50 protein-coding genes are annotated in these 48162 nt (G+C 60.7%); 30 read left to right on the top strand and 20 right to left on the bottom strand.

Features of this window, described 5'->3' with window-relative positions:
* Together EPN31_RS14730 and EPN31_RS14735 are read left to right on the top strand one after the other, a co-directional pair.
* Nucleotides 1–1232, top strand: a 1232-nt coding sequence (locus tag EPN31_RS14730) for an iron ABC transporter permease (protein WP_291774688.1), incomplete at its 5' end; no start/stop codon positions are given.
* 30 nt (nt 1233–1262) lie between these two features.
* Nucleotides 1263–2354, top strand: coding sequence for an extracellular solute-binding protein (locus tag EPN31_RS14735; RefSeq protein ID WP_291774690.1), 1092 nt, complete (start codon nt 1263–1265; stop codon nt 2352–2354).
* 54 nt (nt 2355–2408) lie between these two features.
* Here the strand turns inward: EPN31_RS14735 and EPN31_RS14740 are convergent, their stop codons facing one another.
* From EPN31_RS14740 to rpmH, 6 genes are all read right to left on the bottom strand, one after another.
* Entirely contained in the window at nt 2409–3626 is a 1218-nt protein-coding gene (locus tag EPN31_RS14740; protein ID WP_291774692.1) for an MFS transporter, read from the bottom strand.
* Nucleotides 3627–3699: 73 nt separating this feature from the next.
* Nucleotides 3700–5079 (bottom strand): tRNA uridine-5-carboxymethylaminomethyl(34) synthesis GTPase MnmE, encoded by a 1380-nt coding sequence (gene mnmE, locus EPN31_RS14745; protein WP_291774827.1) that lies wholly within the window; start codon nt 5077–5079, stop codon nt 3700–3702.
* An 83-nt stretch (nt 5080–5162) separates the two neighbouring features.
* The gene (gene yidC, locus EPN31_RS14750; RefSeq protein WP_291774694.1) at nt 5163–6911 is read right to left on the bottom strand and encodes a membrane protein insertase YidC; all 1749 of its coding nucleotides are present in this window, start codon (nt 6909–6911) and stop codon (nt 5163–5165) included.
* A 96-nt stretch (nt 6912–7007) separates the two neighbouring features.
* Entirely contained in the window at nt 7008–7247 is a 240-nt protein-coding gene (yidD, locus tag EPN31_RS14755; protein WP_291774830.1) for a membrane protein insertion efficiency factor YidD, read from the bottom strand.
* Nucleotides 7244–7606, bottom strand: coding sequence for a ribonuclease P protein component (locus EPN31_RS14760; protein WP_291774697.1), 363 nt, complete (start codon nt 7604–7606; stop codon nt 7244–7246). Before EPN31_RS14760 ends, yidD begins: the two co-directional genes overlap by 4 nt.
* Before the next feature lie 46 nt (nt 7607–7652).
* Complete coding sequence (gene rpmH, locus EPN31_RS14765) at nt 7653–7787, bottom strand: 50S ribosomal protein L34 (RefSeq protein ID WP_291774700.1); 135 nt, start codon at nt 7785–7787, stop codon at nt 7653–7655.
* Between the two features lie 205 nt (nt 7788–7992).
* On the opposite strand from rpmH, the gene dnaA reads away from it, so the two are divergent.
* The 3 genes from dnaA to gyrB are packed head-to-tail and all read left to right on the top strand — an operon-like array spanning nt 7993 to nt 13029.
* Nucleotides 7993–9399, top strand: coding sequence for a chromosomal replication initiator protein DnaA (gene dnaA / locus EPN31_RS14770; protein WP_291774833.1), 1407 nt, complete (start codon nt 7993–7995; stop codon nt 9397–9399).
* Nucleotides 9400–9403: 4 nt separating this feature from the next.
* Nucleotides 9404–10516 (top strand): DNA polymerase III subunit beta, encoded by a 1113-nt coding sequence (gene dnaN / locus EPN31_RS14775; protein WP_291774704.1) that lies wholly within the window; start codon nt 9404–9406, stop codon nt 10514–10516.
* Nucleotides 10517–10575: 59 nt separating this feature from the next.
* On the top strand, nt 10576–13029 hold the full coding sequence (gene gyrB / locus EPN31_RS14780; protein WP_291774707.1) for a DNA topoisomerase (ATP-hydrolyzing) subunit B: 2454 nt from the start codon (nt 10576–10578) through the stop codon (nt 13027–13029).
* Between the two features lie 132 nt (nt 13030–13161).
* On the opposite strand, the gene EPN31_RS14785 is transcribed toward gyrB, so the two are convergent.
* A complete protein-coding gene (locus tag EPN31_RS14785; protein ID WP_367188323.1) occupies nt 13162–14193 on the bottom strand; it encodes a PHP domain-containing protein in 1032 nt (343 codons plus the stop codon).
* On the opposite strand from EPN31_RS14785, the gene EPN31_RS14790 reads away from it, so the two are divergent.
* The 6 genes from EPN31_RS14790 to EPN31_RS14815 all read left to right on the top strand — a co-directional run bounded on the left by EPN31_RS14790 (nt 14172) and on the right by EPN31_RS14815 (nt 19260).
* Nucleotides 14172–14939, top strand: a complete 768-nt coding sequence (locus EPN31_RS14790; RefSeq protein ID WP_291774713.1) for an ABC transporter substrate-binding protein — start codon at nt 14172–14174, stop codon at nt 14937–14939. The genes EPN31_RS14785 and EPN31_RS14790 overlap by 22 nt on opposite strands.
* Nucleotides 14940–14961: 22 nt before the next feature.
* The gene (locus EPN31_RS14795; protein ID WP_291774716.1) at nt 14962–15666 is read left to right on the top strand and encodes a branched-chain amino acid ABC transporter permease; all 705 of its coding nucleotides are present in this window, start codon (nt 14962–14964) and stop codon (nt 15664–15666) included.
* 70 nt (nt 15667–15736) lie between these two features.
* Entirely contained in the window at nt 15737–16531 is a 795-nt protein-coding gene (locus tag EPN31_RS14800) for an alpha/beta fold hydrolase (protein WP_291774835.1), read from the top strand.
* Nucleotides 16532–16922: 391 nt separating this feature from the next.
* Nucleotides 16923–17723, top strand: coding sequence for a TIGR04255 family protein (locus EPN31_RS14805; protein ID WP_291774719.1), 801 nt, complete (start codon nt 16923–16925; stop codon nt 17721–17723).
* A 22-nt stretch (nt 17724–17745) separates the two neighbouring features.
* Nucleotides 17746–18387: a hypothetical protein gene (locus EPN31_RS14810; protein ID WP_291774721.1), complete on the top strand. Its 642-nt coding sequence runs from the start codon at nt 17746–17748 to the stop codon at nt 18385–18387.
* A gap of 18 nt (nt 18388–18405) precedes the next feature.
* The gene (locus tag EPN31_RS14815) at nt 18406–19260 is read left to right on the top strand and encodes a hypothetical protein (RefSeq protein ID WP_291774724.1); all 855 of its coding nucleotides are present in this window, start codon (nt 18406–18408) and stop codon (nt 19258–19260) included.
* Between the two features lie 213 nt (nt 19261–19473).
* Here the strand turns inward: EPN31_RS14815 and EPN31_RS14820 are convergent, their stop codons facing one another.
* Entirely contained in the window at nt 19474–20145 is a 672-nt protein-coding gene (locus EPN31_RS14820; RefSeq protein WP_291774727.1) for a TetR/AcrR family transcriptional regulator, read from the bottom strand.
* A 106-nt stretch (nt 20146–20251) separates the two neighbouring features.
* Here EPN31_RS14820 and EPN31_RS14825 point away from each other — a divergent pair, with 106 nt between their 5' ends.
* On the top strand, nt 20252–20689 hold the full coding sequence (locus EPN31_RS14825; RefSeq protein WP_291774730.1) for a VOC family protein: 438 nt from the start codon (nt 20252–20254) through the stop codon (nt 20687–20689).
* A 13-nt stretch (nt 20690–20702) separates the two neighbouring features.
* Nucleotides 20703–21191 (top strand): VOC family protein, encoded by a 489-nt coding sequence (locus EPN31_RS14830; RefSeq protein ID WP_291774733.1) that lies wholly within the window; start codon nt 20703–20705, stop codon nt 21189–21191.
* Nucleotides 21192–21253: 62 nt separating this feature from the next.
* Here EPN31_RS14830 and EPN31_RS14835 read toward each other — a convergent pair whose 3' ends face one another.
* On the bottom strand, nt 21254–22108 hold the full coding sequence (locus tag EPN31_RS14835; RefSeq protein ID WP_291774736.1) for a M23 family metallopeptidase: 855 nt from the start codon (nt 22106–22108) through the stop codon (nt 21254–21256).
* A 277-nt stretch (nt 22109–22385) separates the two neighbouring features.
* Between EPN31_RS14835 and EPN31_RS14840 the strand changes: the two genes are divergently transcribed.
* The gene (locus tag EPN31_RS14840; RefSeq protein WP_291774738.1) at nt 22386–22925 is read left to right on the top strand and encodes a DUF2478 domain-containing protein; all 540 of its coding nucleotides are present in this window, start codon (nt 22386–22388) and stop codon (nt 22923–22925) included.
* Here the strand turns inward: EPN31_RS14840 and EPN31_RS14845 are convergent.
* Nucleotides 22911–23540 carry a LysE family translocator gene (locus EPN31_RS14845; RefSeq protein WP_291774741.1) on the bottom strand — a complete coding sequence of 210 codons (630 nt, stop codon included), beginning with the start codon at nt 23538–23540 and terminating at the stop codon, nt 22911–22913. The two genes, EPN31_RS14840 and EPN31_RS14845, sit on opposite strands and share 15 nt — an antisense overlap.
* Nucleotides 23541–23640: 100 nt before the next feature.
* Between EPN31_RS14845 and EPN31_RS14850 the strand changes: the two genes are divergently transcribed.
* The 7 genes from EPN31_RS14850 to EPN31_RS14880 all read left to right on the top strand — a co-directional run bounded on the left by EPN31_RS14850 (nt 23641) and on the right by EPN31_RS14880 (nt 31718).
* Nucleotides 23641–24252, top strand: a complete 612-nt coding sequence (locus EPN31_RS14850; RefSeq protein WP_291774744.1) for a PIN domain-containing protein — start codon at nt 23641–23643, stop codon at nt 24250–24252.
* A 122-nt stretch (nt 24253–24374) separates the two neighbouring features.
* Entirely contained in the window at nt 24375–26525 is a 2151-nt protein-coding gene (locus EPN31_RS14855) for a bifunctional DedA family/phosphatase PAP2 family protein (RefSeq protein WP_291774748.1), read from the top strand.
* A gap of 76 nt (nt 26526–26601) precedes the next feature.
* Nucleotides 26602–26865, top strand: a complete 264-nt coding sequence (locus EPN31_RS14860) for a type II toxin-antitoxin system CcdA family antitoxin (protein ID WP_291774751.1) — start codon at nt 26602–26604, stop codon at nt 26863–26865.
* Nucleotides 26865–27182, top strand: coding sequence for a CcdB family protein (locus EPN31_RS14865; RefSeq protein WP_291774754.1), 318 nt, complete (start codon nt 26865–26867; stop codon nt 27180–27182). The genes EPN31_RS14860 and EPN31_RS14865 overlap by 1 nt, the downstream gene beginning before the upstream one ends.
* A 425-nt stretch (nt 27183–27607) precedes the next feature.
* Entirely contained in the window at nt 27608–27853 is a 246-nt protein-coding gene (locus tag EPN31_RS14870; RefSeq protein WP_291774759.1) for a type II toxin-antitoxin system Phd/YefM family antitoxin, read from the top strand.
* Nucleotides 27850–28113: a Txe/YoeB family addiction module toxin gene (locus EPN31_RS14875; RefSeq protein WP_291774762.1), complete on the top strand. Its 264-nt coding sequence runs from the start codon at nt 27850–27852 to the stop codon at nt 28111–28113. The genes EPN31_RS14870 and EPN31_RS14875 overlap by 4 nt, the downstream gene beginning before the upstream one ends.
* Before the next feature lie 74 nt (nt 28114–28187).
* Nucleotides 28188–31718, top strand: a complete 3531-nt coding sequence (locus EPN31_RS14880) for an SNF2-related protein (RefSeq protein WP_291774765.1) — start codon at nt 28188–28190, stop codon at nt 31716–31718.
* 72 nt (nt 31719–31790) lie between these two features.
* Here the strand turns inward: EPN31_RS14880 and EPN31_RS14885 are convergent, their stop codons facing one another.
* The 6 genes from EPN31_RS14885 to EPN31_RS14910 form a co-directional block, all read right to left on the bottom strand.
* Nucleotides 31791–33035, bottom strand: a complete 1245-nt coding sequence (locus tag EPN31_RS14885; protein ID WP_291774768.1) for an FAD-binding oxidoreductase — start codon at nt 33033–33035, stop codon at nt 31791–31793.
* Nucleotides 33036–33065: 30 nt separating this feature from the next.
* The gene (locus EPN31_RS14890) at nt 33066–33848 is read right to left on the bottom strand and encodes an amino acid ABC transporter ATP-binding protein (RefSeq protein WP_291774771.1); all 783 of its coding nucleotides are present in this window, start codon (nt 33846–33848) and stop codon (nt 33066–33068) included.
* Nucleotides 33848–34495, bottom strand: a complete 648-nt coding sequence (locus tag EPN31_RS14895; RefSeq protein ID WP_291774774.1) for an amino acid ABC transporter permease — start codon at nt 34493–34495, stop codon at nt 33848–33850. The genes EPN31_RS14890 and EPN31_RS14895 overlap by 1 nt, the downstream gene beginning before the upstream one ends.
* Before the next feature lie 48 nt (nt 34496–34543).
* On the bottom strand, nt 34544–35215 hold the full coding sequence (locus EPN31_RS14900; RefSeq protein WP_291774777.1) for an amino acid ABC transporter permease: 672 nt from the start codon (nt 35213–35215) through the stop codon (nt 34544–34546).
* A 27-nt stretch (nt 35216–35242) separates the two neighbouring features.
* A complete protein-coding gene (locus EPN31_RS14905) occupies nt 35243–36085 on the bottom strand; it encodes a transporter substrate-binding domain-containing protein (RefSeq protein ID WP_291774780.1) in 843 nt (280 codons plus the stop codon).
* Between the two features lie 208 nt (nt 36086–36293).
* Nucleotides 36294–36689, bottom strand: a complete 396-nt coding sequence (locus EPN31_RS14910) for a RidA family protein (RefSeq protein ID WP_291774783.1) — start codon at nt 36687–36689, stop codon at nt 36294–36296.
* Nucleotides 36690–36962: 273 nt separating this feature from the next.
* On the opposite strand from EPN31_RS14910, the gene EPN31_RS14915 reads away from it, so the two are divergent.
* The 7 genes from EPN31_RS14915 (at nt 36963) to EPN31_RS14945 (ending at nt 43281) form a co-directional block, all read left to right on the top strand.
* The gene (locus EPN31_RS14915) at nt 36963–38237 is read left to right on the top strand and encodes an alanine racemase (protein ID WP_291774787.1); all 1275 of its coding nucleotides are present in this window, start codon (nt 36963–36965) and stop codon (nt 38235–38237) included.
* 14 nt (nt 38238–38251) lie between these two features.
* Nucleotides 38252–38917: an amino acid ABC transporter permease gene (locus EPN31_RS14920; protein ID WP_291774790.1), complete on the top strand. Its 666-nt coding sequence runs from the start codon at nt 38252–38254 to the stop codon at nt 38915–38917.
* 4 nt (nt 38918–38921) lie between these two features.
* Nucleotides 38922–39572: an amino acid ABC transporter permease gene (locus tag EPN31_RS14925; protein WP_291774793.1), complete on the top strand. Its 651-nt coding sequence runs from the start codon at nt 38922–38924 to the stop codon at nt 39570–39572.
* Nucleotides 39559–40284 carry an amino acid ABC transporter ATP-binding protein gene (locus EPN31_RS14930; RefSeq protein WP_291774796.1) on the top strand — a complete coding sequence of 242 codons (726 nt, stop codon included), beginning with the start codon at nt 39559–39561 and terminating at the stop codon, nt 40282–40284. The genes EPN31_RS14925 and EPN31_RS14930 overlap by 14 nt, the downstream gene beginning before the upstream one ends.
* A gap of 11 nt (nt 40285–40295) precedes the next feature.
* Entirely contained in the window at nt 40296–41084 is a 789-nt protein-coding gene (locus EPN31_RS14935; RefSeq protein WP_291774799.1) for a transporter substrate-binding domain-containing protein, read from the top strand.
* Nucleotides 41085–41171: 87 nt separating this feature from the next.
* Nucleotides 41172–42194: a succinylglutamate desuccinylase/aspartoacylase family protein gene (locus EPN31_RS14940; RefSeq protein ID WP_291774802.1), complete on the top strand. Its 1023-nt coding sequence runs from the start codon at nt 41172–41174 to the stop codon at nt 42192–42194.
* Between the two features lies 1 nt (nt 42195).
* A complete protein-coding gene (locus EPN31_RS14945; protein WP_291774805.1) occupies nt 42196–43281 on the top strand; it encodes a LacI family DNA-binding transcriptional regulator in 1086 nt (361 codons plus the stop codon).
* A 173-nt stretch (nt 43282–43454) separates the two neighbouring features.
* Here EPN31_RS14945 and EPN31_RS14950 read toward each other — a convergent pair whose 3' ends face one another.
* Nucleotides 43455–44855 carry an MFS transporter gene (locus EPN31_RS14950; protein WP_291774808.1) on the bottom strand — a complete coding sequence of 467 codons (1401 nt, stop codon included), beginning with the start codon at nt 44853–44855 and terminating at the stop codon, nt 43455–43457.
* Between the two features lie 148 nt (nt 44856–45003).
* Here EPN31_RS14950 and EPN31_RS14955 point away from each other — a divergent pair, with 148 nt between their 5' ends.
* Both EPN31_RS14955 and EPN31_RS14960 read left to right on the top strand, forming a co-directional pair.
* Nucleotides 45004–45936, top strand: coding sequence for a LysR family transcriptional regulator (locus tag EPN31_RS14955; protein ID WP_291774812.1), 933 nt, complete (start codon nt 45004–45006; stop codon nt 45934–45936).
* Nucleotides 45937–45970: 34 nt separating this feature from the next.
* Nucleotides 45971–46366 carry a hypothetical protein gene (locus EPN31_RS14960; RefSeq protein WP_291774815.1) on the top strand — a complete coding sequence of 132 codons (396 nt, stop codon included), beginning with the start codon at nt 45971–45973 and terminating at the stop codon, nt 46364–46366.
* Here EPN31_RS14960 and EPN31_RS14965 read toward each other — a convergent pair.
* The 3 genes from EPN31_RS14965 to EPN31_RS14975 form a co-directional block, all read right to left on the bottom strand.
* A complete protein-coding gene (locus EPN31_RS14965) occupies nt 46264–46932 on the bottom strand; it encodes a dihydrofolate reductase family protein (protein ID WP_291774818.1) in 669 nt (222 codons plus the stop codon). The two genes, EPN31_RS14960 and EPN31_RS14965, sit on opposite strands and share 103 nt — an antisense overlap.
* Nucleotides 46933–47073: 141 nt before the next feature.
* Nucleotides 47074–47604, bottom strand: a complete 531-nt coding sequence (locus EPN31_RS14970; RefSeq protein WP_291774821.1) for a cupin domain-containing protein — start codon at nt 47602–47604, stop codon at nt 47074–47076.
* A 64-nt stretch (nt 47605–47668) separates the two neighbouring features.
* Nucleotides 47669–48162: MFS transporter (locus EPN31_RS14975; RefSeq protein WP_291774824.1), on the bottom strand; the 494-nt coding region annotated here is incomplete at its 5' end.

Here is a 48162-nt window from a genome sequence, read left to right on the forward strand (position 1 = left end):
GTTCTGCATGGCAAGGGCGAAGACGAGGATTGCAGACCCCAGTATCGCCGGGAGCACCAGCGGCCGCGGTGCACGGCGCCACATTCGGGCGTACGCTTCGCACGGTCACGCTGCCGCTGGTGCTCCCGGCGATACTGGGGTCTGCAATCCTCGTCTTCGCCCTTGCCATGCAGAACTTCCCTGTGGCACAGGTTGTCGGCATGCCCGGGCGAGTGGACACCCTGCCAACGTTCATCTACCGCCTGATGAGCACAACGCCGTCCCAGAGCAATAATGCAGCGGCAGTGTCCATCATCCTCACCGTGGGTCTGCTGATCTTCACCGTCCTGCAGCAGCGCGTGATCAGCCGGCGGAAGTTCACCACCGTCACGGGCAAGGGCGCCATGACCCGGCTTGTTCCGTTAGGGCACTTCAAATGGCTGATCACCGCGTATGTCCTGATCTATTTCCTGATCTCGATCCTGCTGCCACTGCTCGCGCTGCTCGTGACAGCCATGCAGTCCTCACCATTCCTCATCAAAATCTCTCAGCTCTTTCACCCGGGCGCGCTGACGCTGGATCGGCTCTCGGCCACCCTGACATCCATCGATCTGCGCGTCGGCCTGACCAACAGTATTACGGTATCCGTGCTGGCGGCGATTTTCGGGACGCTGATTGCCTTCATCGCCTCTTACATTCGGCACCGGACGATCTCGCGCTTTCGCAATGTGATCGATTTCCTCGCCATGACCCCGCTCGCCATCCCGTCGATCGTCATGGGCATGGGGTTGCTGTGGACCTGGCTTTTCATCCCGGTTCCGGTATATGGCACCATCTGGGTTCTGGTGATTGCCTGCGTCGCAGTATTCCTGCCCCAAGGCTACCAGGGCATCTCGGCATCCGTTCTGCAGATCGGCAGCGACCTCGAAGATAGCGCGGTCCTGCTCGGTGCGAATCGCTCACGGGCGATCCGGACAGTCACCGTTCCGCTGATGCGCGTTGGCATTACCTCCACCTTCCTGCTGTTCCTGATGATGTCAATGCGCGAATTGAGCGCAGTCATTTTCCTGTTTACGTCCGACACCCGGATCCTTTCGATCATGGTGTTCGAGAACTTCGAAAACGGACAGATCCAGGCGGCAGCAGCCATCAGCGTCTACTACTGCATCGTGATTGCCGTCATTGCCGTCCTGGGCAAGGCGGTTGGTTCCATCCAGAGAAACAGGAATTCCGTGCGTGATACGCACAATTGACAACCCCGGACCAAAGCCAAGGAGACAGTTATGAAAAGATCCAGTGTTCACAAGGGAATATTGACATCATGCCTGGTAACCGCTGCCGTCGTGAGCGCTGCATTCAGCGGTGTCGCCTGCGCGGCCAATGCCGGTGACCTCGTCATCGAGGGCGAGGTCATCGCCGATGCCGGAACGTTTGCTCAGGCCAAGCAACAGACCCTGAATCTGTACACAGGCTACGTGCAATCGCCAGAAAAGGCCCTGATCGATGACTTCACGAAGGACACCGGCATCAAGGTCAACATGATTCGATTGACCCCCAACCAACTTCTGGAGCGCGTGCTGTCCGAGCAAGGCGCCGGGAAACTGGGGGCTGACGTCATCCGGACATCCGACTACCCGAATGCATTGTCCATGGAAAAGGCCGGGGTCTGGAAAAAATACATGCCGCCCATCATCTCCGGCACACCGCAGCTGAGCCAGGACAATGGCTCGTTCAACCTGGTCTTCGATTCCGTCTACACCATCGGCTACAACACCCAGCTGGCGGACAAGAATTCCGCTCCTCATTCGTGGGCTGACATGGTCAACGGAAAATGGAAGAAGAAGATCGGGATCGTCCAAGGCGGATCAGGCGGCAGCACCGCTTCGCTGAACCGCTTCATGATTTCCAAGCTGGGCGAGGACTACTTCAAAAAATATTACGCCCAGGACCCTGTCATCTACAGCTCTCTGGGGCAGGAAGCGATTGCACTGGCGCGTGGAGAGATCTCGGTTGGAACCGTCAAGATCAGCGACGTCAACATCCTCGCCAAGAAAGAAAATGCTCCGTTGATGTTCGTGGTCCCCACCGAGGGTGTCGCGGTCTATGACTACTTCCTGGGCATGACTCAGTCGGTCAAGAACGAAGCTGCGGCCAAGGTCTTCATCAACTACAACCTCTCGAAGCACGGACAAAAGATCTTCGCCGCGATCGGGGAATACCCGGCGCGATCCGATGTCGCATCGCCCACCGTCTTGGGGGTCACTCTGCCGGCAATCGGCTCGCCACAATACTTCCGCCTGAGCCCACAGGACTCGCTGAAGTATTCGAAGGACGACCTGAAGAAGTGGAACGCTGACTTCAAGTACACGAAGTAGCCAGACAGAAAAACGCGGCGGCATGGGGGATGCAGGGGTACTCTGCATCCCCCATCACCGCGCCCCCGGCATCGTTCTGGGCATAAATCGCCAGGCGATCAGCCAACCGATCGCCTGCGTGGCGATCAGCGTGGCAACCGTACCCGGCCAGGCCCCCAGCGTATAGGCGATCCCGCCGACCCAGGCACCCGAGAACCCGCCGCAGTAATAGGCTGTGTAATACAGGCCGCTGGCGAGCGAGCGCCCGCTGGTGATGCGGTACGCGATGAAGGTCATGGTGGCCGACTGCGTGATGAAGACGCCACAGGCCGCAATGGCCAGTGCCACCACGATCCCCCAGGCCGGCTGCACTAGCGTTAGCAGGACGCCCGCCGCAGAAATTCCCACCGCCACCAGTACCGTGCGGCGCACGCCGAATCGCGGAATCAAGCGCCCCGCCATGGGTGTGATCACCACCCCCAACAGGTACACGACAAAGATGTTGGCCAGCGCCCCCGAACTGAACCCGTACGGCGCCGCCGCCAGGTGCAGGTTCACGAAGGTGAACAGTCCCACCAGCCCGAACAGTACCGTGAACCCCAGGGCGCAGGCCACCTGCAGCGAAGGATTGCGCAGCAACTGGCCCAGCGTGTTCAGGCTGCTGGAGATGCCCTTCTTGGCCACGAAATGGCGCGAAGCGGGCAACCCGCGCCAGACCACCACTGCCCCGGCCAGATTCAGCGCCGCCATCACCCCGAAAGCGGTCCGCCAGGCCATGAATTCGGTCAGGTGCCCCATCAGAAAGCGCCCCAGAAACCCGCCCAGCACGGAACCCGCGACATAGATGGTCATGACCCGCACCATGAGTCCGCTGCGGAATTCCTCGCCAATGTAGGCGATGATGACGACCGAGACGCCCGGCACCGCCAGCCCCTGCAGGAACCGCAGGAGAAGCAGCCCATGCACCGTCTGCACCTGGGTAATCAACGCTGTGGGAACCGCCAGCGCGAACACCGATCCCACGATCAGCCACTTGCGGCCTACCGCATCGGACAACATGCCGACGAAGGGCGACATCAGCGCCACTGCCAGCACCGTCATTCCCACCGTGTTGCCTACCTGTACCACCGAGGCATGCAGGTCGCGCTGCAATTCAGGCAGGATGGACTGCACGGAATAGACCTGGACGAAGGCAAAGACACCGACCAGGGCGACGGTCAGCACCAGCAGCAAAGTAGGCCGTATGTAATCGTCGGATGAAGAGGCCTGAATCGGCGTGGGGAGTATTGTCATTGGCCCGCTTTGGCGCTGCATCTGCAACCGTTGAGTGTAGCGCGCGGCCAGATAGCGAATGCTGCGAAGGGAATCACTTTCCAATACAAAAACTCGAGAAAATCTCGCCCAGCAGGTCGTCGCTGGTGAACTGTCCCGTGATCTCGCACAGCGCCTCATGGGCCAGGCGCAGTTCCTCGGCGAACAGGTCCAGGACCTGGTCACCATGCGCCGCATGCCCGGCGGCGAGCCGGAGGCGGCTGCGGGCCTCCTCCAGCGCGTGGACATGGCGTTCTCGCGCCAGCCACGGGGATTCAGCGCCCGGGGTCCAGCCGGCAATCCGCAGCAGCCGGGCGCGCAGCGTGTCCAGGCCCTCGCCCGTATGAGCTGAGATCACCACGGGAGCATCGTCCGCATCCGCTGCCTGCGGCGCGGTACCCTTCCCAGCCCTGCTTTCCAGCAGGTCCACCTTGTTCCAGACCCGCAGCACGGGAACGCCGACCGGCAGCCGTCGCACGATTTCCGCATCCAGCGGATCATCCGGCTGGCGAGCGTCCTGCAGATGAACGATGACCTGCGCGCGCGCAATCTCGGCCCAGCTCCGCTCGATGCCGATGCGCTCCACGGCGTCCTCCGTCTCGCGCAGCCCGGCCGTGTCCACGATGTGCAGCGGGACGCCCTCGATGTGGATCTGCTGCACCACCCGGTCGCGGGTGGTGCCGGCAATCGGCGTGACAATGGCGACGTCATCGCCCGCCAACGCGTTCAGCAGACTGGACTTGCCGACATTGGGCTGGCCCGCCAGCACCACATGCAGGCCATCGCGCAGCACCCTGCCCTGGCGGGCCGTGCGCAGCACACCTTCCAGGCTGTCCATCACCGCCTGCAACCGCTCGGCGGCCTGGTATTTTTCCAGGAAGTCGATTTCCTCTTCCGGGAAATCCAGCGTGGCCTCGACCAGCATGCGCAGCTTCACAATGCGTTCGCTCAACGCATCGATCTCGGCCGAAAATGCGCCAGACAGCGACGCCATCGCACTGCGCGCCGCCGCCGCGGAACTGGCCTCGATCAGATCGGCCACCGCCTCGGCCTGCGCCAGATCCAGACGCCCATTCAGAAACGCCCGCTGCGTGAATTCACCCGGCCGCGCAAGGCGCAACCCGATGTCGGCGCTACGCGCCAGGCAGTCTTCCAGTACACGGCGCAGGACCGCTGGACCGCCATGGCCCTGCAGTTCCAGCACGTCCTCGCCGGTGTACGAATGGGGACCGGGGAAAAACAGCGCCAGCCCCTCGTCCAGAACCTCGCCGCCCACCGCACGAAAGGCCAGGAAATGCGCATGACGCGCTGTCAGGGACTGGCCCAGCAGCTCGTCGGCCCAGCCACGCAGGTCGGGCCCCGAAACGCGAATCACACCGATGCCGCCACGCCCCGGTGCCGTGGCAATCGCAATGATGGGATCCGAATCACTCACCGGCATCAGTTTCGCCTACAAGACACCAACCGGCAGCAGATCTGAATGTTGGGGCTGCCTCGCCGGCAGCCCAAAACCGCCACTCAGCTGGATGCCGAAGCCGCCTTCTCGTGATCCAGCCGCCGCATGATCACCCGCTGCTGAATGATGGAGACCGTATTGTTCACGCACCAGTACAACACCAGGCCGGCCGGGAACAGGAACATCATCCCGCCGAACACCAGCGGCATGATCATCATGATCTTGGCCTGCGTCGGGTCCGGCGGCGTCGGGTTCAGCTTGATCTGCAGGAACATCGTCAGCATCATGAACGCCGGCAGAATGAACCAGGGATCGCTCACCGACAGATCATGGATCCACATGATCCAGGGCGCGCCGCGCATCTCCACGCTGCCCAGCAGTACCCAGTACAGCGCAATGAACACCGGGACCTGCACCACCATGGGCAAGCAGCCGCCCAGCGGATTGATCTTCTCGGTCCGGTACATCTCCATCATGGCGGCGTTCATCTTCGCCTTGTCGTCGCCGAATTTTTCCTTTAGGTGCTTCATGCGCGGCGCGACCAGCTTCATCTTCGCCATCGACCGGTAGCTGGCGGCCGACAGCGGATAGAAGATCAGCTTGATGATCAGCGTGAGCAGCACGATGGTCCAGCCCCAGTTGCCGACCAGACTATGCAGCCAGATCATGAACTTGAACATGGGCTTGGCGATGATCGTGACCCAACCATAGTCGACCACCAGGCCCAGGCCCGGCGCCACCGCGCCCATGGCACGCTGATCCTGAGGTCCCACCCACAGTTGCGAGTCCACAGTCTTGTGCGCGCCCGGCGCAATGGTGCCCACCGATTCGATGCTGCGGATTGCAAACAGACCGCCGGGAAGCGCCAGCGCCTGGTTGGTGCGCACCACCCCCTGCTTGGGTACCCAGGCCGAGGCGAAATAGTGCTGCACCATCCCGATCCAGCCGTTGTCCGCCTGCTGGATGTAGCTGGCTTTGCCCTTGGTGATTTCCTCGAACTTGATCTTCTGGAACTTGTCTTGTTCCGAATAGACCGCCGGCCCCGTGAACGTGGTGTAGTAACCGGTGGTGTTGGGGGGTTCGTGACTGTCACGGGTCAACTGCAGATACAGCGACGGATCGATGGGCTGAGTGCCCAGGTTGTAAATGTCGTTGCGCACATGGATGTCATAGCCATCCTTGGACAGAATGAAGGTCTTGACCACGCGCACCTGATCCGACGTCGCCTCGAAGGCGATTTCGGTCTTTCCATCCTTCACCACAGGGCCGGACCCCACCACGGTGAACGGCGTCAGGTGGGTGGGATAACTGCTGCCCTGCGGCGCCCCGACCAATCCGGTCTGGGCCACATACATGTCGCCCGGCTGGTCGTTGAGCAGATACATGGGGCCGCCGGCGTCTTTGGGCGGCTTGTGTCCCATCAGGCCCTTGAACCAAGGCAGAATCCCCGTCGTGGCCTCCTGGTTTTTGTACGCCAGCAGATCCGCGCGCACCAGCTGCGCACCCATGGTGTCGAAAGTCAGGTCATACACACCTGTCTTCACATGCACCTGCTGGCCCTGGGGCACGGCTTCCGGGTTCGGAACCTTCGCCTGCGCAGTCGGTGCGCTCTGCGCACCCGCCGACGGGATCCCCTCTGTGCCAGCCGGGTGCGTCGCCGCCGATTTGGCTGCGTCGGGCTTGGCCGTCTGGGTCGCCGGCGGCGTCAGGGAAAACAGCGAAGGCTCACCCCGGTACACCTGCCAGTTGTTCCACAACAGCAAGAGTGAAAACGAGAAGATCATCCAGAGGATGGTGCGTCGAATGTCCATGGCGCCTGAATTTGAAGAGTTCGGTGCGAAAAGCTCACCAGTTTAACGTAGCGGAGCTGACACCCGCTTGAGGCGGCGCCAGGTTCGAGTCGGAGTTCATGGGTGATGCGGATGGCCCGCTGCCGGCGGAACCGGATCAAAGCCGCCGGGGCATCCCGGGTGACAGCGTGCAATGCGGCACATACCCAACCATAGACCGCGCAACACCCCGTGAGTTTCAATTGCTTCTATCGTGTAGGCCGAACAGGTCGGGGTGAAACGGCATTGCTGCCCCACCCAGGGGCTGAGGAAATACCGGTAAAACCGGATCGGCGCGATGACCAGCGAACGCATCAGCATGGCGCGATCCTGGAAAGCAGGGTATCCACCTCGAGGCGTACCTGACGCTTCAGCGCCGTCAGGCTGCCGGGCTCTGGTCGCGCGACCAGTCTGAACACCCAGTCACCGTCGGGCAACGACGCCCGGCGCACCCGGAAGGCCTCGCGCACTACGCGTTTGATGGTGTTGCGTCCTACCGCCAGTGGCACCTGGCGCTTGGGCACGATGAGTCCAAGCCGAGCTCCGCCGCCGTTCGCCGGCTGCCGAGGGCTGGAGACGACAAACAAAGCCCCCCGGGCGATACGTCGCCCCTTCAGGGCTGCTGCGTATTCCGAGGGGCGATGCAGCCGAGCCGCCGGTGGAAAAGCGGATGGCATGGCGATCGGCGAAGGGCGCGGCCAGATCCCGCACCCAGTCACTCAACTAGACGGCCAGGCGCTTGCGGCCCTTCGCACGGCGCGCACTCAGAACAGCGCGACCGCTGCGTGTCTTCATGCGCACGCGAAAGCCATGGGTGCGCTTGCGGCGGGTAACGGAAGGCTGGTAGGTGCGTTTCATGGTGAATCCAAAGAGCTCTGGAAAGTACGGAAGTCCACGGGACAGACACGCCCATGGGATCGAAAAGCCTACTATTTCAGCAAATTTTCGATGTGCCGTCAATCGCTTATGGTGTTATCCCCTGAAAACGGGCGAGCAGAGCAGCCGGGCTGTGGATAACCTGAGACGGGAAAGGGTAGAATCGAGGTTTCGCACGATGACCGTTATGAATGAATTCTGGCAGGCCTGCCTCCAGCAGCTGGAGCGGGAACTTCCCCCCCAGCAAATCAGCGCCTGGATCAAGCCTCTGGTACCCCTTGGTTACGACGAGGAACTTGCAATCCTGAGAATTGGCGCGCCCAACCGCTTCAAGCTCGACTGGGTGCGCAAGAACTTTTCCTCACGCCTGGAATCCATGGCCGCCGACTGGTATTCACAATCCGTCCAGGTCCAGTTCGAGCTCTCGGCGACCACCCCCGCGCGGGCTGCGGCACCCGCCAACACAGGGACTCCTACCCCTGCACCCCGAATCCAGACACCCGCCCCATCGCCGTCCGCCGCTGCGGTCGCCAGCCCGGCGGTATCGGCAACCGAAGAAGCCATCCAGGACCGTTCGCGCCTGAACCAGGAACTGACTTTCGACAACTTCGTGATCGGCAAGGCCAACCAGCTCGCACGGGCGGCCGCGATGCAAGTCGCCGAGAACCCAGGGGTGTCCTACAACCCGCTCTTTCTGTATGGCGGCGTAGGCCTGGGCAAGACGCACCTGATCCACGCCATCGGCAATGCGCTGCTCGCCAACGGGCTGAGCACACGCGTGCGCTACGTGCATGCCGACCAGTACGTCTCCGACGTGGTCAAGGCCTACCAGCGCCGGGCTTTCGACGATTTCAAGCGCTACTACCATTCGCTGGACCTGCTGCTCATCGACGACATCCAGTTCTTTGCCGGCAAGAACCGGACCCAGGAGGAGTTCTTCTACGCGTTTGAAGCCATGGTGGCGCACCGCAAGCAGATCATCATCACCTCGGACACCTATCCGAAAGAGCTGGCCAACATCGACAGCCGGCTGATTTCGCGCTTCGACTCGGGGCTGACCGTGGCCATCGAGCCGCCCGAACTCGAAATGCGCGTCGCTATCCTGCTGCGCAAGGCACAGACCGAAGGCATCGCCATGCCCGAAGAAGTCGCCTTTTTCATCGCCAAACATCTACGCAGCAACGTGCGCGAACTGGAGGGGGCGTTGCGCAAGGTCTCGGCCTATGCCCGGTTCCACGGCCGCGACGTGTTGACCGTCGAAGTCTGCAAAGAAGCCCTGAAGGACCTGCTATCCGTCTCCAATAGCCTCATTACGGTCGAAAACATCCAGAAGACCGTGGCCGATTTCTATAAAATCAAGGTCGCCGACATGTACTCCAAGCGGCGCCCTGCAAACATCGCCCTGCCCCGGCAGATCGCCATGTATCTGGCCAAGGAGCTCACCCAGAAAAGCCTGCCCGAAATCGGCGACCTGTTCGGTGGACGCGACCACACGACCGTGCTGCACGCAGTGCGCAAGATCACCGATCTGCGCGCCAAACAGACCGAATTGAATCACGCGCTCCATGTACTAGAGCAAACCCTCAAAGGATAGGAACATGCAACTGATACAAGCGACTCGCGATGCTGTGCTCAAACCCTTGACGACAGTGGTGGGGATCGTCGAGCGGCGCAACACCTTGCCGATTCTGGCCAATGTCCTGATCCGCAAGCAAGGGCAACAGGTTTCCTTCATTGCCAATGACCTCGAGGTGCAGATCACGACCCACGCGGACTTCGGCCTGGGGAACGACACGCTGGCCACGACCGTGGCGGCACGCAAGCTGCTGGACATCCTGCGGGCATTACCGGACCTGGGGGACGTGAAGCTGTCGCTGGACGATACAAAGCTCTCGGTCAACGCCGGCCGCAGCCGCTTCGCGCTACAGACGCTGGCGGCCGACGACTACCCGACGGTTTCCCAGCCTGAACAATGGGACACCAGCTTCAGCATGCCCCAGAAGGCGCTCAAGCATCTCTTTGACCGCGTGCACTTCGCGATGGCACAGCAAGACATCCGCTACTACCTGAACGGCCTGCTCTTCGTCACCGAGCAGGGGCGCGTGAACGTCGTCGCCACGGACGGTCACCGACTGGCCCACAGCGCCATGGCGGTCGATGGCCTGACCGGCCAGAACGACGTCATCATTCCACGCAAGACGGTGCATGAAATGCAGCGGCTCCTGGCCGACGATGGCGAATCCGCCGTACAGATCGACATCACTGCCAACCAGATCCGCTTCCGCTTCGACCAGATCGAAGTCATCTCCAAACTGGTAGAAGGCAAGTTCCCCGACTACAAGCGCGTCATCCCCACCGGTTACACACGGCACTTCACGATCGGCCGCGAACCGCTTCAGGCCAGCCTGCAGCGCGCGGCCATCCTGACGACCGACAAGCTGCGGGGCGTGCGGCTGGAGCTGGGCGGCAACCTGATGCGCATCTCGGCCTCCAACGCGGAACAGGAAGAAGCACGCGAGGAACTGGAGATCGACTACGCACAGGAACCGCTGGACGTCGCCTTTAACGTCAGCTATCTGCTGGACGTGCTGGCCAACGTCAAGGCCGAGACCATCTGCTGGTCGGTTCAGCCGGACGTCAACGCCTCGGTCCTCATCACGCTGCCCGACGACGATGCCTTCCAGTACGTCGTCATGCCGATGCGCATCTAGCGCCCCGCTCACGCGGCACACCAGATCTGCGCCGCTCCGGATTCAATTACAGGATTTCCATGCCAGAACAAACTCACCACCGCCACCCCGACGCCAGCTACAGCGCCGATTCGATCAAGATGCTCAAAGGCCTGGAGGCCGTGCGCAAGCGCCCTGGCATGTACATCGGCGACACGTCTGACGGCACCGGCCTGCACCACATGGTCTTCGAGGTCGTGGACAACGCGATTGACGAGGCCCTGGCGGGGTTCTGCGACGAAATCGTGGTCACCATCCACGCCGACAACAGCATCTCCGTGGTGGACAATGGTCGCGGCATCCCCACCGCCATCCACAAGAGCGACGAGCAGCACCGCAGCGCGGCCGAGATCGTCATGACGGAACTGCACGCCGGCGGCAAGTTCGACCAGAACTCGTACAAGGTCTCCGGTGGGCTGCACGGTGTGGGCGTTTCCTGCGTCAATGCCCTGTCCGAATGGCTGAAGCTCACCATCTGGCGCAACGGCCACGAACACCAGATCGAATTCCACCGGGGCGAGCGCGTCGCACCGCTGGCGATCACGGGCGATACCGATCGCACGGGGACCAGCGTGCGGTATCTGGCCGACGCCGAGATCTTCACCAACATCGAATACACCTATGAGATCCTGGCGCGGCGCCTGCGCGAACTATCGTTCCTGAATAACGGGGTCAAGATCCGGCTGTCGGACGAACGCACCGGCCAGGATGAGGATCTGGCGTATCTGGGCGGGGTGCGCGGCTTCGTGCAATACATCAACCGCGCCAAGACCGTCCTGCATGAAAACGTCTTCGCGGTGTCCACGGAATCCGACGCGGGCGGCGTGCGTTGCACCGTGGACGTGGCCATGCAGTGGAACGACAGCTACGCCGAAACCGTACTATGCTTCACCAACAACATCCCGCAGCGCGACGGCGGCACCCACCTGACGGGCCTGCGCGCCGCAATGACGCGCGTACTGAACAAGTACATCACCGACAACGAGCTCGCCAAAAAAGCCAAGGTCGACACCACCGGCGACGACATGCGCGAGGGCCTGGCCTGCGTGTTGTCGGTCAAAGTCCCAGAACCCAAATTCAGCAGCCAGACCAAGGACAAACTCGTCTCCAGCGAGGTGCGCCCCGCCGTCGAAGACGCGGTCAGCCGCACGCTGGAAACCTGGCTGCTCGAAAATCCGACCGACGCGCGCGCCGTGTGCGGCAAGATCGTGGAAGCCGCCCGCGCCCGCGAGGCCGCCCGTAAGGCGCGCGAAATGACGCGTCGCAAGAGCGTCCTCGAAGGCGCCGGTCTGCCGGGCAAGCTGGCCGACTGCCAGGAAAAGGACCCAGCGCTGTGCGAACTGTATCTGGTCGAGGGCGACTCCGCCGGCGGCTCCGCCAAACAGGGTCGCGACCGCAAATTCCAGGCCATCCTGCCGCTACGCGGCAAGGTGCTGAACGTGGAAAAGGCACGCTTTGACCGGCTGCTGTCCAGCGAACAGATCACCACGCTCATCACGGCGCTGGGCACCAGCATCGGGCCGGACTTCAACATTGACAAACTGCGCTACCACCGCATCATCATCATGACCGACGCGGACGTGGATGGCGCGCACATCCGCACGCTGCTGCTCACGCTCTTCTACCGGCAGATGCCGGCGTTGGTCGAACGAGGCTACATCTATATCGCCCAGCCACCGCTCTACAAGGTGAAGGTCGGGCGCGAGGAACGCTACCTGAAGGACGATGCGGAAGAAGCCCAGTTCATGCTGCAGCTCGCACTGAAGGACACGGAACTGCTGCCGCGCGCCGGGGCCACCATCATCAGCGGCGACGCGCTCATGGATCTGGCGCGTCAGTACGTCACTGCAGACTCGGTAATCGCCCGCCTGTCGCGCACCCTGGACACCGAAGCGTTATCGGCCATGGCCGAGGGCGTGACGGTAAGCCTGATGGACGAAGCCGCCGCACGTGCCAGCGCCGCCGCCATGGAAGCTGCGCTGCGCGACCCGCAGGATCCGCACCCGGTCCACGTCGAGGCCCAATACGACGAAACCGAAGAAGCCTGGCGCCTGGCCGTGGTACGTCCGCACTTCGGCAACCTGCGCGTGAGCCTGTTCGACCGCAGCTTCGTGCGCAGCGGCGACTACGCCATCCTCGCCCGCACCGCCAAGACCTTCATGGGCCTGCTGGGCGAGGGCGCCATCATCCGCCGCGGCCTGGGGGAAAAACAGAAGGAAAAGCCCGTCGCCGATTTCCGCGAAGTCATGCAGTGGCTGCGCACTGAGGCCGAACGTGGCATCAGCAAGCAGCGCTATAAAGGCCTGGGTGAAATGAACCCCGAACAACTCTGGGACACCACCATGGATCCCGCCTCCCGGCGCCTGCTGCAGGTCCGCATCGAGGACGCCATCGCCGCCGATGAGATCTTTGTGACGCTTATGGGAGATGATGTGGAGCCGCGCCGCGCGTTCATTGAAGCGCACGCGCTGCAGGCGGGGAATATTGACGTTTGAGGGTTGTTGGTTTTCGGAAAAGTTGGCCAAGTTTTGCGGGAAAAGTTGGCCATTCATAAGGGCAGAAGGAATGACCGCCTGATTGGCGGTCATTTTTTGCAGTCGGTACTCCCGGCCTGAGACCAGAGCTCATCAGGGGTGAGCACATAACGAGGGGCTAAGGTCAGTATCCGTACATCTCTTGCCGACGCTTGAATGCCTTCTGACTGCCTTCAAGGATCGTGCAGACGATGTCCTTCGTACAGATTCCGGGATCAGGTCTTCCAGTCGCACTCGTGCAGTCGCGTCCATGAGTGCTATCCGCAGCGAAGCGAACGTCAGAGCTTCCATCTTGAGCCTGGTCAACCTCCTATTGCCACTCGCGTTGCGGCCAAGCGCGTTGAGGGTGTGCGCATCCGACGACATCACTTTCGCCAGTTCAACCCCTTCTTCCAAGCCGAGGGCTGCACATCGGGCTACGGCGCAGTTCCTTCGATTTGCGTCGGCATCGTCGTGGGAGAACAAGGTGCTGTTTGAAGCATGGGCGATCTCCAGGCCCAGCAAATTCGGGCAGTTGAAAACCTCCTGCTTGAACGCATCAAATTTTGGTGCCGCCTTCTCAAGGCCGCTATCCATCTCGATATGGGCACAGATGCCGAAGCCGCTGAACTCAGCCGCAGCGCGCAGGCACTGCGGGATCGTATTGTGACAGGCCTTCTGATCATCCGAAATGTTCAGCTTACCGAAAAAACGTTGCAGCTGGTCAGCCATCTCAAAGTAGACGAGTAGGTGGCCCTGCGGAGTGGAAAGCTCCACGCCAGGGACGACCAGCAGATTCCTGCCTTCGGCGTATTTCAGCGCCCGACGGACATTCGTGATCCGGTTGTGATCGGTTATGGCGATAAGGTCAAGCCCTTCTGCTATCGCAGTATCAACGATACCCTCGGGCGTCATCGTAGCGTCGGTGACATCGTATGAACCGCCATCTCCAAACGAATGGATGTGGAGAACACGACTCGCACAGGCGCAGGAGGACGCCCTGAGCAATTCTGACGTACTGCCGCAACTGCAAACTGGCCCACCAGCTCTGGGCTTGGGTGCAATCATCGAGCACAAGCTCGTAGCTGCCATCGTGCGTGCAGCCACGTGCCATTGCAAACCGGATGACGTTCTCGGGCACGCCATCCTTGTACATGCGCGTCTTCTGCTCCGCGTATGGCTATGAGAGCACCGCAGGCTTTCAGCGAACCTTCGAACAAAACGGTGGCAAAGTGGTTCAGAAGCTGTGGGCACCACTAAATGTCGCCGACTACGGCACCTACATCAGCGAGATCGATCCGACGGTAGATGCAGTTCTCATCGGGTTCGCTGGCAGCAACAGTGTGCGCTTCCTCAAGCAATACGAGGCCTACGGCATGAAGGGCAAGATACCTGTCATCTCGGGCATGATCGCCACAGACGAAGGCGTACTGAAGAAAATGGGCAACGAAGCCGTCGGCATCATTTCCGCCGGATGGTATGCGGCCACACTGGATAACCCGGCCAACAAGCGGTTCGTCGAGGAAATGCGTGCACAATACAAAGAAGATCCGGGCTACTACTCAGTGGGCGCGTTCGGCGCTGGCCTCATGCTGGAGCACGCCCTGCAATCCGTGAACGGCAACATCGAAGACAAAAAGGCGTTCATGAATGCGCTACGTCACGTGCACGTTCCCCAAGACCCGCGCGGCGACATCATACTGGACAAGTACGGCAACCCCATCATGAACGTCTACATTCGCAAGGTAGAACGCAAGAACGGCAGGCTGGCAAACACTATCATCAAGACCTACCCTGCAGTCAGCCAGTTCTGGACTGAGGATCCAACCAAATTCCTCGCGGAGCCCGTCTACTCCAGGGACTACCCACCTGCCAGGTATCTGGAGAAATAAGCATCCCCCGGGGGAGTCGAATATGTCGTTCTGGCTCATTCAGAGCATGAACAGCCTAGCGCTAGGCGGGATCCTGTTCACACTCGCAGCTGGCTTCTCACTCATATTCGGATTGATGCGCATCGCCAACCTTGCACATGGCGCCTACTTCATGTTGGGTGCTTACGTGGGGCTTACCGTCCTCGAATACACCAACAACTTCCTCTTGGCGATGGTGGCCGGATGCTTGGCCATTGCGATTCTCGGCGGTCTCACCGAACGGTTCATCCTGCGGCGGCTTATCAACGACAGCCTGTCTCAAGTCCTCGCTACTCTGGGGGTGGCGTTCGTCATCGCTGATGCGTGTCTATGGCTCTGGGGAGGTGACCCACAACCCGTCTCGCCACCCGATGCGTTCTCAGGCGCCATACGGCTCTTCGGCTTCGGCTTTCCCCTATACCGCATTATCGTCCTGATATTCAGTGTCCTGCTCGCCATCGTACTTTGGGTGCTGCTGGAGAAAACGCGTCTCGGGATGATGATACGCGCGAGTGTGGACGACCGGCAGATGGCGCGTGGTGTCGGCATTCCCTCGTCACGCCTCTTTAGCATCGTTTTCTGTCTGGGCGCCGGCCTCGCTGGCATCGGCGGTGTCATCGCGTCCCCTACTCGTGGCCATATGGGTCAATTCTCCATTCGGTGCCAGCATCCAGGGTACACGCGACCAGCCCAGCCGCGGCTGAACTGAAGACGAACGCAGCGACTATTGCCAGGGAGGTGCATTGATGGGAACACCGTCGTCTGCGGAAACGCCCCCAATGCCAGGAAGAACTCTCGTCCGTGCCGGAAGCGGGCAGTTGCAGATAATGGTTGCAGGACAGGGCCAGGGAGTCGTTCTCTTTCATTCAATGCTTGCCGATCACGCCAGTTTCAGCGGCGTGTTCGAACCATTGTCGCGGTCTCATAAGGTTACGTCGGTCAGTCTCCCAGGGTTTGGGGTATCTGACCCCGTACGAGGTGAGCTCGAGGTCGTAGCCGATCATCTTGCGGCTGCGCTTGGCAGTTGCGATCTTGGTGTGCGGCCGGTTTTTATCGGGAATGGCTATGGCGCCTTTCTGGCCATTGTGCTGGCGATGCGGCACCCACACCTGGCTGACAAGCTCGTGCTCGTTGGGTGTGGTACCGCTTTTTCTGAATCTGGGCGAGCCGCGTTCGTCCAGATGCGTTCGAAGGCCAAAACCCAGGGATTGTCAGCGGTGGCCGACATTGCGATGGCGCGCCTTTTCTCGGGGGACTTCCGTGAGAAGCACCCCGATGTCCTCGCGCAGTGCCGGGAACACTTTCTTGCAATGTCACCGGATACCTTCGATGACGCCTGCCAATCGCTGGCGACCCTGGATCTGGGCAATCACCTGCACAAAGTCGTTGTCCCCGTGTTGGTCGTTGTGGGCGAGGGTGATGAGGCGACGCCACCCGTGATGGCGCGCCAGTTGGTAGCCGCCTTACCGAACGCCCGCCTGCACGTGCTTCCGGGGTGTGCGCATGTGCCACAGTTGCAGGATCCGCAGAGTTTCCTAGCCGCGATTCGCGAGTTTGTTGACACTCAGGCGTAGTTTTGCTGTGGGCAATGCGGCGTGACGAGTTCCCGGTGACTGTCAAGCTAGTGCGGACGATACTTTAGGGTCCTGAACAGCGCCTCCGAATAGGGGTTGTCATCCGAGACGGCCGGGCGGTCGATCAACCTCCCAGCTCCGCCAGCAACCCCCTCTCAACCATCGCCACCAACCGCTCGGCGAGCGCCTGGTGCTCGCAAGCCTGAAGGTCAAGAAGCCGACTGCCGACGCCGCCCACGTGAATCTGTAATGGAGCGCCTGGAGAAAATATTGCGCGAAATCAACAGGTTGAAATTCTAACTGTCGAACTCTGGTGTGCTCATGGTGGCGATGTCAACCGTAGTGTAAACTGACAATTGGTTCGTCAATCATAAGTGAATTGGAGCTGCCTGTGAGCGAGAAGATGACAAATGCGCCTGTCTACTACGCGTTGGCTCAGGCGCACTTCAACCCCGTCGCTGCGATGGCCAAGTATGTCGATCAGATTCAGGATCAACTTCGACGCGAGGGGTACCCGCTGTTTGAACCACAACAGCTGATGCAGCTTATCGTGCCAAGCCCAGGCCAGGCGCAGCCGCAAAATCCACAGATTGAGCAAACAACGTCGTGGCTAATGACACGCAGTGATCGGGCGGCGGGATTCATCCTTGGGCCTTCGACCATCACCTACCACACGACCCATTACCAAACGCACAACGAATTCATCCCTGAATTGCTGCGCGGTGTCGCAGCAGTACACAAGGTCGTCTCACTAGACCATATCAGTCGTCTGGGACTTCGCTACCTAGATGCCATCTTGCCGCGCGCAGGGGAAACTACAGAGCAATATCTTGTAGGCGGATTGCACGGTATTGATTTCAATGCGCCTCGCCAGCACGCAATGGCCGAGTCGGTGTACACAACCGACATCCACCCACTTGTGCCGAAGGGCGTGTTGGTCGTGAGGGTGTATCGGGTGGTCGCCCCCTTAGGCTTCCCCCCCGATATGCTGCCGACCGGGTTGGTGGTGGCGCCGCAATTTGCAAGCACGGAGCCATGCGAGCACGCGATCATCGACATGGACCATTATGTCCAAGGGCGGATGCCTGTGGAAACGAGTAAGCTGAACGAACAGCTGCTTTCGCTACACGCCACAATCAAGTCAGCATTCGGTGCCACAACGACAGACCATGCACGCGGTGTGTGGGCCTGAGGCCATCCCGGATCGAAACGCCATGTATGCCACGACCTTGCCATCATCTTGCTCCGCACGACCTCTCCAGATTGCGCACGGTTTTGCCAACGTCGCAGTTGCCGCAGCAATCGGCTGCACACTTGCCATAGGCGGCACCGGGAGCGTTTTCGAGCTCTCCCACGTCGGCAAATGGGGCAGAATGCTGGATGCGCGCATTCCTTATTTTCGTATTCAGACATCTGACGTGGACACTGACCGCCCAGATATCCGTTCTGCAGCTGAGCACCTTGCGAACATCCGGCAGGTGTTCCGTCCCGCCATTGCAGACTTGTCCACGGTGTTCGGTGTTTCTCGCCAAGCCATCTATAAATGGATTGGCGGAGAATCCGTGCCCGAGGAGGAGAAAATGGACCGTATCCGTTCCCTCAGCCTGGCGGCCGACGCTTTCCTGAAGGCTGGCGTAGGTCGCGCGTCTTCTCTCGTGAAGATGAAGTTATTCGAAGGCCGCTCCGTGCTGGACTTGGTTGCTGCCAGAGCACTTCTACCCGAACACGTTCAGTCGCTCGTCACCGAAGCACGAGCAATGGATGCAGCCTATGATCGCTCCGGTTTGGCAAAGTCTAGAGCCGTGCCTTCAGACGATTGGCGTGCAGGGATCTCCATCCCAGGTTCCTCCGAATAATACCTATCGGGGCGACGGATGCTGACACGTGAAACCGAATGGCGGCAAGGCGATCTTCTGACTCAAGAAACAGCAGCCAAGTTGACGACACTAAACGGCATGGTTGGTGACAAACACCGCGTTGTCGTCATTACGCACGACTGCGATCTTCCACACGAAGGTGAAATTTCGGTTGAGGTCATCGTCGCAGACGTCGTCGATGCGGTGAACCCGCAGTTCACTCGCGCAAAGAGCCCGCACAGGCTTCATTTGGGCTACGAGAGGAAGGGTGAACCACTCGTGCTTGTCGAACTTCGCCATGCAAAGCGGCAGGTTGTACCGAAGAACGAATTTGAGAGGTACGCCGTCAAAGATGTCGCTGTCTTGCTCCACGCCGATTCGAAACGGGTGCTGAAGCTATGGCTCGCCGCTCACTATGGCCGCCCAGCGTTTCCCAACACCTTCGAGCACCGGCTCCGGAAACAAGTCAGCAATAAGTACACGGTTGAGCGGAAGGTCGGGAAAATTCTTGAACCGGAGGCCAAGCATTTGCTCGGCCTATTCTTCGACCTAGGAGAGCAACGGTTCGTGGAAGCCCCTGAGGGCGAACCCTATGCACTGTCGATTTCCGTCGTATACGACGCCGCTGAGGCCGGTACACTGGCTCGCCAGTCCGCAGAGAAGATCTCCAATCAATTGCGCGAGCTTTTCGAGCAGGCTTACGGCACACCTGACGTTGCAACTGAGATCGCGCTCGACGCCTGTGAAGCGGTTGCCGATACTTCCATCACGCTGGCGGACCTACGACGCGTGGATCAGTGGCGGTTGGAGTACATCAGCCTGAGCGGTGATGATCGTGGAGATTTCTTGCCCGTTGGGGAAATGCCCGCATAATTCTGGAGTCACCACCGTTCAGGCTACGTCAACCCGTAATGGAGCGTCTGGAGAAAATTCTGCGTAGAATCAACGGGTTGAAATTTTAACTGTCGAACTCGGGCGGCGAGTCGCTCTGTGTAGCGGATGCTGACGTATTGGGAGCCCCTGTCGCCGTGATGCATCAGGCCATCGGTTTGCTGCGGCTGTGCCCCGCGACACCCGGACAGTCGATCAAGCTCCCAGCTCCGCCAGCAACCCCCTCTCAACCATCGCCACCAACCGCTCGGCGAGCGCCTGGTGTTCGGTTTCTCCCCGGCCCCGCAAGGGGCCGTTGAGTACCAAGAACGCCATGCCGTGGACAGCCGACCACGCCATCCACTCTGCTCCGGCACGGCGTGCGGGAAGCATCAGGCCCGCATCGACCATTCCGTCCAGGGCTTGGCCCAACAGCCGGAAGGGATCCAGGCCACTGGCGCCTTGTGCCGACTCATGGTCAGAGTAGGGAGGTTCGTCCACGTCGAACGGCTGTGCCGCAAAGGCGGTGCGGAACAGGCCGGGCTCCTGACGCGCAAAGCGCAAATAGCCCAGCCCCACGCCGCGAAACGAAGCCCGCGCGCGCAAACGCGGATCGTCCAGGGGCTGCACCGCATCGATCTCGGCCTCGATGGCGTGCGCCAGCTGCGATAGCGCGACCCCTCGCACCGCCTCGAACAACGCCTGACGGTTCGCAAAATGGCGATAGGCCGCGTTCGGCACCACACCTGCGCACCGCGTGACTTCGCGCAGCACCACGGCATCAGGCCCACCCTCGCGCGCCAGCGCGACACCCGCTTCGAGCAGCGCGGCACGCAGGTTCCCGTGCCTATAGGTATGGCGGGCCGGGCGCAAAAGATCATCCGACATCTGGAAACAACTTTTATGTGGACAGCGTCCACTCAGGCTTTCATATTAACACTAAGTGTACAGCGTCTACACCCCTCATCCTTCACGGAAATCCTGGGAGATTCTGATGCAGCTCACCCCCTACCTCAATTTCGACGGCGATTGCGCCGAGGCGTTCGCCTTCTACGCCAAGCTGTTCAACGGCACCATCGTCTACCAAGGCACCTTCGGCGAAATCCCGCCTACCGCCGATATGCCGCCCATCCCCGAATCGGCCAGGCAGCGCATCATGCATGTGCATCTGCAAATGGGAGATCAATCGCTGTTCGGGTCCGACGCCATGCCGGGCGCGGACACCGCTTGCGGCGGCTATCAGGCGCCGCAAGGCTTGTGGGTCTCAATCCGTGCAGCCGACGCAGCCGAAGGCCAGCGCCTGTTTGACGCGCTGGCACAAGGTGGTCAGGTCGTGATGCCGTTTGCGAAAACCTTCTGGTCACCGGGCTTTGGCATGACCCGGGACCGCTTCGGCACGCCGTGGATGGTGAACGTCACGCCGGCTGAATGAAAGGAGAAGCGTCATGAAGGAACTTGCCAAAAACACGGTGTGTCTCTGGTTTGACGGCGACGCCGAAGACGCAGCCCGCTTCTATGCCAGGACCTTTCCAGATTCATCCGTCAATGCAGTTCATGACGCGCCGGGAGACTATCCTGCCGGCATGCAGGGCGACGTGCTGACGGTCGAATTCACAGTCATGGGCATCCCCTGCCTGGGGCTCAACGGCGGGCCCGGCTTCAAACATACCGGAGCGTTTTCGTTTCAGGTGGCCACTGCCGACCAGGCGGAAACCGATCGCTACTGGGAAGCGATCATCGGCCATGGTGGACAGGAGAACCAATGCGGCTGGTGCGTGGACCGATGGGGCGTGTCGTGGCAGATCACCCCGGTGGCTCTGATCCGCGCCATCACGCATCCGGATCAGGCCGCCGCCAAGCGCGCCTTCGGCGCCATGATGGAGATGGGCAAGATCGATATTGCCGCCATCGAGGCCGCGTTCAACGGTTCATAAGGGGCGTTGGCCGCCTTTTCTGGAAACCAACCGTTGTCGGCCTGCTCCACCACGACAGCAAATCACTGCGTGCGATCGAGCACCAGCAAGGGATCAATACGCATCTGGAACCAGGTCATGCCCCAGTGCAGGTGTGGTCCGGTCGCACGCCCAGTCGCGCCGGCCAGCCCAATAACCTGACCCTGGCTCACCACGTCACCCACGCGGACATCCAGGCGGGACAGGTGCAGGAAGTTCGAGCCGATGCCATAACCATGGTCAATCAGCACCGTACCGCCGGTCAGATACAGGCCGAGATCGGCAAATACCACGCGGCCACTGGCCGGCGCCCTGACCGGTGTGCCGGTCGGAACGGCAATGTCCATGCCCGAATGTGGGGCACCAGGGATCCCGTTATAGACGCGCCGGCTACCAAAGCGCCCTGAAACGCGACCGTGCACGGGCCAAATGAAGGCCTCGGCAAAACCCATCCCCGAATCGCTGGTCGTACGTGCCTCGGCCACCCTGGCTTGCTCCCGACGAATCCGGGCTGCAATCTGCGGCGGCGGCGAGACAGTCTTGGGCGGAAGCCCCGCAACCCGCTCGACCGGCCAATCACGCGGCTGTACGGCCACATCCACGGACAGGGCTGCGCCTCCCGGCGGGGTCACACGCAGATGGAGGGGGCCGGTGGCATCGGCCGCGACACCAAACACCACGGTGCCATTATCGGTGACGGCGAGCGTGCGCCCGTCATAGATCACCTGGCTTTTGGGGGCTACCTTGCCGATCACCATCGCCCCCTGCTGCACCCGCACCGGGAAGACCACATCTTCGGCTGCAGCGCAGACGCTACCCACCGGTGGAACCAACATCAGCGTCAGGCACCAGAGAACCAGCACCGGGTACCTGGCCCGCACCGCCCTGATTTCTGGCATGCAGGCCCATCGCCTGACGCAGCAACGCACCGCAGAAGTATTCAATACCATCAGAATCGACACCACGAGAACAGCCGCACCAGCGGCATCAACGAGTGTAAGCGGTCTCGCCATGCGAGGTGATGTCCAGGCCCTCGCATTCGTCTTCGTCGGGTACGCTCGGGGCAGCCAGGTCACGTTCCACGCAAATTGCCCGTAGAGCCGGGGAAGGTATGCCCTGATGGCTTGTGCCATTGCAATACTCTATGAGCCGGAATCGCCAATCAACGAAGAATCAATGTCAAACATTCAGTGGGTGGCAGCCCTCAGCAACCACCCTGAGGTCTCTGCGCAGACACTGTTTGCGCACGTCGTGGCCGCCTGGTCCGCGGCAGGCTACCGCGTGGCTGGCGTGATTTCCGAGAGCGGGGCTCCGCAGGCCCCGTGCGCCGCGGGCCATCTGCGTGATCTGGCCTCAGGCACGCAAATCCTGGTTCGCAAGAGCGTCGATACGACGGGGGCGAATGCGCACGCGATGTCGGGTGCCGGTCTCGCCCAGGTGCTGCAGCTCGTGCGCCCGCAACTGGCGCAAGCGGACTTCGTCGTGCTCAGCCGATTCGGCGAACCCGAGACGCGACAGGGAGGCCTGTGGCCGCTCTTCCTTGCGGCCACCGTGGCTGGCAAGCCGGTGCTGACGACGGTCTCCATCCACGAGAAGCTGCCGTTCGAACGTTACGCACCCCAGGTGCAATACGTGCAGCCTGTCATCGAGGACATCATGCGCTGGGGCGATACCGCGCTCAAGGATCAACGGGCGCTCCCCTCATCGCGCGGATGATGTAGCGAGCTTGAGGCCGAACGCGATGAAAATTCCACCCGTGAGCCGATCAAGCGTCTTCACGGCCGACGACCGGCGCAGGAACTGGTTGAGCGGCGCCGTGGCGGCAATCAGCAGGCTGAACCACGCAAGCACCAGCAGGACATGAATGCTGGCGAGGAAAAACGAATAGGCCGCCACACTGACATCAGCTGGCACGAACTGAGGAAGAAAGGTGACGTAAAACACGCCGACCTTGGGATTGAGCAGGTTCGTGAGAAAACCGCGCCAGAACGCATCCCCGCCGCTTCGGGTCCGCCCCTGGGGCGTATCGGTGCCCAGCGCAGTGCGGGGCCGCAGCAACAGTTTGCCCCCCAGCCAGATCAGATAGACGGCACCCGCAGCCTTGAGGACAGTGTAGGCAAGCTCGGACGCCTGCAGAAGCACACCCAGTCCCAGCGATACCGACGCACCCCATATCAGGCACCCTAGGGCAACGCCGATGGCCGCCATGGCGGCGGGCTTGCGACCATTCGCCGTTGCGGCGCGCAACACGATGGCCGTATCCACGCCCGGCGTGATGGTCAGAATGGAGATGGCGGCAACGAAGGCAAGCAACAGTGGAAGATCGTTCATATGGCACACCGGCCGTTTGATTCGATGACAGTGGGGCGACTCGGGACGAGGTTCATTGTGGCACCCCTTCTCAGGGCTACGCCAGCGTAAAATCTCCCGCGTGTTCTGCCCTGTCCCTCCCTTCGTCGTCCTCGACGCCTGTGTGCTGATGTCCACGCTGCAGCGCCAACTGCTGCTGCGTGTAGCCGACCAGGGCGTATTCCGGCCGATCTGGACCGAACGCATCGGCGAGGAATGGCGCCGAAACGCGGCGCGCCTGTGGCAGATTCCGCCTGAAAAGCTGGCGGCACAATGGCACGCCATGAACCAGCGCTTCCCCGACGCAATGGAGGCTGACACCGGCCCCTACGAAGTCGGGTTGCGCTACAGCGACCCGAAGGATTTTCACGTGATCGCGGCCGGCCTGGCGCGGCGAGCGCGCTGTGGCTTGCAGCGGCCCCCTGCTGTGCAGGTGGCGACATGGAATCTGAAGGATTTCAATCGATCCGAATTGCGGCGCCAGGGGCTGGATGTGTATTCTCCCGATCAATTGCTGGCCGGCTGGTGGCAGGCGGAATCATCGCTCCTGGAAGTCGCTGTGCAGGCCGTGGCCGCCGATTCTGTTGCACTGGGCCACGCTCCCGAGCCGCTGTCTGCTACGTTGCAGCGCGAACGGTTATATCGCCTCGAGCGTCTGTTGACCGAAACACCAAGTATCGTGGTACTTCTCTGATAGCGCAGAGGTCAGTCGAGCGCAAGATTGGCGATGACCACCGTTGCATGCTCGGCACGGTGGTCACGTTGGGAGCGGAAATGGACTGGTCGATGGGCGGCAATTAGCCAGGGAGATCTCCTGTGATCGAGGGATTATTCAACTCCATCCTGCCATCCATCCAGCATTTCCATATGCTCGGTTATTGGGCCGCCTTCTTCGCAGCTCTGCTGGAGACGGCGCTTGTGGTTGGGCTATTTCTGCCCGGCTCGACGCTGTTGCTGCTGCTGGGGGCTTGGGCGGCCGGCGGCTACCTGGACTTTGGCGACCTGCTGTGGTTCGCCATTGCTGGCGCTGTCCTCGGCGATAACTTCAATTACTGGCTAGGAGAGCGCTACGGCCAGAAATGGACGCGTGGTGGTGTCTGGTTTCTGACCCCCAGTCATTTCGAGAAGGCCCACCGATTTTTTGAGCGGCATGGCGCCAAGAGCGTCTTCCTGGGGCGCTTCATACCGAGCGTCAAGGAAATCGCCCCATTCGTTGCCGGTACCGTGCAAATGAGGTATCGCACGTTCCTTTTCTGGAACTTCCTGGGGGCGATCGGATGGGGAGTGCAGTGGGTGGGCGGCGGCTATCTGTTTGGACAGTCGCTCAAGCTTGCAGAAACGTGGATGTCACGGGCCGGGATGGTGTTGGTGGCTGTGCTGATCGCATGGGCACTGCTTTGGCTCCTGCAACGCTTTGTCGTGCGCAAGGGTCGCGACGCGTGGCGGGTGGCGGTTTCGCTCATTCGTTCGATAAAAGAGGCTCTGGGCCGCAATGCCTACGTACGGCGATGGGTACGCCGACATCCAGCCAGCATCCGCTTCCTTGCGGGCCGTATCGATCGCACGCATTTTCAGGGCCTGCCGTTGACCGTTCTCGCCCTTGCGTTCACCTATGTGCTGGCCTTGTTCGCCGGCATCGTCGAGGACGTTGTCACCTCCGATCCAATTGTCGCGATTGACCACGCAACGGCCCAACTGGTTGCCACCTTTCGCGCACCGGCGGCCATTCCTCCGTTCGTGTGGATAACCGATTTGGGCCAGCTGCCGGTGGTCGGAGTGTTATTGGTGATAGGGGCGCTGCTGCTCTGGCTCGTGAACCGGAAATACGCGATTGTGGGTTTGCTGGTCTCCAGCTGGGGAGCGGTGGCTTTCAGCGCCCTGGGTAAGTTGGCCTTCGAGCGGCCGCGGCCAACGGAGGCTGTCCTGCTCGAAACTTCCTATTCGTTTCCAAGTGGGCACGCGACCATCGCCGTCGCCTTTTACGGTTTCGTGGGCTATCTGCTGATCCGCTCCGTGGCCCGGTGGAGGACGCGGGTCAACCTGTTTTTCTCGACGGTTGGGCTTGTCTTCCTGATCGGCCTCAGCCGCATCATGCTCGGCGCGCACTATTTGAGTGACGTCTGGGCGGGCTACCTGGTCGGCGCACTTTGGCTGATTGTGGGTATCAGCCTGACGGAATGGCTCAGTACTGGCGGGCGAATGGATTGGGATGCACCTGCCGAACCCCGCCGAAAAGCCGCGGCGTTCGGCTTGGTCGCGATTACGGCCGCCGGGTTCGTTGCCTATGCCGCCACTCGCACGCTGCCAGCCCCCGTTTCCGCACCGGAAGTAGTCATCCACGTCACTCAGCCTTTGGACGAAATGCTGCGTGCCGAGAAACTGACGAGCACATCTTCTCTGTTCGGCACGTCGGAGCAACCGCTATCGTTCGCCGTCGTCACACCAAGCGAGGACGCGTTATCCGCTCTTCTGAGCGGAGCAGGCTGGCTGCCCGCTGACAGTCCGGATCTGAAAAACCTGCTGCGCCTTGCACAACAAGGTCTGAGCTACACCACGGCACCGCTTGCACCGGCACTCTGGAACAACCGTATCAACGATCTCGCTTTCGAACGGCCGATTCAGAATGCCCAGGGCAAGGCCGTCATTACCGTCAGACTATGGCAAACGCCTTTCCGCTTCGGTGCGGAAAAGGTCTTCGTGGGGGTGACGCGGACGTACGACGGCATCCGCTGGGGCATTCTGCATACAGTTTCACCTGATGTGGATGCGGCAGCCGAACGATTCGTTGAATCGCTCAAGCAGTCCGGGCGACCATTGAATCTCTGCCAACGCTCGTTGACGGCTCCGATGACAGGCTCGTATCTGATGGGTGACCGTTTCTTCACACGGGGGCAGCTATGGCTGCTCGATCCGGGTGGCGGAACCGATGCCGCGGATCTTTGTGGCGCTCATGGGTCGGGCCAATGAAAAATCAGTCGGTTGGCAGTGAGCTGGAATGCGGCATAGAATGTGCGCATAATAGTATGCGCATGAGGCATGCATAATGCCGACCACACAAACTACCCACCGCCCGCGTACTCGCACGTCCGGCAAACGCGCCGTCAATCTCAGCCTGAGCAATGACTTGCTGGATGCTGCCAAGCGGCTTGGCATCAACGTCTCTCAGGTCTGCGATAGCCACTTGCGCGAGGTCGTTCAGTACGAACAGGCTCGTAAGTGGCGCGAGGACTATGTCGACTTTATCGCCGCCTACAACGCGACTGTCGAGGCCGAAGGCCTGCCATTGGATGAGTGGAAAAGCTTCTGATGGCGCGCTTTGATGTGTATGCAAATCCCGGCGGACACGCAGTCACCACGCCGTACCTGCTGGACGTGCAGAGTGATCTGTTTGATGGTCTGGATAGCCGGATGGTGATTCCGCTGCGCAGCCTTGAGCACTTCCCTCAGATCAGCCTACCGCTTCACCTTACGCCGGTGTTCACCATCAACGGGGCTGATTTCTTGTTGGAAACGCCCAAAATGGGGGCAGTACCACAGCGCGTCCTGAAAGTACCAGTGATGTCGCTCGCCACCGAGCGGGATCGGATCATCTCGGCGCTGGACTTTTTGTTCCTGGGTTATTAGCGCTTATCTGGGGGCGCCATGTTTGCGGCCCTGGCACCAAGGCCTTTCGCAATCGAGCGTTCCCCCTTCCCTGGCATCCAACTATACGCCTCGGATATTCCGCTCCAATGCCTCCAACAGGCTCTCAGCAGACACACCATATCATTACTTATGGATCGAGTTATGACGTCGAATGACGCACAATCTTTGGACGTCCGCGCGCTACGCGTGGTGATGGCCGTCGCCGTCAGCGGCAGCTTCACGGCAGCCGTGAGAACATCGGGCCGGGCTGGAGCGTTAGTCGGGTCGTGCCCCACGATCAACGGCCGCAAAGACCTGCAGCGCCAGTCGTCGGTGACTGCCACGCTGACAATACCGCGACCAAGACAGAGGCTTGACGATACGTACGTTAAAACGTACTATCTAGGCATATTGGGAGATCCACCATGTCCGCAACCCTGACTGCAACTGAGGCACGGGCGAACCTCTACCGCCTCATCGACCAAACCGCCGAGTCCCATCAGGCAATTCGAATTGCCGGCAAGCGCACAAGTGCCGTGCTGATCTCGGAAGCCGATTGGGACGCCATACAAGAGACCCTGTATCTGACCTCTGTGCCTGGCATGCGCGAATCCATCAAAGAAGGAATGGCAGAGCCCTTGGACAAGAGTGCCAAGGAGCTTGACTGGTGACTTGGCGGGTCGTCTATGCAAAGGTCGCCCTCAAGGATGCGAAAAGGGTAGCGGCGGCTGGCTTAAAAACCAACGTACAGGCGCTGAGTGCGGTCCTGGAAATTGACCCGTTCCAGAACCCGCCGCCTTACGAAAAACTGCTCGGCGATCTTTCCGGAGCCTATTCCCGCCGTATCAACATTCAGCATCGGTTGGTGTACGAGGTATTCATTCAGGAACGTGCCGTTCGTGTTTTAAGAATGTGGACACACTACGAGTAGCCTTCGAGCACACCGCCTCCCGTAACCGCCTGAATCCGCCTGAAAACAATAGGCTCTCAGGCAAGGCTTGAGGAATGGCACGACAGAACTACGGACAGACCTGGTGGGGCGCCCAGTGGCTGAATGCCCTCGCACACATTGATTACGACAATCGTCTGCCGCGTGGCCGCGGTTATGCCAACAAGGGAGCGGTGAGCGACCTGGTCGTGCACGGCGGCCTGATCCAGGCCAAAGTGAAAGGTTCCCGGGCGCGCCCCTACCAAATCCGCATCGAGGTACCGCCGATTCCCGAGGCAGACGCCAAACAGCTGCTGGCGCGAATTGCGGCCGACCCGGCGTTGATTGCACGTCTGCTTAATCGCGAGCTCGATCCCGCCCTGCTCGAACTGGCCGATCAGCTCGGTCTCAAGGTTTTCCCATCGCGCTGGAATGAACTTTCCATGCAATGCTCCTGTCCCGATTGGGCGGTCCCGTGCAAGCATTTGGCCGCCGTGATCTATCTGCTCAGCCGGGAAATCGACGGCAATCCCTTTCTGGTATTTTCGCTACGCGGGATCGACCTTGCGCAGGCATTGAAATCTCATGACATCCACATTGAACGGGAAGCGCAGGCAGCACTGCCGACGGTGACGGATCTGCTGCGAAGCACTGCAAGCACGCCTTCATGCACTGCTCCGACCGCGCTCGACCAGCTCGATTTCCGGGCCATTCCGGAGCTGCTGGAGCCGCTCCTGAAACTCTTGCCGGTGCGACCGGCCTGTTTTCCCAGTGGCGATCTGCAGGCGATTTACAAACGTCAGTTGACCTGCGCGGCGAAGCAGGCAAATCGTGTTCTGGATACCATATCCGGTGCGTACCATGATCCTGCCAGCCATCCCTTCCATTCCAATGATCGGCCGCGGATCGAGATTGACCAGACTTACACCCTTCAGCTTTCGGGCCTGATTGAGCCGAGCGACTGGGACGCGCTGGCGAGCACACTGGAGGCGCTGGAACCAGTGCGCTTGCCCGATGTGCAGCCGGAAGTGGCGGCGCTTCATTATGTCCGGCGCGCGGCACTGCATCTGCTGGCCGCCGGGGCGGTGACCGCACAGATCTTCTCGCTTGAAGGCCGGGAGATCGGCCTGCGCTGGGTACCCGCCATTCTTGATGATCGGGTCCACGTGTTCATGCAACACCTGGCGGGGGGCCTGCCGGCCGGAATGGTTCGCTACCGCAACGGCCAACGCGCTGCCGAAATCCGCTCCGAGGCGCAGGCCACAACATTGTGCTCACTGTTTCTCGATCATTTCATGCGGCAGTGGACCGTTGATCAGAAGCAGAAGTTGCGGGACGACAAGACCCTGGCCCTTTTCTTCAGTACCGGGCGTGCCCGCTATGATGGCCCGGGGGAAGGCGCGATAGCCGCCGGTATCCAGGCTTGGCTGGCTCGCCACCATCTCGCGCGCCATGTCCACAACCCGGTGCTCTGCCTGGACGAGACGCGCCACGGCGATTTCGCGGTTTCAGTCGCGGTCGGAGACGGTGCCGGCGAAAAAGAACCCGTGCCGCTGTCAGCCGTGCTCACCCAGGCATCCTGGGCCGCGGCCCGGTTCGCTGTCCTGCAAGACGTCTCCTTGCTCGCTGAAGTCTTTCCACCCTTGCATGGCTATGTGCGTGACGGGGCCAAAACGCCCATTACCCTTGCCGCTAGCGGATTGCCGGAGCTGCTGTTCGACACTTTGCCGGTGATCCGCCTATTGGGTATCCACATACTCATGCCCAAGGCGCTGGAGCGCTTGTTGCGCCCCCAACTGTCCCTACGGGTGCGCGGTCCAAAGACTGCAGATGGTACGGGTCTGCTGAAAGCTGATCAGGTATTCACCTTCGATTGGAAGGTGGCACTGGGCGACCACCTGCTCAGCCAGAGTCAATTCGAAAAATTGGTGGCGCATGCCACCGGCGTGGTCCGCTTCAAGGGCGAGTATGTCTATCTCGATCCCCACGACATCGAACACCTGCGAGCACAACTCCAGCGGCCACCGCGCCTTGAGGATGCAGAGTCCCTGCGTGTCGCGCTGGCGGGCGAATATGCCGGTGCGGCGGTGGCCCTGGATGCGCGGGCACGGCGTATCATCCGGGGTCTGATGACGGTTGGCGACGTTGCCTTGCCCACGGGTCTCGTTGCCAGGCTCAGGCCCTATCAGCTGAATGGCTATGCTTGGCTCTATCGCAATGTCCGTATTGGGTTCGGCAGTGTGATTGCCGATGACATGGGCCTGGGCAAGACTGTGCAGGTGATTGCCACTTTGCAAAAACTCAAGGAAGAGGGGGTGCTGCGCAATGCGCGAGCGCTGGTCGTGGTGCCCACGAGTTTGCTCACCAACTGGCAGAAGGAAATCGCGCGTTTCGCACCTGGGCTGACTGTGGACGTCTTTCACGGCGGCACTCGCAAGTTGAGTGAAAAACGTCCGGACGTGCTGCTGACGAGTTACGGTGTGGCCCGCCGCGAAGCGGCCACGCTCAAGGCCCTGGCCTGGCAGATCCTGGTGGTGGACGAAGCCCAGAATATAAAGAATCCGGCTGCCGCCCAGACCAAGGCGATCAAGAGTATCCCGAGCCGCTGCCGCATCGCCATGAGCGGCACGCCGGTGGAAAATCGCCTGTCCGAATACTGGAGCATCATGGATTTTGCCAATCGGGGCTATCTTGGCAGCCCCGCCTGGTTCGCCAGGGAATTCGCCGTGCCCATCCAGAGCCACCACGACGTGCGGGCAATCGAGCGCTTCCGGCGCGTCACTACCCCCTTTCTGTTGCGTCGGCTGAAGTCCGACAAGCGCATCATCGACGATCTGCCGGAAAAGATCGAGCAAGACCAGTACTGCACTCTCACTCCGAGGCAGACCGCGCTCTATGAATCCGTGGTAGGAGAAGGTCTGCGCGCCATTCGCGGCGAATCCAGCGGTTTCAAGCGCCAGGGCCTGGTGCTGCAGATGATCCTCGCCCTGAAACAGATCTGCAATCATCCCGCTCAATACTTGAAAGAGCCCCGTGCCGAGGCCGCGCTGTCGGGCAAGGCTGAACGCTTCCTGGAACTCATCGATGAGATCTACACCAGCCACCAGAAGGTGCTGGTCTTCACCCAGTTCCGCGAAATGGGCAAGCTCCTGAGCGCATGGCTGGGTGAACGCTACGGGCAGGGCCCTCTGTTCCTGCACGGCGGTGTCGCCAGAAACAAACGTGACGCGATGGTCGAGCATTTTCAAAATGATTGCACCGAACGTGTGTTCATCCTTTCGCTCAAGGCGGGTGGTACGGGGTTGAATCTGACCAGCGCCGCCAACGTGATCCACTATGACCTGTGGTGGAACCCTGCCGTCGAGTCCCAGGCGACCGACCGCGCTTATCGCATCGGCCAGCGCAAGACGGTCCAGGTCCACCGTCTCATCACGCGTGACACCTTCGAGGAACGTATCAATGAACTGATCCGCGCCAAGCGTACGCTGGCTGATCTGACTGTAGGCGTGGGTGAAAAATGGCTCGGCAGTTTGAGTGATGAAGAGTTGACGGGGCTGTTCACACTGAGCCCCTATTCCGCGTCGAGCCAGGACGTCGCAGGTAATTAAAGGTACAGCAAAAGTAACACAGCGCGACACCGCCCAGCGGCCTGACAACAGGCGAGCGGCAGGGATCAAGAACTAGAACCTGTCGGCCCGAAACGGTGCCATATCGGTTTGCGTGGGCTCACCCGCCAGCATGGCCGCCAACAGCCGCCCCGTGGTCGGACCCAGCGTAAACCCCTGGTGGCCATGGCCAAAGGCGAACCACAGGTTCTTATGGCGAAGGGCAGGTCCGATGACCGGGTTCATGTCTGCGATGCAAGGACGCGCGCCGCGCCAGACTAGATCGTCCTTCCGTTTCGCGAGCGGGAAAATCTCCCGTGCGGCTCGTTCGGCCGCCAGGAGCTGACGCATACAAGAAGGATCATCCGCTCGCGCCAGCTCGGCGCCCGTCGTCAGGCGAATCCCCATACGTTTCGGCGACAAGGTATACCCCCTGTCGTGGTCGAAAATGGGGAAATTAAGCTTCACGCCTGGGGCGGGTTCGTAGTGCATGTGGTAGCCGCGCTGAACGAACATCGGAATCGCGTAACCGAGGTTCTTGAGCATAGGGATGGACCACGGCCCCGCTGCAAGAACCAGCGCTTCACCAGTCAAAGTGCCATTACGCAACCGCAGCGTCCATCCGCTGCCGGACGGTGCCATGGACAGTACATCCGACTCCACGAACGTGCCTCCTTCCGCCAGGAAACTTCTCGCATAGGCATCCACGAGCCCGCCCGGATCGCTCACCGACCACGCATTCTTCCACCACACGGCACCGACTGCGTCATTCGACAGGGCCGGCTCCAACTCATGCAACTGCTGCCGGTCGCACGCCTCGAATTCCACCCCATGTGATCGATGCGCACCATCCGCTGTCGCGATCCCAGCGCCCAGCGTGTCCAGGTTCCTGTACACCTGCAGCCAGCCCTCCCGATTGATCAACGCATCCGCGCCCGAAGCTGCGATCAATGCCTGATGATCATCGGTGCAATGCACGATAAGGGACGCATACGCCCGTGCGATGCGCTCGAATGCCTGCGGTGAGGACTCGCGCCAGTAGCGCCAGAGTATAGGGGCTTCGCACACCATAGCCGTCAAGCGGTATTGAACGTCGATGGCACGGTTCGGCAGGATTCTCAGGATATCAAACCACGATCTCGGAAACGGGTGTGGCTCGATCGCCTCGCGTTGAATCAGGCCGGCATTTCCAAAAGACGTCTCCTGACCGGGTTTCCGGCGGTCAACCAGCGTGACCTGATACCCGCGACGCGCAAGATGCCACGCAATGCTGACGCCCACCATGCCAGCGCCCAAAACCAAGATCGAAGTTTCTTTCATACTGCTTGTGCCGCGCCCGCCACGGGCCTCTCAGAGACGGAAATCCTTCAGGAAAGACGCCAACCGTGGGGACCGAGGGTGTAGAAAGAGTGCGTCAGGGGCTCCCTGCTCCTCGATGCGCCCTTCATTCATGAACAGGACCCTATCCGAAACGTTGTAGGCAAAATGCATTTCGTGCGTCACCAGAATCATGGTGGTGCCATCTTCGGCCAACGAGCGCACAGTGTTGAGGACTTCTCCGACGAGTTCAGGATCCAACGCCGAGGTGACCTCGTCGAACAACATGACGCGCGGCTCCATGGCGATCGCGCGCGCAATGGCGACACGCTGCTGCTGCCCGCCCGAGAGCTGGCTAGGCTTATGGTCCTTGCGGCTCAGCATCCCCACGCGATCGAGCCAGTGTTCAGCCTGCGATCGGGCCTCTGCCTTGGGAAGGCCGCGCACTTTGACGAGGCCCAGCGTCACGTTATGCAGCGCACTGAAGTGGGGAAACAGGTTGAACGACTGAAACGCCATACCGGTCATGGCGCGCTGCTTGGCGATCACGGATTCCTTGTTCCGGATCCGGCGCCCATTACGAATGTCATAGCCAATCGGCCGCCCGTCAATACGGATTTCACCGCTCTGGAATTCTTCCAGCAGGTTGATGCAGCGCAACAGCGTGGTCTTGCCTGACCCGCTGGACCCTATGATCGAGATGACCTCGCCCTCCTGGACGTCCAGATCGACGCCCTTCAGGATCTCCAGATCACCATAATTTTTATGCAGACCCTTGATGGAAACGATAGGGCCTTTCTCATCCTGCATCTTCATCACGCTAACCTGCTATCAACATATTTCCCGAACCGTTCCAGGGAATAATCCAGCAATAGATAAAAGATTCCGCAAACCAAATAGAGCGGCATCGTCAGAAAGGTCCGACCAATGACTTCCTGCGTACGCATGATCAGCTCAGGGGCACCAATAATGGACAGCAGGGTCGTGGCCTTGACGATCTCCACGGCCGCATTTGTCCAGGTTGGGATCATCTGCCGGAGCGCCTGTGGCAAGAGCACGAACATGAACCGCTGCCAGAACGTCAGACCAATCGCCTTGCCCGCGTCAGTCTGCCCTTGCGGCACGGCCTGCAGGGCTCCGCGTACGACCTCGCCGACGTGGGACGCGCAAAACAGCGACAGGCCGAACACTCCCGCCTGCGTAGCCGTCAGGTTGACGCCAACGATCGCCGGGACATAGAAAGCCGCCAGCATCAGCACGAGGACAGGAATGCCTCTGAGAATGTCCGTATACAGCCGGGCGACTGACCGCAGGATGCGGCCGCCATACGTCAACGCAAGGCCCACGAGCACACCCAACAAGGTCCCCAGGATAATCGACAGCAGTGCCACACCGATCGTCAGCCAGAACCCAGCCAGCAGAGCGTCTCTTGCTTCCCAAACGACTTGAATGATATTTGCCATCAGGACGATCCGGTGCCTCGATGAAAGGGCGGCGTATCGCGCGCCTCCTTATCTCTTGACCGCCTCCGTAACATAGCGCCTCTCGAGGAATCTGAGGCCGAGGGCGATCAGGTAGCAGGTCACGACATACATGATCGCGGTCGTAAGCCATACTTCCACCGCCCGAAACGTCTCCGTATTCAATTTCTCGGCATAGAACGTCAATTCAGGGATGGCGATGATGGATGCGATCGATGTGTCCTTGAACAGGGAGATAAAGTTATTGCCCAGGGACGGCAGCGCATTCTTCATCATGATTGGAAAGGTGACGTAGAACCTGACCTGCATCGGCGTAAGCCCGATCGATTTCCCGGCTTCGATGACACCCACCGGAACGGCCAGCAGCCCGCCCCGGAAGACTTCGGACAGATAGGCACCCGAGTAGACCGCCAGTGACGCAATGAAGCTTTCCAGCTTCCCCATCCGCACGCCCACATCCGGGAGTGCAAAGAACGCAAACAACACAATCAGCAGAATGGGGAGATTCCTGACCACGGTCACATAAACATTGGCCGTCTTGCTGATCCACCGGCGAGACGAAAGCGAAGCAAAGGCGGAAACAAGACCAATGAAACAGCCGATCCCGATGGAAACCACCGCAAGAAACAAGCCCAGACCGAGCCCCGATAGGAGCTCGTGCCAGTTGTTCCAAATTACTGCGAAGTTTACGTCGTACGCCACGGCCACCTACCGCCACACAATTCGCGCTCAGCGGAATTCAGCCGGAAAGCCGATCTTCGGTGCGGGGACCTTTTCGCCAAACCATTTTTCAAAAGCCTGCTGATAGGCGTCGAAGTCCACACCCATCATGGCCTGTTCGAGGACGGTGTTGACGTAATGCAGCCAAACCGGCTGACCCTGCCGGACCGCGCACGCATACGTTTGCGGGTTCCAGTAATACCCCGCGTCTATATATTGATCAGGTTTCTGCTTGATGAACCACTTGAGCGAAGATACGTCCGTGGCAGCGGCATCGGCCCGATTTGAATTGAGCGCCTGATACATCAGGTTGGGGTCGTCGTACTGATCGACCTTGGCATTCGGCAAAGCGGCATGGACCATAGATTCCGCGAAGACATTCTTCAAGACGGCAACATCCACCTTGTTCCCGGCTGCCTTCAGGTCATCGTAGGTTTTGTATTTCCCAGCCTTTTGCATCATGAACCCGACACCCTCGCGGTAATAGGCCACTGTGAAGGCCACCTGTTGCGCGCGCCCCCCCGTGACGGTCATGAACTGGCAGGTAATGTCGACCTTGTCCGTAGCGATGTTCGGAACCCGGGATGAATCAGACTGGATGACGAACTTCACCTTGGCGGGATCATTGAACAGGCTCTTTGCGATGATCCGCGAAATATCGATGTCGAATCCGACCAGATTACCCTGTGCGTCCTTGAAATGCCAGGGAGGATTGGACGAACCCGTACCGACGACGAGTTCGCCTCGATCGAGAATTTCGTGCAGCCTGTCCTTTGCAGTTGCCACCGTGGTTGCACCAATCGCCGCCACCGTTACCGCAATGATGCTGAGAAACTTTAAAGTTGGCTTCATGATCGTTACCCTCGAACTCGACATTGATGATCCAAGAATGAAATATCGATGGCAACAAGATCACGGGCCAGAATGCGTGAATCGGCTATCCGTTTTTATAGGTCACTGATAACGTTACCATCGCGCTGTTCAGCTTAACATTGCGCCAGAGGCGCGATTCATAGGTAATATCCCTAGGGAATCCCTGAGTGGCGGCTTGGTATGGCGGCTACGCGGTGCGCGGCTTGTAGGCCGTGACATCCACCTCGATCTTCGCATCCACCATGAGGGGGGATTGGACGGTAGAACGCGCCGGACGATGTGGCCCGAAGCACTCCATGTAGACGCGGTTGAAGGCGCTGAAATCCCGCGCATCATCGAGCCAGACGCTGACCTTGCAGACGTCTGACAGCGTGCAGCCACCCAGTGCCAAGATCTTGCTGATGTTCTCGAAAACCTGGCGCGTCTGCGTCTCTATGCTGCCCCCGACCAGTTCGCCCTTCGCGTTGAAGGGCGCCTGCCCCGAGACAAAGACGAAGTCACCCGCACGCACAGCAGGAGAAAACGGCCGCTGGCGGCGATCCGACGCGGTAGGCCCGATGCCAAGCAGTTCTAGATTAGTCATTCGCTGCCTTCCTCTGTCAAGGCTGCGCCCACATCACAAACATTGCGAGATGTGGGTGGTATGAATGTCGGACAAGGGCGTCCGGCAAAGGTCGGGCCCAGCTTATACGATTCCCACAATGCCTTCAAGCCGCATGCCGCCGCACCGCGGTCCTGCCTTGGCCACTGTCTGGCACCGCTTGTCGCTGCAGGGTAAGCACCAATATTTCGCCGGAAATGTTGACGTTAGCATTTCCGACATACCAATGTTAACGTCAACATAAAGGGAAGCCACATGCAAACACCATTGACCCCGCAAATCCGTGGCATCCCCATCGGCATCAGTACAGATAGAGACAGCATCGCGTCCCTGCAGCTGCGTCCCAGCAGCGGCAACATGCCCCTGCCAGTATTGACGTTGGACGAGGCTCAGTTCCAGGCCAACACTCGCCTGATGCTGCAGTTCTGCAGCCAGAACGGGCTGAAGATCGCCCCGCACGCCAAGACCCCCATGTCGCCGGACCTCGCCAAGCGGCTGATCCAGGCGGGGGCCTGGGGGGCATCGGTGGCTAATCTCCAGCAGGCCGCCGTCCTGCTGGCCCACGGGGTAGACCACCTCATCCTCGCCAACGAGATCGGTGGGCGACGCTCGGGCGAAAGGCTGGGCCAATTGCTCGCACAGTACCCCGATGCCGAGTGCCTGGTCTTTGCAGACTCTCCGCAAGCGCTGGACGCGCTGGCTGCCGCAGGTCAGACACGCAAGAAGCCGATTTCCGTCTTGCTGGAACTGGGGGCCGGCCGATGCGGCGCCAGAGACCTCCCGGCCCTCAAGGCGCTGGCGAGCCACGCACTGGACTTGGGTGGCCTTATCGCGGTTCGGGGCATCGCCGCTTACGAAGGCTCGGCCGAAGCGGACAGCGAAGAGGCCAAGCTGGAAAAGATCCGTGCCCTGCTGCAGCTCTGCACGCAAGCGGCAACCCATGTGCGCAGCACCTTCCACCTGCACAAAGTCGTCTTTTCCGTGGGCGGATCACATTATTTCGATCTGGTTTGCGAGGCCGTCCGCCAGGCCGGCATACCCGGACTGGTTCCCATCCTGCGCAGCGGCGCCATCTTCTTTCTGGATCACGGCGTGTATCAACGGTCGCTGCAGGAGATGGACGCACGCTGCCGCGATGCGCATGGCCATCCCACAAGTCCTGCTGCGCAATTTGCCCCCGCCATGCGTCTGTGGGCCGAAGTCCTGTCCCATCCCGAGCCCGATCTGTACATCTGCGGTATTGGCAAGCGCGACGTCTCGCACGATCTGGACCTGCCCGTGCCGCTAGCTGTCTACCGTGACGGGCTGCGCATTGCGGAGCGCACGGCCATTGCTGCCGTCAAGGTCACCGAGCTCAACGACCAGCACGCCTTCCTCACCGCCCAGGCGGCCTCGGCCCCTGTGCTGCAACCCGGCGACATCATCGAGTTCGGCATCTCGCACCCTTGCACATGCTTCGACAAGTGGAACCTGATCTACGGCCTGCAAGGCGACACTATTGCCGCTGCCTATAGAACCTGCTTCGGCTGAAGACCAGCATCGCCATGCAGCTGCGATTCTCCCAACTCGAACGCTTTCAGGACCAGTTCGTAGCCGGCCTGGTCACGACCGTCGAACTCACACTGGTCTGCGTCGTCGCGGGCCTGCTGATCGGGCTGTTGTGTTCGGCACTCCAACAGCGCGGACGACCTGTCGTACGGCGCATCGTCTACGGCTACGTCGAGATCTTCCGCAATACACCCTCGCTCATCCAGCTCTTCGTCTTCTACTTTCTGCTGCCCGACGCAGGGGTCCTGCTCACGCCCTTCGGGGCGGCAAGCGTGGCGCTGAGCCTGTACTTCGGCGCCTACATGAGCGAGATCATCCGCTCAGGCCTGGATTCGATTCCGGCCGCCCAATCCGAAGCCGGGGCCTGCCTGGGGTTGAGCACATACCAGATCTACCGCCATATCATCCTCGGACCCGCCCTACGCAACATCTATCCCTCGATGGTGGTGCAGATCATCATTCTCCTCCTTGGGACATCGCTCGCGTCGCAGATCTCGGTCAACGAACTCTTTCAAGCAGCCACCTTCGTCGAAAGCCGCAGCTACCTGAGCTTCGAAGTCTATACCATCCTGTGTGCCATCTACTTCTGCCTGGTGCTGGTCACCAAACTGCTGACGTCCTTGATCGGCAGACTGGCATTCAGATGGCCAATTCGCAGGTGACTCCATGAGATTCATCAGTTTCATCGACTTGGTTTCCCTGGTGGCCGCTTTGCGCTGGACTGTCGGGCTCACCCTGATCGCCGTTGCACTGGGCGGGCCCTTGGGATTGGTACTCGCCCTGATGAAGGCCTCGCGCGCGAGGCTGCTCGACGCACTCGCGTCCGCCATTCTGCAGCTAATCCAGGGAATTCCGCTGCTGGCTCTGCTGATGTTCTTCTACTTTGGCGTCCCGGTCTTCCTCGGCATCAACATCCCGCCGCTGGCGGCCGTAAGCATCGCATATGTAATCTTCACCGGCGTGTATTTCGGCCAGATCTGGGGCGGCAGCATCCTGGCCATCAAGCAGGAGCAGTGGGAGGCGGGGGCTTGCCTGGGTCTGCGCAAGGTGCACCAGTTCTTCTACATCATCATGCCGCAAGCCTTCAAGATCTCGCTGCCGGCATCGGTCAGCTTCCTGGTGCAACTCGTCAAGGGCACTTCGCTGGCTTCCGTGGTGGGCTTCGTCGAGCTCACCCGCGCCGCCCAGGAAGTCAGCGCAGCCACCTTCCAATCCACGCTGACCTACACCACGGCCGCGGCCCTGTATTTCCTGATCTGCTTTCCGCTGACCCTCTGGTCGCGGCGCCTGGAGAAATCCCTCGATGGCACTCATTGAAATCAGCGACGTTCACAAACGATTCGGCGACAACGAAGTCCTGCGCGGGGTTTCCCTGCAGGTCGAGAAAGGTGAGATCGTCGCCATTCTGGGGAAATCCGGCTCGGGCAAATCGACCCTGCTGCGATGCATCAATGCGCTGGAAAGTGTCGACAAGGGCGGCATCACCGTCGAAGGCATCCGCGTTCATCAGCACATGCCCCACCTGCGGGCCTTTCGTCAGCGCCTGGGCATTGTGTTCCAGCAGTTCAACCTGTTCCCGCACCTGACAGTCGAACGCAACATCACGCTGGCGCCACTGCTCACTGGCAAGATCCGCAAGGCACAAGCCAGGGCACTGGCACTGCACACACTCGAACAGGTGGGCCTCACCGAAAAGCTCAAAGCCTACCCGATCAACCTGTCGGGTGGCCAGCAACAGCGCGTCGCCATTGCCCGCTGCCTAGCCATGGAACCTGACATCATGCTCTTTGACGAAGTCACCTCGGCGCTGGATCCGGAGCTGGTCGGGGAAGTCCTCAAGGTCATGGAAAATATGGCACGCCAGGGCATGACCATGGTCTTGGTCACACATGAGATGAGCTTCGCACGCAACGTTGCCACCAAGGTAGTCTTCATGCACAACGGATCCATCCGCGAGGAAGGCACACCCACCGAAATCTTCGATTCCCCTCAAACCCCAGAACTCAAAAACTTTCTGGGAAACCCCTAGGAGACAACACCATGCTGAAGAATGTCCTCAAACTCCTGCTGATCGGCTGTGTCACAGTCGCTACCAGCACCCCGGCCAGGGCAGCAGACACGCTCCAAGACATCCTCTCGGCTGGTAAAGTCCGCATCGGGGTCCTGTCGGATGCCGCACCCTGGGGTTTCAAGGGCGCCGACGGCTCACTGCAAGGGCTGGACATCGACCTTTCGAAGCAGCTCGCCAAAGAAATGGGCGTCAAACTGGAGCTGATCCAGGTCACGGGCGCAAGCCGCATCCCCAGCCTGCTGTCCAACAAGGTGGACATGCTGATCGCCGCAGCGGGTGCCACACCGCAGCGCGCGTTGCAAGTCATGTTCTCGCAGCCCTATGCAGCCGTGGACCTGGGCGTCTACGGAGGGCCGAAGATGCAGGCCGCCAAAACAGCTGACCAGCTCAAGGGCGACACCATCGCCGTGGCCAAGGGCACCACGCTGGACGTCTGGCTCACGGACCACGCAAAGGACGCGCGGATCATGCGCTTTGAAGACACCCCGTCGGCCATCAAGGCCTACCTGAGCGGTCAGGCGCAGTCCTTCGCCGAAAACAGCGCCATTGCCAAAAAGGTGAACGAAGACAACCCAAACGCCCAGACGGAACTCAAATTCCTGATCCGGCAGTCGCCCGCGCACGTCATGGTGGCCCAGGGTCAGCAGAACCTGCTGAACTGGATCAACACCTTTCTGTTCAGCGAACGCATGAGCGGCGAGCTCTCGTCGCTGCAGACCGAATGGTTCGGCAAGGCTCAGAATCTGCCACTCATGTAAACCCGTTCTCTTGCAAGCACGGCCGAGGCACGCCCGAACGCGCTCACGCACAAACCCTCATACTCAGTCATCGGACACATTCAGACTATGCACACCGGCGTTTTCACCGATATCCCCTTTGACCAGGATGGCCAGCACCACGGCTTCATCAGCATCCCGTTTTCAGTGGATCGCTCGCCGTACTACCAGATCAAGATCCCAGTCTATCGCCTCAAGAACGGCGACGGCCCCAGACTCCTGCTCATGGCCGGCAACCACGGCGACGAGTACGAGGGCGAGATCTGCTTGAGCAAGCTCACGCGCCTGCTCAAGCCACAAGACATCCAGGGCGAAGTCACTCTCATCCCGTTCCTGAACCTGCCGGCCGTCATGGCCGCCCGCCGGGGGTCGCCGCTGGATCATGAAAACCTCAACCGCTGCTTTCCCGGCGACCCGTCCGGCACGCCCTCGCGGCGGCTGGCCTACTATCTGGAACATGACCTCTTCGGCAGGCACGACGTGGTCTTCGACATCCACTCAGGCGGTACCACCATGGCGCACCTACCCTTGGTGCTGGCGGAAGAACAGGAAAAGCAGGAACGCATGCAGGCGGTCGAGTCGCTGCTGAGCTGCATGGACGTGCGCTACGCGCTCATTGCACGCAATGGTGCACAAGCACCTACCTCCATGGCTGCCGCCGCGCGCGCCGGCATTCTGGGAATCAGCGGCGAGTTCGGCGGCGGCGGTGCCGTCACACCCCATACTCTGGCCACGCTGGAACACGCCCTGAACCAGCTGATGCTGAAACTGGGAATCACCCGCGAGCGTATCTTCCCGCATTCAGCCGAGAATTCCCCCTATACTGGCAGCATGAGTTTTCTGAGCCTCACTTCTCACGAACAGGCGATATACGCCACGCGTCGCGGATGGTTCGAACCCGCTGCGGAAGTGGGCGACGAGGTCCGAGAAGGCCAGACGGCAGGCTGGCTGCACGACTTCCAAGACTGCACGGCCCCACAGAAGGAACTCAAGTTCAAAGTTTCCGGGGTTGTCATCTCGCGTCGCCTGAGCGTCGATTCGGAAGCCGGCGACTGCCTCATCCAGGTAGGCGTACTCGCCGCCGCTCACTGAGATGGTCAACCCGCATACCCAACTGACCCCGTCGCAGCCGGCGTACGACGCCGTTCTGCGGATTCCTGATTCCCACGGCCGGGAGAGCCCGACCACGTCGTCCGGGAAACGGGGCGTAGGCATCGTCGAAATCGCCCGCATGGCGGGAGTCTCCAACATCACCGTATCGCGCGTCCTACGCAATCCGAATGTGGTCTCGGAAAAAACCCGAGAGAAGGTCCGAGCAATCATACGGCGCACAGGCTATGTGTCTCACCCCTATGCCAGAGCGCTGCGCGTCGGGCACTCCAGCCTTGTACTCGCCTTCGTTTCGTCCATGATCAGCCCCCAATACTCGGTGGCGATGCAGCACTGCTCGGATCTGCTCGAAGCACACGACTATCAGCTGCTAACGGGCCTGACGTCCTACTCCTACCCCAAAGAAACGGCTGGTATCTCGACACTGCGCGCCATCCGTCCCGCAGCCGTCCTATTTACGGGCGTCATTGAGCTCGAACGAAATCGGCAGGCCCTTCGAGATCTCGGGGTTCCCATCCTGGAATCTTGGGCCTACCCGCGCGATCCCATCGACATGCTGATGGGCTTTTCAAACTACGACTGCGGGCGCCTGGCCGCCACTTATATCTACGAGCGTGGCTGCAGGCGCGTGTTGTTCATCGGCCGCCAGGGCGGACGCGGCAAGCTGCGGCAAAAGGGCTTTCTGGACACCGCTACAGCCTGTGGCATGACGGTCATCGACAGCATTCTGCTCGAACCGCAGAACCTGTACAACGGCCGCGCCGTCTACCAGCGCATCAAGCCCGGCCTGCAGCCGCAGGACGGCATCTTCTGCGCCAACGATGTGCTTTCGCTCAGCCTGTTCGAGGAAATCAAAAACGATTCCCGTCGGGGCCGGCCAAGACCCACGCTCGTGGGCTTTGGCGACATTCCCCACATGACGCAGGCCGCACTCGAACTTCCGGTCGTGGGGATGGACAGCGCCCTCCTGGGCACCAAAATGGCGCACATGATTCTGGCCCGGCTGCAGGGCAACACGGCAGAATCGTGGATCGATTACGTCCCGGTACAGATCCACGAACCCAGTTGAGACGAGGGCGGCGCGCCGCCCCAGGCAAAGGCGCAAAAACCTGAATGTCCCGTGTATTGACCGGCTTTTCCAGAAACCAACATTTGGCGATTTCAGAAGGCGCTGGGAATTCCAGCTGAAAACCTGATTCAGCCCACTGCACCTGGGTGACAGGAGCCGCGCGACACCCCCCACTATTCGCAGGCCGCCAGACTGGCGGCGCGAACGCGGACGAGGCTGAGAACAGTAGCCAGCGCGGTGGCCGCGACAGCAATCCACAGGCTCCACCGCACTGATCCCAGCAGCGCGGCCTGCGTACCGCCCTGCGCGGACACGTTGAGAACGATCCCCACAATGGCCAGGCCCAGGCACTGCCCAAATGTTCGCACGATCGCGAGCACGCCCGAGGCGTAGCCGCTGTTTTCGCGGGCAACGTTCGACAGCATTTCCCGGTTGTTGGGACTCTGGAAGACGCCGAACCCGGCGCCGCAGAAGAAGCAGCGTACTGCAATGTCCCAAACGCCATCCCCCGAAGGTAGCAATGCCAGCGACGCAAGCGCTGCAACCAGGACGACCAGGCCCAGCGTGGATATCGTGGCAGGTGAATATCGGTCGGCCAATCGACCGGCATGCGGCGCCACCAGCACGATACCGACGGGCCAAGGCATGAACAGCAGGGCTGTTTCCAGAGCGCTGTAGCCATATGCACGCTGAAAGAGGAACGGCAGTGCAACAAAGGTAATGCCCTGCCCTACGAAAGCCATCATCGACGTCAACGCCGCTGCAGAAAACCGGACAGAATTGAACATGGCGGGCGGCAGCAGAGGCTCTTCGGCGGAATACAGACGCCAGATGAAACCCGCGCCCGCCAAAGCGGCGAGGACCACATATCCACCATCCCCCGGTTGCGCCGTTCGATTGGTCGCGAGAACCAGGGCTCCCACCAGCACGGCGGACAGCATGCCCCCCACCGCATCAAACGGGTCGCGGGCGGGAGTCTGCAGATCACGCACGAACCCGACGCCCAGTCCCAGCGCAGCCGCCCCAGGGATGACGTTCAGCACGAATATCCAGCGCCAACCCCAGGCGTCGAGCAAGGTACCGCCGATGATCGGCGCGATTGCCGTACTGGCGGCAATGAGCAAGGCATTCAGGCCCAGAATGCTACCCAGCAAGCGGCTGGGAAATACCGAGCGCAGAATGGCAGGGCCTATGCTGACGACGGCGGCGCCCCCCAGGCCCTGCAGCACTCGCATGGCCACCAGTACGGGGGCGTCAGGCGCCAGCGAACACCCCAGGGAGGCCAGCGTGAACACCGCCAGGCCCGACAAGAATAGTGGCCTGAATCCCAGGCGACGCGACAGTGCAGCAAAAATGGCCAACGTCATGGCGACCGACAGAAGGTACCCGTTGGCAAACCACACCGCCATTTGCGGCGTCACCCGCAGTGAAGTGGCCATCTGCGGCAAGGCGATATTGATCGCCGATCCGTCGAACACCACCATGGCCGTCGCCATCATGAGCGCCATCATCGCTGGTGCGCGCTCACGACCCCTCAACCCATCATCTCCCGGCCTGTCCTCAAATAACTCCATGTGTCACCTGCCACCTGTCTGATCGATGGAGAAAATATAATGATCAGGACAATGAGGCGGAAGACGCATCGACATTATCAATATATTGCATGGAACGCCTCATATTGGAAGTGGTGCTGGATCCACCTTGCTTGGGGGACCAAAGACGATGATGGGATCAGACCTCAACCTGCTCGCCGCGCTGGACGCACTGCTGGCAGAAAGCAGCGTAACCGCGGCCGCCCGCCGCTGCGGCCTCAGTACTTCCGCCATGAGCCGTACGCTGGCCCGCCTGCGGCGAATCACTGGCGATCCGCTGCTGGTGCGCGCCGGCCGGCGCATGGTACCGACCCTGCACGCCCGGGACATTCAGGAACGAGTCCGCAACACGCTCCTGGAAGCAAGAGCGCTCCTCCAGCCGGACATCCAGGAGCTGGACATCTCCAGCCTGACCCGGTCGTTCTCCATCCGCGCCAATGAAGGGTTCATCGAGGTATTCGGACCACGCCTGATCTCCGCAGCCGAACAGCAGGCACCCGGAGTCTGCCTGCTCTTCACCCCAAAAGCCGAAAAGGATTCCCGGTACCTGAGGGAAGGAATCGTCGATCTCGAAATCGGCGTGGTCTCCAACATGGGGCCGGAGATCCGGATACAGGCATTGTTCCGCGACCATTTCGTCGGCGTCGTCCGCGCAGGGCACCCGCTGCTGGCGCAACCGACGGTCACCGCCAGCGCTTACGTCGAATATGGCCATGTGGCAGCATCGCGGCGTGGGCTTGCTCATGGGCCGGTCGACGATGCATTGACGGGCATGGGCCTCACGCGCAGGGTCGTCAGTGTCGTACCAGGGTTCCCGGCCGCGCTGGCCGTGGCCGTGGCGTCTGATCTGATTGCCCTGCTGCCCGCCTCGTATCTACCCGCCCCACCGCCCGGCGAAGCGCAGCGCAGCCCTTTCCATGCCTTCGAGCTGCCGTTTCCCACACAGACCATCACGGTCTCGCAGATGTGGCATCCGCGTCTCGCCAGAGATCCGGCCCACCAGTGGTTGCGGCAACTCGTCCGGCAGACTTGCCTTGAACGCACCAGAAACGGATGCTTCTGAAGCTCGGGGCTACTCCGGTATGAAATCTCGCCGTATGTCGTGCTCCGTTCCTCCCTTCGTCGTCCTCGATGCCTATGTGCTGATGTCGACACTGCAGCGTCGATTGCTGCTGCGCGTGGCCAACCAGGGCGTATTCCGGCCGATCTGGACCGAACGCATCGGCGAGGAATGGCGCTGCAACGCGGCCCCCTACGAAGGCGGGTTGCGCTACAGCGACCCGAAGGATTTCAATCGATCCGAATTACGGCACCAGGGGCTGGACGTGTATTCCCCCGATCAATTACTGGCCGGCTGGTGGCAGGCAGGATCATCGTGCCACGAGCCGCCTCAGTCCGCCTCGCGTGCCAGTTTCGCGCGCCTTTCCAGCTCCCTCGCGCTTGGCTTGGTCTGCGCAAACGATCCGATCGGGACGTCGCCGGCCGGCACGTAGGTGCTCATCACGACGCCGGTCGTCGAGGTTTGCGACGCAACGAGTTGCAGCGCACCGGGCTTTGCGCCAGCTTCGAACAGCCGCTTGCCGCTCCCGAGCACGACGGGGAAGATCCACACGTTGTACTCGTCGATCAGCGATGCGGCCCGAAGAGCCTGGATCAGGTTGCCGCTGCCGATGATCTGCAGGTCTCGTCCCGACTCCGCCTTGAGTGCCGTGACCGCCGAGAAAACGTCGCCATGCAGGAGCGTCGAGTTGTTCCAATGCAGCTTCTCCAGCGTGCGCGAGGCGACGTGTTTCCTGGTCGCATTGAACGTCCGCGCGATGGGATCGTCGGCTGGCTGGTACGGCCAGTACGCCTCGAAGATCTCATAGGTCCTGCGGCCGAGCAGGAGTTCACGGTCCTTGCCGTCGAAGCCGCTCATGGAGCGGCCCATGACTTCGTCCCAGTAGTTGAACGTCCAGCCGCCGAAGGCGAAACCACCAGTGGAATCTTCCTCTGGGCCACCCGGCGCCTGCATGATGCCGTCGAGTGAGACGAAGGTAGATGCGATGAGCTTTCTCATGGGTCGACTCCGTAGGTCGAGAGGACCGATCACTCCACAATTTTACGCACTTGCCGCCGCCTCGGAGCGAGGCCCCTCAGCCCCTCCGATACAGCGGTGCCGCCCCGCATCCGGGAATGGCGGCACCACACAGGGGGAAAATCAGGCCGAATCGCCGTCATGACTCGACGCACGGTGCTGGAACCCTGTGCCTTCGGACCCCTGGAAGAACCAGACGCCCATATCCGTCACCGTCGGAACGTCCTGGACCGTGTAGAGCACAGCCTGCTCGGTTTTCGAGGTATTGCAGTGCTCATGCTGGGCCCACGGGGGTGCAAAAAAGACATCCCCCGCTTCCCATTCGATCTTTTCGCCGTCGATGATGGAATACCCGGTCCCCTGGCGCACGATGAAGATCGCAAAATTGGAGTGCCGGTGCCGCTTGGCGTGCTTGCCAGGCTCGAAGACCTGGACCAGCATGTTCAAGCCGGGGCACACACCCACCGACTTCCCAGTGTCTTCGTGCACCAGCGACACCGCCCAGCGGCCCGGCGCCAGGGGGTCTTCCTTGGCGACCTCCGCCAGCTTTTGCTCTACGTCGCGCCACTTCCAGATGTTCGCGCGAACAGCGGGCTTCTCGCTTTTTTTCAGAAATTCCTTGTAGTTGATCAGTTTCGATATTGGCTTGGTCATTCCATGGACTCCATCGCAGCACGCGCACCGGATAGCTCTTTCATCCATCCTGTGCGCCAGAACCTTACAGTTGATTTACAGAGGGGAGCTTCACAGCCACCCCGATCTCGACATCCCGATACTCGCTTTTTCGCATCAACCAGCTGCTGACGAGCGCAACGACACCCAGGAGCACCAGATACAAGGTCACATATTTCGGGTTACCCCCACCTGTTTTCAGGAGTGCCGTCGCGACCAGCGGGGCCAATCCGCCGCCGATGGCGCCAGATACCTGAACCCCCAGGGAAATCCCGGTGTAGCGCACCTCGGGCGGGAACTGATTCGGGAACAACTCACCCTCGGACCCGTACAGCAAGGCATAGACCACCCCGATCGCAATGATCATCGCCATCGTGATAATGGTGGAATTCCCCGAACGCAGCATGCCGAAAAAGTAGCCGCTGAACAGAATGATGCCGATCGCACCGATGGAAAAAATCCATCTTTGGCTGATCCGGTCGCCGATCAGACCACACAAGGGGATCGTCACGATCGACACCGCTGCCCCCCACATGACGG

It is taken from the genome of Castellaniella sp. (genome assembly GCF_004321985.1).
Classification (GTDB): domain Bacteria; phylum Pseudomonadota; class Gammaproteobacteria; order Burkholderiales; family Burkholderiaceae_B; genus Castellaniella.

Excerpts from the sequence above, each read along its gene's own strand:
- EPN31_RS14735 (WP_291774690.1), top strand. The coding sequence starts at position 1,263 with ATGAAAAGATCCAGTGTTCACAAGGGAATATTGACATCATGCCTGGTA.
- EPN31_RS14740 (WP_291774692.1), bottom strand. The coding sequence starts at position 3,626 with ATGACAATACTCCCCACGCCGATTCAGGCCTCTTCATCCGACGATTAC.
- yidC (WP_291774694.1), bottom strand. The coding sequence starts at position 6,911 with ATGGACATTCGACGCACCATCCTCTGGATGATCTTCTCGTTTTCACTC.
- EPN31_RS14760 (WP_291774697.1), bottom strand. The coding sequence starts at position 7,606 with ATGCCATCCGCTTTTCCACCGGCGGCTCGGCTGCATCGCCCCTCGGAA.
- rpmH (WP_291774700.1), bottom strand. The coding sequence starts at position 7,787 with ATGAAACGCACCTACCAGCCTTCCGTTACCCGCCGCAAGCGCACCCAT.
- dnaA (WP_291774833.1), top strand. The coding sequence starts at position 7,993 with ATGAATGAATTCTGGCAGGCCTGCCTCCAGCAGCTGGAGCGGGAACTT.
- dnaN (WP_291774704.1), top strand. The coding sequence starts at position 9,404 with ATGCAACTGATACAAGCGACTCGCGATGCTGTGCTCAAACCCTTGACG.
- gyrB (WP_291774707.1), top strand. The coding sequence starts at position 10,576 with ATGCCAGAACAAACTCACCACCGCCACCCCGACGCCAGCTACAGCGCC.
- EPN31_RS14790 (WP_291774713.1), top strand. The coding sequence starts at position 14,172 with ATGACGTTCTCGGGCACGCCATCCTTGTACATGCGCGTCTTCTGCTCC.
- EPN31_RS14785 (WP_367188323.1), bottom strand. The coding sequence starts at position 14,193 with ATGGCGTGCCCGAGAACGTCATCCGGTTTGCAATGGCACGTGGCTGCA.
- EPN31_RS14795 (WP_291774716.1), top strand. The coding sequence starts at position 14,962 with ATGTCGTTCTGGCTCATTCAGAGCATGAACAGCCTAGCGCTAGGCGGG.
- EPN31_RS14800 (WP_291774835.1), top strand. The coding sequence starts at position 15,737 with ATGCCAGGAAGAACTCTCGTCCGTGCCGGAAGCGGGCAGTTGCAGATA.
- EPN31_RS14810 (WP_291774721.1), top strand. The coding sequence starts at position 17,746 with ATGTATGCCACGACCTTGCCATCATCTTGCTCCGCACGACCTCTCCAG.
- EPN31_RS14815 (WP_291774724.1), top strand. The coding sequence starts at position 18,406 with ATGCTGACACGTGAAACCGAATGGCGGCAAGGCGATCTTCTGACTCAA.
- EPN31_RS14820 (WP_291774727.1), bottom strand. The coding sequence starts at position 20,145 with ATGTCGGATGATCTTTTGCGCCCGGCCCGCCATACCTATAGGCACGGG.
- EPN31_RS14825 (WP_291774730.1), top strand. The coding sequence starts at position 20,252 with ATGCAGCTCACCCCCTACCTCAATTTCGACGGCGATTGCGCCGAGGCG.
- EPN31_RS14830 (WP_291774733.1), top strand. The coding sequence starts at position 20,703 with ATGAAGGAACTTGCCAAAAACACGGTGTGTCTCTGGTTTGACGGCGAC.
- EPN31_RS14835 (WP_291774736.1), bottom strand. The coding sequence starts at position 22,108 with ATGCCAGAAATCAGGGCGGTGCGGGCCAGGTACCCGGTGCTGGTTCTC.
- EPN31_RS14840 (WP_291774738.1), top strand. The coding sequence starts at position 22,386 with ATGTCAAACATTCAGTGGGTGGCAGCCCTCAGCAACCACCCTGAGGTC.
- EPN31_RS14845 (WP_291774741.1), bottom strand. The coding sequence starts at position 23,540 with ATGAACGATCTTCCACTGTTGCTTGCCTTCGTTGCCGCCATCTCCATT.
- EPN31_RS14860 (WP_291774751.1), top strand. The coding sequence starts at position 26,602 with ATGCCGACCACACAAACTACCCACCGCCCGCGTACTCGCACGTCCGGC.
- EPN31_RS14865 (WP_291774754.1), top strand. The coding sequence starts at position 26,865 with ATGGCGCGCTTTGATGTGTATGCAAATCCCGGCGGACACGCAGTCACC.
- EPN31_RS14870 (WP_291774759.1), top strand. The coding sequence starts at position 27,608 with ATGTCCGCAACCCTGACTGCAACTGAGGCACGGGCGAACCTCTACCGC.
- EPN31_RS14880 (WP_291774765.1), top strand. The coding sequence starts at position 28,188 with ATGGCACGACAGAACTACGGACAGACCTGGTGGGGCGCCCAGTGGCTG.
- EPN31_RS14885 (WP_291774768.1), bottom strand. The coding sequence starts at position 33,035 with ATGAAAGAAACTTCGATCTTGGTTTTGGGCGCTGGCATGGTGGGCGTC.
- EPN31_RS14890 (WP_291774771.1), bottom strand. The coding sequence starts at position 33,848 with ATGAAGATGCAGGATGAGAAAGGCCCTATCGTTTCCATCAAGGGTCTG.
- EPN31_RS14895 (WP_291774774.1), bottom strand. The coding sequence starts at position 34,495 with ATGGCAAATATCATTCAAGTCGTTTGGGAAGCAAGAGACGCTCTGCTG.
- EPN31_RS14905 (WP_291774780.1), bottom strand. The coding sequence starts at position 36,085 with ATGAAGCCAACTTTAAAGTTTCTCAGCATCATTGCGGTAACGGTGGCG.
- EPN31_RS14910 (WP_291774783.1), bottom strand. The coding sequence starts at position 36,689 with ATGACTAATCTAGAACTGCTTGGCATCGGGCCTACCGCGTCGGATCGC.
- EPN31_RS14915 (WP_291774787.1), top strand. The coding sequence starts at position 36,963 with ATGCAAACACCATTGACCCCGCAAATCCGTGGCATCCCCATCGGCATC.
- EPN31_RS14920 (WP_291774790.1), top strand. The coding sequence starts at position 38,252 with ATGCAGCTGCGATTCTCCCAACTCGAACGCTTTCAGGACCAGTTCGTA.
- EPN31_RS14925 (WP_291774793.1), top strand. The coding sequence starts at position 38,922 with ATGAGATTCATCAGTTTCATCGACTTGGTTTCCCTGGTGGCCGCTTTG.
- EPN31_RS14930 (WP_291774796.1), top strand. The coding sequence starts at position 39,559 with ATGGCACTCATTGAAATCAGCGACGTTCACAAACGATTCGGCGACAAC.
- EPN31_RS14935 (WP_291774799.1), top strand. The coding sequence starts at position 40,296 with ATGCTGAAGAATGTCCTCAAACTCCTGCTGATCGGCTGTGTCACAGTC.
- EPN31_RS14940 (WP_291774802.1), top strand. The coding sequence starts at position 41,172 with ATGCACACCGGCGTTTTCACCGATATCCCCTTTGACCAGGATGGCCAG.
- EPN31_RS14945 (WP_291774805.1), top strand. The coding sequence starts at position 42,196 with ATGGTCAACCCGCATACCCAACTGACCCCGTCGCAGCCGGCGTACGAC.
- EPN31_RS14950 (WP_291774808.1), bottom strand. The coding sequence starts at position 44,855 with ATGGAGTTATTTGAGGACAGGCCGGGAGATGATGGGTTGAGGGGTCGT.
- EPN31_RS14955 (WP_291774812.1), top strand. The coding sequence starts at position 45,004 with ATGATGGGATCAGACCTCAACCTGCTCGCCGCGCTGGACGCACTGCTG.
- EPN31_RS14960 (WP_291774815.1), top strand. The coding sequence starts at position 45,971 with ATGTCGTGCTCCGTTCCTCCCTTCGTCGTCCTCGATGCCTATGTGCTG.
- EPN31_RS14965 (WP_291774818.1), bottom strand. The coding sequence starts at position 46,932 with ATGAGAAAGCTCATCGCATCTACCTTCGTCTCACTCGACGGCATCATG.
- EPN31_RS14970 (WP_291774821.1), bottom strand. The coding sequence starts at position 47,604 with ATGACCAAGCCAATATCGAAACTGATCAACTACAAGGAATTTCTGAAA.